General features: G+C 46.8%; 65 protein-coding genes (2 of these 65 cut by a window edge). 28 read left to right on the top strand and 37 right to left on the bottom strand.

Translation table 11 applies throughout. The features are described from left to right. The 3 genes from CWI76_RS08485 to CWI76_RS08475 form a co-directional block, all read right to left on the bottom strand. Positions 1–130 carry the 5' portion of a Zn-dependent hydrolase gene (locus CWI76_RS08485; RefSeq protein ID WP_126759892.1) on the bottom strand. 1,106 nt of this gene lie to the left of the window's left edge, so only the first 130 of its 1,236 coding nucleotides appear in the window; its start codon is at positions 128–130; the stop codon falls past the left edge of the window. Positions 131–386: 256 nt separating this feature from the next. Further along, a complete protein-coding gene (locus CWI76_RS08480) occupies positions 387–914 on the bottom strand; it encodes a carboxymuconolactone decarboxylase family protein (RefSeq protein WP_092858213.1) in 528 nt (175 codons plus the stop codon). 79 nt (positions 915–993) lie between these two features. Beyond that, the gene (locus CWI76_RS08475; protein WP_126759891.1) at positions 994–1,545 is read right to left on the bottom strand and encodes a peroxiredoxin; all 552 of its coding nucleotides are present in this window, start codon (positions 1,543–1,545) and stop codon (positions 994–996) included. Between the two features lie 186 nt (positions 1,546–1,731). Here CWI76_RS08475 and CWI76_RS08470 point away from each other — a divergent pair, with 186 nt between their 5' ends. Continuing rightward, positions 1,732–2,646: a hydrogen peroxide-inducible genes activator gene (locus tag CWI76_RS08470; RefSeq protein WP_126759890.1), complete on the top strand. Its 915-nt coding sequence runs from the start codon at positions 1,732–1,734 to the stop codon at positions 2,644–2,646. Between the two features lie 31 nt (positions 2,647–2,677). Here CWI76_RS08470 and CWI76_RS11630 read toward each other — a convergent pair whose 3' ends face one another. Next, positions 2,678–3,103, bottom strand: a complete 426-nt coding sequence (locus tag CWI76_RS11630) for a hypothetical protein (protein WP_198678591.1) — start codon at positions 3,101–3,103, stop codon at positions 2,678–2,680. 134 nt (positions 3,104–3,237) lie between these two features. Here CWI76_RS11630 and CWI76_RS08460 point away from each other — a divergent pair, with 134 nt between their 5' ends. Together CWI76_RS08460 and CWI76_RS08455 are read left to right on the top strand one after the other, a co-directional pair. Continuing rightward, on the top strand, positions 3,238–4,374 hold the full coding sequence (locus CWI76_RS08460) for a PQQ-dependent sugar dehydrogenase (RefSeq protein WP_126759889.1): 1,137 nt from the start codon (positions 3,238–3,240) through the stop codon (positions 4,372–4,374). Between the two features lie 2 nt (positions 4,375–4,376). Further along, the gene (locus CWI76_RS08455; protein ID WP_126759888.1) at positions 4,377–6,365 is read left to right on the top strand and encodes a TonB-dependent receptor family protein; all 1,989 of its coding nucleotides are present in this window, start codon (positions 4,377–4,379) and stop codon (positions 6,363–6,365) included. Here the strand turns inward: CWI76_RS08455 and CWI76_RS08450 are convergent. Both CWI76_RS08450 and CWI76_RS08445 read right to left on the bottom strand, forming a co-directional pair. Beyond that, the gene (locus CWI76_RS08450) at positions 6,349–7,716 is read right to left on the bottom strand and encodes a sigma-54-dependent transcriptional regulator (protein ID WP_126759887.1); all 1,368 of its coding nucleotides are present in this window, start codon (positions 7,714–7,716) and stop codon (positions 6,349–6,351) included. The two genes, CWI76_RS08455 and CWI76_RS08450, sit on opposite strands and share 17 nt — an antisense overlap. Further along, a complete protein-coding gene (locus tag CWI76_RS08445) occupies positions 7,716–9,047 on the bottom strand; it encodes a sensor histidine kinase (protein WP_241967990.1) in 1,332 nt (443 codons plus the stop codon). Before CWI76_RS08445 ends, CWI76_RS08450 begins: the two co-directional genes overlap by 1 nt. 158 nt (positions 9,048–9,205) lie before the next feature. On the opposite strand from CWI76_RS08445, the gene CWI76_RS08440 reads away from it, so the two are divergent. Then, entirely contained in the window at positions 9,206–9,610 is a 405-nt protein-coding gene (locus CWI76_RS08440) for a DUF4168 domain-containing protein (protein ID WP_126759885.1), read from the top strand. Positions 9,611–9,674: 64 nt separating this feature from the next. Here CWI76_RS08440 and CWI76_RS08435 read toward each other — a convergent pair whose 3' ends face one another. Beyond that, entirely contained in the window at positions 9,675–10,355 is a 681-nt protein-coding gene (locus tag CWI76_RS08435; protein ID WP_126759884.1) for a type 1 glutamine amidotransferase domain-containing protein, read from the bottom strand. A gap of 80 nt (positions 10,356–10,435) precedes the next feature. On the opposite strand from CWI76_RS08435, the gene CWI76_RS08430 reads away from it, so the two are divergent. After that, positions 10,436–10,930, top strand: coding sequence for a PH domain-containing protein (locus tag CWI76_RS08430; RefSeq protein ID WP_157980820.1), 495 nt, complete (start codon positions 10,436–10,438; stop codon positions 10,928–10,930). Further along, the gene (locus CWI76_RS08425) at positions 10,923–12,407 is read left to right on the top strand and encodes a PH domain-containing protein (RefSeq protein WP_198678590.1); all 1,485 of its coding nucleotides are present in this window, start codon (positions 10,923–10,925) and stop codon (positions 12,405–12,407) included. The genes CWI76_RS08430 and CWI76_RS08425 overlap by 8 nt, the downstream gene beginning before the upstream one ends. Positions 12,408–12,413: 6 nt before the next feature. On the opposite strand, the gene CWI76_RS08420 is transcribed toward CWI76_RS08425, so the two are convergent. After that, positions 12,414–14,978 (bottom strand): EAL domain-containing protein, encoded by a 2,565-nt coding sequence (locus tag CWI76_RS08420; protein WP_126759881.1) that lies wholly within the window; start codon positions 14,976–14,978, stop codon positions 12,414–12,416. A gap of 52 nt (positions 14,979–15,030) precedes the next feature. Then, positions 15,031–15,492 (bottom strand): methyltransferase family protein, encoded by a 462-nt coding sequence (locus CWI76_RS08415; protein ID WP_126759880.1) that lies wholly within the window; start codon positions 15,490–15,492, stop codon positions 15,031–15,033. 47 nt (positions 15,493–15,539) lie between these two features. On the opposite strand from CWI76_RS08415, the gene CWI76_RS08410 reads away from it, so the two are divergent. Then, entirely contained in the window at positions 15,540–16,106 is a 567-nt protein-coding gene (locus tag CWI76_RS08410; RefSeq protein ID WP_126759879.1) for a gamma-glutamylcyclotransferase, read from the top strand. Here the strand turns inward: CWI76_RS08410 and CWI76_RS08405 are convergent. Genes CWI76_RS08405 through CWI76_RS08390 form a run of 4 tightly spaced genes read right to left on the bottom strand, consistent with a single transcriptional unit; the run spans position 16,103 to position 19,013 of the window. Continuing rightward, entirely contained in the window at positions 16,103–16,579 is a 477-nt protein-coding gene (locus CWI76_RS08405; protein ID WP_198678589.1) for a hotdog fold domain-containing protein, read from the bottom strand. The two genes, CWI76_RS08410 and CWI76_RS08405, sit on opposite strands and share 4 nt — an antisense overlap. A 14-nt stretch (positions 16,580–16,593) precedes the next feature. Then, positions 16,594–17,532, bottom strand: a complete 939-nt coding sequence (locus CWI76_RS08400; RefSeq protein WP_126759877.1) for a phospholipase A — start codon at positions 17,530–17,532, stop codon at positions 16,594–16,596. Continuing rightward, positions 17,519–18,553: a saccharopine dehydrogenase family protein gene (locus CWI76_RS08395; RefSeq protein ID WP_126759876.1), complete on the bottom strand. Its 1,035-nt coding sequence runs from the start codon at positions 18,551–18,553 to the stop codon at positions 17,519–17,521. The genes CWI76_RS08400 and CWI76_RS08395 overlap by 14 nt, the downstream gene beginning before the upstream one ends. A 1-nt stretch (position 18,554) precedes the next feature. Continuing rightward, the gene (locus tag CWI76_RS08390; protein WP_126759875.1) at positions 18,555–19,013 is read right to left on the bottom strand and encodes a YccF domain-containing protein; all 459 of its coding nucleotides are present in this window, start codon (positions 19,011–19,013) and stop codon (positions 18,555–18,557) included. Positions 19,014–19,143: 130 nt separating this feature from the next. Here CWI76_RS08390 and CWI76_RS08385 point away from each other — a divergent pair, with 130 nt between their 5' ends. Together CWI76_RS08385 and yghU are read left to right on the top strand one after the other, a co-directional pair. Then, positions 19,144–19,548: a BON domain-containing protein gene (locus CWI76_RS08385; protein WP_126759874.1), complete on the top strand. Its 405-nt coding sequence runs from the start codon at positions 19,144–19,146 to the stop codon at positions 19,546–19,548. Positions 19,549–19,681: 133 nt separating this feature from the next. Beyond that, positions 19,682–20,548 (top strand): glutathione-dependent disulfide-bond oxidoreductase, encoded by an 867-nt coding sequence (gene yghU / locus CWI76_RS08380; protein ID WP_126759873.1) that lies wholly within the window; start codon positions 19,682–19,684, stop codon positions 20,546–20,548. A gap of 47 nt (positions 20,549–20,595) precedes the next feature. Here yghU and CWI76_RS08375 read toward each other — a convergent pair whose 3' ends face one another. Next, on the bottom strand, positions 20,596–20,841 hold the full coding sequence (locus CWI76_RS08375) for a GlsB/YeaQ/YmgE family stress response membrane protein (RefSeq protein WP_092858169.1): 246 nt from the start codon (positions 20,839–20,841) through the stop codon (positions 20,596–20,598). Between the two features lie 135 nt (positions 20,842–20,976). Between CWI76_RS08375 and CWI76_RS08370 the strand changes: the two genes are divergently transcribed. Together CWI76_RS08370 and CWI76_RS08365 are read left to right on the top strand one after the other, a co-directional pair. Next, positions 20,977–21,339, top strand: coding sequence for a PadR family transcriptional regulator (locus CWI76_RS08370; RefSeq protein ID WP_126759872.1), 363 nt, complete (start codon positions 20,977–20,979; stop codon positions 21,337–21,339). Then, positions 21,320–22,678 (top strand): permease prefix domain 1-containing protein, encoded by a 1,359-nt coding sequence (locus CWI76_RS08365; protein ID WP_198678588.1) that lies wholly within the window; start codon positions 21,320–21,322, stop codon positions 22,676–22,678. Before CWI76_RS08370 ends, CWI76_RS08365 begins: the two co-directional genes overlap by 20 nt. Before the next feature lie 8 nt (positions 22,679–22,686). Here the strand turns inward: CWI76_RS08365 and CWI76_RS08360 are convergent, their stop codons facing one another. Both CWI76_RS08360 and CWI76_RS08355 read right to left on the bottom strand, forming a co-directional pair. Next, the gene (locus tag CWI76_RS08360; RefSeq protein WP_126759871.1) at positions 22,687–23,601 is read right to left on the bottom strand and encodes a cation diffusion facilitator family transporter; all 915 of its coding nucleotides are present in this window, start codon (positions 23,599–23,601) and stop codon (positions 22,687–22,689) included. A 10-nt stretch (positions 23,602–23,611) separates the two neighbouring features. Continuing rightward, complete coding sequence (locus tag CWI76_RS08355) at positions 23,612–23,860, bottom strand: hypothetical protein (RefSeq protein ID WP_126759870.1); 249 nt, start codon at positions 23,858–23,860, stop codon at positions 23,612–23,614. A 148-nt stretch (positions 23,861–24,008) separates the two neighbouring features. Here CWI76_RS08355 and CWI76_RS08350 point away from each other — a divergent pair, with 148 nt between their 5' ends. Both CWI76_RS08350 and CWI76_RS11805 read left to right on the top strand, forming a co-directional pair. Continuing rightward, a complete protein-coding gene (locus tag CWI76_RS08350) occupies positions 24,009–24,191 on the top strand; it encodes a type II toxin-antitoxin system ParD family antitoxin (protein WP_198678587.1) in 183 nt (60 codons plus the stop codon). Positions 24,192–24,225: 34 nt separating this feature from the next. Next, the gene (locus CWI76_RS11805; RefSeq protein WP_198678597.1) at positions 24,226–24,387 is read left to right on the top strand and encodes a hypothetical protein; all 162 of its coding nucleotides are present in this window, start codon (positions 24,226–24,228) and stop codon (positions 24,385–24,387) included. Here the strand turns inward: CWI76_RS11805 and CWI76_RS08340 are convergent. From CWI76_RS08340 to CWI76_RS08255, 18 genes are all read right to left on the bottom strand, one after another. Beyond that, positions 24,344–24,565, bottom strand: a complete 222-nt coding sequence (locus tag CWI76_RS08340; RefSeq protein WP_126759869.1) for a hypothetical protein — start codon at positions 24,563–24,565, stop codon at positions 24,344–24,346. The genes CWI76_RS11805 and CWI76_RS08340 overlap by 44 nt on opposite strands. A gap of 202 nt (positions 24,566–24,767) precedes the next feature. Then, positions 24,768–26,600 carry a glutamine--fructose-6-phosphate transaminase (isomerizing) gene (gene glmS, locus CWI76_RS08335; RefSeq protein WP_126759868.1) on the bottom strand — a complete coding sequence of 611 codons (1,833 nt, stop codon included), beginning with the start codon at positions 26,598–26,600 and terminating at the stop codon, positions 24,768–24,770. 5 nt (positions 26,601–26,605) lie between these two features. Further along, positions 26,606–27,970 (bottom strand): bifunctional UDP-N-acetylglucosamine diphosphorylase/glucosamine-1-phosphate N-acetyltransferase GlmU, encoded by a 1,365-nt coding sequence (gene glmU, locus CWI76_RS08330; RefSeq protein WP_126759867.1) that lies wholly within the window; start codon positions 27,968–27,970, stop codon positions 26,606–26,608. Between the two features lie 136 nt (positions 27,971–28,106). Then, positions 28,107–28,523 carry a F0F1 ATP synthase subunit epsilon gene (locus CWI76_RS08325; protein ID WP_126759866.1) on the bottom strand — a complete coding sequence of 139 codons (417 nt, stop codon included), beginning with the start codon at positions 28,521–28,523 and terminating at the stop codon, positions 28,107–28,109. 17 nt (positions 28,524–28,540) lie between these two features. Next, positions 28,541–29,926 carry a F0F1 ATP synthase subunit beta gene (atpD, locus tag CWI76_RS08320; RefSeq protein WP_126759865.1) on the bottom strand — a complete coding sequence of 462 codons (1,386 nt, stop codon included), beginning with the start codon at positions 29,924–29,926 and terminating at the stop codon, positions 28,541–28,543. Positions 29,927–29,965: 39 nt separating this feature from the next. Further along, entirely contained in the window at positions 29,966–30,832 is an 867-nt protein-coding gene (atpG, locus tag CWI76_RS08315; protein ID WP_126759864.1) for a F0F1 ATP synthase subunit gamma, read from the bottom strand. Positions 30,833–30,889: 57 nt separating this feature from the next. Further along, positions 30,890–32,431: a F0F1 ATP synthase subunit alpha gene (gene atpA / locus CWI76_RS08310; RefSeq protein ID WP_126759863.1), complete on the bottom strand. Its 1,542-nt coding sequence runs from the start codon at positions 32,429–32,431 to the stop codon at positions 30,890–30,892. Between the two features lie 14 nt (positions 32,432–32,445). Beyond that, positions 32,446–32,979: a F0F1 ATP synthase subunit delta gene (gene atpH / locus CWI76_RS08305; protein WP_126759862.1), complete on the bottom strand. Its 534-nt coding sequence runs from the start codon at positions 32,977–32,979 to the stop codon at positions 32,446–32,448. Between the two features lie 18 nt (positions 32,980–32,997). After that, on the bottom strand, positions 32,998–33,468 hold the full coding sequence (gene atpF, locus CWI76_RS08300) for a F0F1 ATP synthase subunit B (protein ID WP_092858139.1): 471 nt from the start codon (positions 33,466–33,468) through the stop codon (positions 32,998–33,000). A gap of 47 nt (positions 33,469–33,515) precedes the next feature. Next, positions 33,516–33,749 (bottom strand): F0F1 ATP synthase subunit C, encoded by a 234-nt coding sequence (atpE, locus tag CWI76_RS08295; RefSeq protein ID WP_055439916.1) that lies wholly within the window; start codon positions 33,747–33,749, stop codon positions 33,516–33,518. A gap of 59 nt (positions 33,750–33,808) precedes the next feature. Next, positions 33,809–34,666: a F0F1 ATP synthase subunit A gene (gene atpB / locus CWI76_RS08290; RefSeq protein WP_126759861.1), complete on the bottom strand. Its 858-nt coding sequence runs from the start codon at positions 34,664–34,666 to the stop codon at positions 33,809–33,811. A 16-nt stretch (positions 34,667–34,682) separates the two neighbouring features. Beyond that, entirely contained in the window at positions 34,683–35,078 is a 396-nt protein-coding gene (locus tag CWI76_RS08285; RefSeq protein ID WP_126759860.1) for an ATP synthase subunit I, read from the bottom strand. Between the two features lie 73 nt (positions 35,079–35,151). Then, positions 35,152–36,054, bottom strand: coding sequence for a ParB/RepB/Spo0J family partition protein (locus CWI76_RS08280; protein ID WP_126759859.1), 903 nt, complete (start codon positions 36,052–36,054; stop codon positions 35,152–35,154). 14 nt (positions 36,055–36,068) lie between these two features. Beyond that, positions 36,069–36,866: a ParA family protein gene (locus CWI76_RS08275; protein ID WP_126759858.1), complete on the bottom strand. Its 798-nt coding sequence runs from the start codon at positions 36,864–36,866 to the stop codon at positions 36,069–36,071. A gap of 4 nt (positions 36,867–36,870) precedes the next feature. After that, a complete protein-coding gene (gene rsmG / locus CWI76_RS08270) occupies positions 36,871–37,491 on the bottom strand; it encodes a 16S rRNA (guanine(527)-N(7))-methyltransferase RsmG (protein WP_126759857.1) in 621 nt (206 codons plus the stop codon). A 3-nt stretch (positions 37,492–37,494) separates the two neighbouring features. Further along, complete coding sequence (gene mnmG, locus CWI76_RS08265) at positions 37,495–39,396, bottom strand: tRNA uridine-5-carboxymethylaminomethyl(34) synthesis enzyme MnmG (RefSeq protein WP_126759856.1); 1,902 nt, start codon at positions 39,394–39,396, stop codon at positions 37,495–37,497. Positions 39,397–39,758: 362 nt separating this feature from the next. Beyond that, positions 39,759–40,208, bottom strand: coding sequence for a flavodoxin domain-containing protein (locus CWI76_RS08260; RefSeq protein WP_126759855.1), 450 nt, complete (start codon positions 40,206–40,208; stop codon positions 39,759–39,761). A gap of 11 nt (positions 40,209–40,219) precedes the next feature. Beyond that, positions 40,220–41,557 (bottom strand): sensor domain-containing diguanylate cyclase, encoded by a 1,338-nt coding sequence (locus CWI76_RS08255; RefSeq protein ID WP_126759854.1) that lies wholly within the window; start codon positions 41,555–41,557, stop codon positions 40,220–40,222. Positions 41,558–41,823: 266 nt separating this feature from the next. On the opposite strand from CWI76_RS08255, the gene CWI76_RS08250 reads away from it, so the two are divergent. Genes CWI76_RS08250 through CWI76_RS08230 form a run of 5 tightly spaced genes read left to right on the top strand, consistent with a single transcriptional unit; the run spans position 41,824 to position 47,147 of the window. After that, positions 41,824–44,265, top strand: a complete 2,442-nt coding sequence (locus CWI76_RS08250; protein ID WP_126759853.1) for a M1 family metallopeptidase — start codon at positions 41,824–41,826, stop codon at positions 44,263–44,265. 6 nt (positions 44,266–44,271) lie between these two features. After that, positions 44,272–44,769, top strand: coding sequence for a DUF6702 family protein (locus CWI76_RS08245; RefSeq protein ID WP_126759852.1), 498 nt, complete (start codon positions 44,272–44,274; stop codon positions 44,767–44,769). 15 nt (positions 44,770–44,784) lie between these two features. Beyond that, the gene (locus CWI76_RS08240) at positions 44,785–45,246 is read left to right on the top strand and encodes a hypothetical protein (RefSeq protein WP_126759851.1); all 462 of its coding nucleotides are present in this window, start codon (positions 44,785–44,787) and stop codon (positions 45,244–45,246) included. After that, positions 45,243–46,316, top strand: coding sequence for a PQQ-dependent sugar dehydrogenase (locus CWI76_RS08235; RefSeq protein ID WP_126759850.1), 1,074 nt, complete (start codon positions 45,243–45,245; stop codon positions 46,314–46,316). The genes CWI76_RS08240 and CWI76_RS08235 overlap by 4 nt, the downstream gene beginning before the upstream one ends. Before the next feature lie 15 nt (positions 46,317–46,331). Then, positions 46,332–47,147: a S1/P1 nuclease gene (locus CWI76_RS08230; RefSeq protein ID WP_126759849.1), complete on the top strand. Its 816-nt coding sequence runs from the start codon at positions 46,332–46,334 to the stop codon at positions 47,145–47,147. Here the strand turns inward: CWI76_RS08230 and CWI76_RS08225 are convergent, their stop codons facing one another. The 3 genes from CWI76_RS08225 to flgA all read right to left on the bottom strand — a co-directional run bounded on the left by CWI76_RS08225 (position 47,148) and on the right by flgA (position 48,690). Further along, positions 47,148–47,606 carry a flagella synthesis protein FlgN gene (locus tag CWI76_RS08225; RefSeq protein ID WP_126759848.1) on the bottom strand — a complete coding sequence of 153 codons (459 nt, stop codon included), beginning with the start codon at positions 47,604–47,606 and terminating at the stop codon, positions 47,148–47,150. Positions 47,607–47,612: 6 nt separating this feature from the next. After that, positions 47,613–47,885 (bottom strand): flagellar biosynthesis anti-sigma factor FlgM, encoded by a 273-nt coding sequence (gene flgM, locus CWI76_RS08220; RefSeq protein WP_126759847.1) that lies wholly within the window; start codon positions 47,883–47,885, stop codon positions 47,613–47,615. Positions 47,886–47,973: 88 nt separating this feature from the next. Then, the gene (flgA, locus tag CWI76_RS08215) at positions 47,974–48,690 is read right to left on the bottom strand and encodes a flagellar basal body P-ring formation chaperone FlgA (RefSeq protein ID WP_126759846.1); all 717 of its coding nucleotides are present in this window, start codon (positions 48,688–48,690) and stop codon (positions 47,974–47,976) included. A gap of 155 nt (positions 48,691–48,845) precedes the next feature. Between flgA and flgB the strand changes: the two genes are divergently transcribed. The 10 genes in view from flgB to flgK are tightly spaced (at most 51 nt apart) and all read left to right on the top strand, a layout consistent with a single transcriptional unit that may run on beyond the window. Then, complete coding sequence (gene flgB / locus CWI76_RS08210; protein WP_126759845.1) at positions 48,846–49,250, top strand: flagellar basal body rod protein FlgB; 405 nt, start codon at positions 48,846–48,848, stop codon at positions 49,248–49,250. 12 nt (positions 49,251–49,262) lie between these two features. After that, positions 49,263–49,667, top strand: a complete 405-nt coding sequence (flgC, locus tag CWI76_RS08205; RefSeq protein ID WP_126759844.1) for a flagellar basal body rod protein FlgC — start codon at positions 49,263–49,265, stop codon at positions 49,665–49,667. A gap of 10 nt (positions 49,668–49,677) precedes the next feature. After that, positions 49,678–50,355: a flagellar hook assembly protein FlgD gene (locus CWI76_RS08200; RefSeq protein ID WP_126759843.1), complete on the top strand. Its 678-nt coding sequence runs from the start codon at positions 49,678–49,680 to the stop codon at positions 50,353–50,355. 11 nt (positions 50,356–50,366) lie between these two features. Beyond that, positions 50,367–51,551: a flagellar hook protein FlgE gene (gene flgE, locus CWI76_RS08195; protein ID WP_126759842.1), complete on the top strand. Its 1,185-nt coding sequence runs from the start codon at positions 50,367–50,369 to the stop codon at positions 51,549–51,551. Between the two features lie 27 nt (positions 51,552–51,578). Beyond that, positions 51,579–52,322 carry a flagellar basal-body rod protein FlgF gene (gene flgF / locus CWI76_RS08190; RefSeq protein ID WP_126759841.1) on the top strand — a complete coding sequence of 248 codons (744 nt, stop codon included), beginning with the start codon at positions 51,579–51,581 and terminating at the stop codon, positions 52,320–52,322. A 24-nt stretch (positions 52,323–52,346) separates the two neighbouring features. Next, entirely contained in the window at positions 52,347–53,129 is a 783-nt protein-coding gene (gene flgG / locus CWI76_RS08185; RefSeq protein ID WP_126759840.1) for a flagellar basal-body rod protein FlgG, read from the top strand. A 20-nt stretch (positions 53,130–53,149) separates the two neighbouring features. Beyond that, entirely contained in the window at positions 53,150–53,812 is a 663-nt protein-coding gene (locus tag CWI76_RS08180; protein ID WP_241967994.1) for a flagellar basal body L-ring protein FlgH, read from the top strand. Positions 53,813–53,825: 13 nt separating this feature from the next. After that, positions 53,826–54,920 carry a flagellar basal body P-ring protein FlgI gene (locus CWI76_RS08175; protein ID WP_126759838.1) on the top strand — a complete coding sequence of 365 codons (1,095 nt, stop codon included), beginning with the start codon at positions 53,826–53,828 and terminating at the stop codon, positions 54,918–54,920. Further along, on the top strand, positions 54,920–55,234 hold the full coding sequence (locus CWI76_RS08170) for a rod-binding protein (RefSeq protein WP_126759837.1): 315 nt from the start codon (positions 54,920–54,922) through the stop codon (positions 55,232–55,234). Before CWI76_RS08175 ends, CWI76_RS08170 begins: the two co-directional genes overlap by 1 nt. A gap of 51 nt (positions 55,235–55,285) precedes the next feature. Beyond that, positions 55,286–56,345: the 5' portion of a flagellar hook-associated protein FlgK gene (flgK, locus tag CWI76_RS08165; RefSeq protein WP_126759836.1), read on the top strand. 545 nt of this gene lie beyond the right edge of the window; the window shows 1,060 of its 1,605 coding nt (coding positions 1–1,060); it begins with the start codon at positions 55,286–55,288; its stop codon lies off the right edge, out of view.

The following is a 56,345-nucleotide window of genomic DNA, read 5'->3' as shown; positions in this document are numbered from 1 at the left end:
GCAGCCAACGGCGCCCTTGCATATCGGCATCAGTAAAGCCAATGCGGTACATGCCGCGGTCTTGTTCGTTGTAGCCTATTTTGGCAAGTTCTAGTAAGTTTGCTTTTAGTCGTTCTCCGTTGATAACCATAGAACCCCGTTATTCGTTATTCGTTATTCGTTATTCGTTATTCGTTATTCACTGATTAGAGTATAGAAGGTCACGAAAGTTTTATTTAATTCGGGTTTGTCTTTCTCGAATAACCAATAACGAATAACGAGTAACGTTTTTTTGACAAAAAAAAGCCCGGCGGAAGCCGGGCGAGAAGAGAACAACCAGATCTCAGGGAAGTTGAGCACACTATAATGCGCTAGTGTGACAAGTAAGTGACATCAGGCGATTAAAATTAAGCAATGCGTTTCGCGGTTGCTGCAGCGTTCAATACCGCTGCCATTTTAATCGAGTTTTGAATCACTTGAGCTGAAATATCATGTTTCAGCAATACACCAACGTGTGAGTCGATGCACATTCCACAGCCGTTCAATGCTGATACTGCCAATGAGTACAGTTCGAAATCAGCTTTATCAACGCCTGGGTTTGCCATGCCATTCATGCGCAAGCCAGCTGGCAATTTGCTGAACTGCTTGTCGGTGCACAAATGCAAGAAACGATAGTAAACGTTGTTCATTGCCATCAGGGTTGCAGCTAATTTTGCCGCTCCATCAACGTTTGCTTCAATTTTGCCCTCGGCTTCAGCTTTTACTGCGTCAATTAACTCGTTATCGCCAATTGAATAAGCTAGTGATAAGGCTGTGCCGTAGAATTGGGTCGCGGTCATACCCGAAGTGTCGACATTACCGAAAATATTCGACAAGTTGAGTTTGGTATCTTTACCGTGGTCGCCCAAACCTTGTTTGTAATCTGCAATGCTCATAAAAATCCTCCGCTTAAAAAAGGTGCCGCTTTCGCGGCACCTAAAGACATCACCTATTTGTGGGGGATGTGATGTCTACTTACAGGGTGTCGCCGCCTACTGCGCGGTTACATGGACACAATTCGTCGGTTTGCAAACCGTCAAGAATACGCAGTACTTCTGCTGGGTTACGGCCTACGTTCAAGTTGTTGACTGACACGTGTTGAATAACGCCATGCGGGTCAACAACGAAGGTGGCACGCAAGGCAACGTTTTCAACTGCATCACGAACGCCCAAACCATCAACTAAAGATTTCACGCCGTTATCCGCGAATGACCACTGGTTCAAGCTCTTCAAATCTGGGTGTTCACGACGCCATGCTAATTTCACGAATTCGTTGTCGGTGCTGCCGCCTAACACAACCGCATCACGGTCAGCGAATTCTTCGTTCAATTTCGCAAACTCAACAATTTCAGTTGGGCATACGAACGTAAAATCTTTTGGATAGAAGAAGATAATTTTCCACTTACCTTCGAAGCTATCGTTGGTAATCGTCTCAAAAGCGCTTTCGCCGTTTTCTTCTGGCATGTTAAAACCAGGTTTTACGCCGACTACTTCAAATTCTGGTAATTTATCGCCTACTGTTAACATATTGCTTGTCTCCTTGTTGGACAGACTAACTGGAAAACTAAAGTTGTTGAGGCTTGTCGCCTCAGCTCGCAGACAATAATAGGGGCTCGATTAAATTTGTTAAAACGAATAAAACGGATTAACATAATCGGAAATACTAATTGAACATAAATTTGTTTTATTCAAATAGCCACGGTGAGGCACGAGATGAGCAAACTACCTAGCTTAAAAAATCTGAGCTATTTGCTGGCATTACACCAGCATCAGAACTTCAATCGCGCAGCGCAGGCGTGCAACGTCAGTCAGTCAACTTTGAGTAGTGGCATTCAAAACCTTGAAGAGCAACTGGGATGTCAGTTGATTGAACGTGATCATAAGTCATTTTTGTTCACCGGCATGGGTGAAGAGGTGGTGGAGCAAGCGCGCCAAATTCTTACCTCAACCGAAGAGTTACTGTATTTCGCCCAAAGCCAAGGAAAAATCATGGAAGGCCCATTACGCCTTGGTTGCATTCCAACCATCGCACCGTTCCTGCTAGGTGATTTGACCAAGAAGCTAAAAGCCGATCATCCCAAGCTGCAATTAAGCATTCGCGAAGACACCACGGTGAATTTGCTAAATTTGCTACGTAACGGCGAACTTGATGTGCTGGTGCTGGCGCTACCTGTCGACTTACAAGGCAATCAAAGTTATGTGCTCGGGCGTGACCCGTTCAAGTTAGTGATGCATTCAAGTTTGGCGGAAAAGCTCGCTGAGCCGGTGCAATATAATCAGTTACCTGACAATTCTATTTTCTTGTTGGAAAAAGAGCACTGCTTAACCGGTCATGCGGTATCGGCCTGTGAACTGGCTGATTCAAGTAAGATAAACCCGTTTACAGCAACGAGCTTACATAGCTTGGTGCAAATGGCTGATGCTGGGCTTGGCGCGACCTTTATTCCGCAAATGGCAATTGACCGTGGAATTTTAAACGGTACCGATTTGGTTGCATTGCAACCGAGTGGGCAACAAGCATCGCGAGAGATTGGCCTGATTTATCGACCGACGACGAATCGCCGTACCACGTTTCGTAAGTTAGCTGAATGCATTGCTGAGTTATTGCCAGAGCCGCTACTGAAATAGCGGCTCTGAATTATCGGACGGGATTTTTAAACTAAGGTGCGGTGCGCAGTTCACTCAAGCGAGGACCAATACTGGCTTGGTTTGGTGCTTTTTCAGCGCGCACTTCAGCTTGGGTCAGGTCAACGGGCTCACCAACTTCCGCCGAAATCAGTGCTTGTAGTTGATCTGGTGTCAAATTTTTACCTGTATGCACAACACGTACACCGGAATCATCATCCGTTGCGGCCGTACCAGGTAGGTAAATCGTGCCATTCGAGAAATCGACGGCGAATGCAATCACACCTGGTACTAAGAAGAACAGTAATCCAATACCATTCAATGCAGCAACGCCCGGATCGATCTTGCCGCTCACTTGACCTTTACGCTCTGGATACAAAATAGTGCCGCATGCACTAAGATGTAAAGTAGTTAAAATCAAGACCGCTGCTTTAAGTGTGTTACGCTTGAAATTTACCATCACTGCCTCCTTGAATGGGCGTGTTAATTTCCTGTAATAAATGAAGTGTAGCGAAAAAAAAGCAATCCAAAATTCAATTTAATTTATATTTACACTAGTAAAGATTCGTAAATGATCAATGAAAGGAGCACCTTATGTTACGCAAATTACTAGCCGTTAGTATCACAGCGGCGTTAGCCTTGAATGCTACGAACGCAGCTGCAGAGACGGTTTCAACAGAGCGTCACAAGGTTTCTGTGAACACCATTACGGACAAATTAAATAAACCATGGGGTATGGCATTTTTGCCATCAGGTGAGCTGTTAGTGACCGAAAAATCAGGCACGTTGCGTCGTGTAACGCGCGACGGAGCGGTAAGCGACGCATTAAGCGGCGTTCCGTCGGTGGTTGATAAAAGCCAAGGCGGATTACTTGATGTGGCCGTCGACCCGAACTTTGCCGATAACCAGTTTGTTTACATCAGCTATTCAGAGGCTGACCCGGCTGGTGGCGAAGGAACTAGCACCGCAGTAATGCGTGCTAAATTATCAGACAATGGGTTAACCGACGGCAAAGTAATTTTCCGTGGTGCGCCGAAGTATAAAAGTGGCGCTCACTTTGGTTCACGTTTGGTATTTGCCCCAGATGGTCACCTCTTCATCACCCTTGGCGACCGCTATTCAGCCATGGATGATGCACAAACGCTTGATAATCATCACGGCAAAGTGGTTCGTATAAAGCCAGATGGCAGCGTTCCAGCCGATAATCCGTTTGTTGGTAAAGACGATGCGCTTCCTGAAATTTGGTCGTACGGACATCGTAACGTGCAAGGCGCAGCCATTCACCCAACCACGGGCAAATTGTGGACTGTTGAGCACGGACCAAAAGGTGGTGATGAAATCAACATTCCTGATGCTGGAAAGAACTACGGTTGGCCAATTGCAACCTATGGCGTCGATTACGATGGCAGTATCATCAGCGATGAAACGCACGTTGAAGGCACTGTGCAACCGCATTACTACTGGGTTCCTTCTATTGCAACATCCAACATGATTTTCTACACCGGCGATCAATTTCCCGCTTGGCAAGGGGATTTGCTAGTCGCCGCATTGAAGGGTTCGCACGTAGCCCGTCTTGATCTTGAAGGTGATCGTGTGATGCACGAAGAAACTTTGTTCGAGGATGCCGTGAAACAACGTATTCGCGATATTGAACAAGGTCCAGATGGTTATATTTATCTGATTACCGACGATCGCGCTGGTCAACTCATTCAAATCAAACCTGCGGAATAACTATGTTTGTAAGTAGTCACTTACTGGTTTTATCAACGCTGGCTTCGGCCAGCGTTGCTGTTGATGAAGTCATTGTGGTGAACCAAAGTCGTCCACGGACGGCGCTTGAAACACCTGCTTCGGTGAGCAATCGCAACGTTGACGACCAACCTTCGGGGTTGCGTATTGATGCTGCCGAGTTACTCAAAGGCTTAGCCGGCGTGCAAGCTGACTCGCGGGCGAACTATGCACAGGATACTCGTATCACGCTACGTGGTTTTGGCGCTCGCTCAGCATTTGGTGTGCGTGGCGTTATCTTGCAACTCGATGGCATTCCATTGACCATGCCAGATGGTCAAGCGCAAACGTCGAGTATTCTTTTAGACGAGCCGCAGAACGTTCAGATAATTCGCGGACCATTAGCAACCATTTACGGCAACAGCGCCGGCGGTATGATTCAATGGTTTAGCGAACATCCTGATAGTTCTGGGCTACGTTTCGATGCCATGTTTGGTGATAACGCAACCCAACGCCAACTGGTGCAAGGTGAATGGGTAACCGATGGCAACGCAGTACGATTAACCGGTACTCGGTTGCGAACCGATGGTCCGCGTGAACATAACCGTGCAGAACGTGATCAACTCGCATTACGTTGGTATCACGATGTAACTGATTCGATTGAAATGATTGTGCGCTTAGATGATAACTATGCGCCTTTTTTGCAAGATCCCGGTTCGCTGACGCCGGAGGATTGGCTGGCTGACCCAACCCAGACCTTTGCCGGTGCAATGCGCTTCAACACACGCAAAAACATTCACCATCAGCAGGCATCTGTGTCGCTGCGTAGCACCGATGGCTGGCATGTGAGCACTTGGAAGGGCTGGCGCGAAATTGAGCAGTATTTGCCTTTTCCTGGCACCGATATCCGGGGCTCTGGGTCAGTGATTGACTTACGACGTAGCTTTATTGGTATTGATGCGAGCTACGATTACGATTGGTCGCTTGCTACCCCATTAACAACAACGTTTGGCATTCATCACGCAGAACAAGATGATCGGCGCTTTGGTTACACCAATAATTTCGGCGAACGCGGTGATTTGCGCCGCAACGAACTCGGTGAGGTAACTCAGCAAGCGGTTTATACTCTCTGGGATTGGCAGCCAAGCGAACAGCTAACGCTGCTTGGCGGACTTCGCTACAGTGAAGTTGACTTCGCCGTGGATGATTATTTCATCGTGGCAGAAAACCCTGATGATAGTGGCGAGCAACGCCAACACGCTTGGAGTTGGAGTCTGGGTGCCAATTATGCGTTATCTGGGCAGTGGTCGGTGTTTGCTGCCCGCGGTAATGGCTTTGAAACAGCCACGCTGACCGAAATGGCTTATAGCAACACTGAAACTGGTCTTAATACCAATCTTGGTGCCGCATACAACCAACAGTGGGAAATTGGCGTAAAATGGCAAACTCTGACCGTGCAAGCACAACTAACAGCTTTTGGCATCGATACAACTGATGAGATTGTGGTTGATCAAAGCATCGACGGCCGTACAACCTATACCAACGCTGGTTTGACGAAACGCGACGGGGTTGAGCTCGAGGTGAATTGGTTGATGCATGACCAATGGCAGTGGCGCAGTGCGGCAACCTTACTGAGCGCAGAGTATGCAAGTGGTGCGCGTTTGCCTGGCGTAGCCGAGCAGCAGATTTACAGTCAGCTCGACTGGAACTACCGGCCGCAACAACGCCTCAGTTTAATCACTGAGTATCGTGGTGATGTCGCCGCCACCGATTCTAATGACGTGATAGCCCCAAGCCATACCCTCTGGCACTTAAACTGGCGCGGTTCCTATGTACTGGGTGACTGGCAAGTGAGCCCGTGGCTAAACTTGCATAACTTTACCGACGAAACTTACGTGGGTTCGGTGGTAGTGAATCAAGGTAACGGCCGAGCATTTGAGCCCGGCGTCGGCCGCGAATTACAATTTGGTGTGCAGTTTAATCGTCGTTGGTAAGCCAACGATACAATGTGCGGCGTGTGATTCCGAGAATTCGCGCCGCTTGTTGTTTATTTCCTTTTGTGTGCGCTAACACCTTTCGAACGTAATCCGCTTGTAAATCATCCAAAGAAGGCCACTGTTGAGTCGATGCTGATGCCGCGTCGGTAACCTCATCCGTTACTGATGTTTGCATTCTCGCTGGTAAGTGCTCTGGCTTTATCCAGTCACCATCGCAAAACGTCACCGCACGCTCAACCGCATTTTGCAATTCGCGCACGTTGCCAGGAAAGTTATACGCAAAGAATAATTCTTGGGCCTCGTCTGATAATCCTTTCACCTGCTTATTCTGTTGCCGATTCACGGCTTGAATAAAGTGTTCAGCCAACAACGCAATATCATCGCCGCGATGGCGTAGCGGTGGCACCTTCACGCTAAAAGTTTCAAGGCGATAAAACAAATCTTCGCGAAAACTTTTATCTTTTACTTTCGCTTCGAGATTCTGATGGGTTGCCGCTAAAATACGAACGTCTACTTCGACCTCATGATCACTACCTACAGGGCGCATTTTACCCTCCTGTAGCACACGTAATAGCTTGGCTTGCAATGCCAGCGGCATCTCACCAATTTCGTCGAGTAATAAAGTGCCACCATGCGCTTCTTTAAGAAGACCAGCGCGGGCTTTTTGGGCCCCGGTAAAGGCGCCTGCCGCATGACCAAAAAATTCACTCTCAAGAAGTTCAGCCGGAATGCCTGCACAATTCACTGCTAAAAAGGGCCCGTCGGCGCGCTGGCTTTGTTGATGCAACGCTTGTGCGACGAGTTCTTTGCCGGTACCACTCTCGCCCAATATCAGAACGGCGCCTTCAACCGGTGCAATGCGATCTATCTCGTCATATAAAGTACGCATTACACGACTACTGCCAATAATTCCCGCTGGCCCTTGGTGGGTTTGTTGCTGCGATTGACGATAATGCTCAACTTCAGAGCGCAATTGATGAAAGGTTAACACTCGCTCGACACTAACCAGCAAATGCTCAAGATCGAGCGGCTTTGTCAAGAAGTCATCAGCCCCGTGTTTTAGCGCATCGACCGCTTGATCGACGGTGCCAAACGCTGTGATCAAAATTAATGGTGGCGAACTGGATTGCTGCTGCAAATGGGCGAGTAAATCCAGCCCACTCATGCCGGGTAATCGAATATCGCTGACAACAAGATGGCTTGAATGCACCGCCTCGTCATCGAGGTAGGCTTCTGCTTGAGTAAATACGGATACCCGGTAACCCGCACTTTCAAGCTCCTCTTGCAACAAATCGCGTAAACCTGGGTCATCCTCGACAACCGCAATGTGAATATCGATGTTACGCATTATGAACGTCCTTTCGCACGAGGTAGTGAAAGCGATGCCACACAGCCGCTGCTCTTCGAATTTGCTGACGTTGCATTGGCAAGTTTCAACTGGCCTTGATGATCAGCCACAATATAACTTACTAGCGCTAAACCAAGCCCTGTGCCTTCACCAATTTGTTTGGTCGTTGTGAATGGTTTTAGTAGCTCGTCTTGTGTCACATGTTGAGGAAGTCCAGCACCGTCATCACGAACGTTTATCGTGATGGCGTTAGCATTGGCTTCAACCCAAACATCGACCTCACTTTCGGCCGCTTGCAGGGCGTTGCGTAAAATATTGACTAATGCCAGCTCTAAGCGCTGATTATCGGCTTCTACTTGCACATCTTTTTCCGGCAAAGTGACCTTCAGTTCAGGGCCTTGCAAGCTTTGCTCATAGGAGATACTTTGGCAGGCTTGTTCAATAATATCGCGTAATGGTTGTTGTTGTTTCTCTGAGACTGGCGTACGACTGAACGCCAGCAACTGCTTCACCATTTTGGTAAGCCGCTGTACCTGTCCTCGAATTGCATTCAGTTGTCGTTGCGATTCTTCATCGGAATGGCGTTTCATCAATTGCTTCGCACGACCATCAATGACCGTGAGTGGTGCACCTAACTCATGCGCTACACCACTAGATACCTGACCTATCGCGACCATTTTTTCTTGCTCACGGCGCTGTTGCTCGAGTTTTTGTGCCACATAACGATTCACACCACGATAATGACCAAAGACTAAGATGGCTGCGGTTGCAGCAGCCAACACCAGCCATGTTCCCCAAGCAATGCGAGCGAGTTGCGTAAAGGCATTATCAAAGTCTTGGGCACGTCGATTAAGTTGCATGAACCCAATGATTTGACCACCTCGGTCATGAATCGGAACAAACTGAGAAAACACATCTCGACCCGCTACTTCCCGATAGCTGTCTTGTGTTTCACCCGTTAAAATGACTTGTTCGGCTAGTAAGCTTTCAGAGAGATCGCGTTCGGTTACTCCTGCTGAGGCCACCATCATGCCTTTCGTATCATATACCGAGGCGCCGTAAACACGGCCAATTTCAAAAACCGAATCTAAGCCGGCTTGAACCGCACTGATATCTCCCCGAATGAGTGCGTCACTGACCGGTACGTGAATGGCGCGTCCGACCAACTCCAGGTCATCACGCAGGCGTTGGTCTTGAAATACGGCCGCACGTTCAAGACCGATCCCAATGGCAATGCCAGATAGCGCAAGTAGCGGTAACATCACATAAAACGTCAGCGTTTTCTGAACGCTATCGCCTTGCAAAAACCAGTTTCTGTATCTTTTTGTCACATTAACCCCAATCGACACATGTGACATTATTATACATATTTGTATTTTGAATTTCGAAGAATATTTAAATATCTTTATTTTTCATAATGTTATAAAGCATGGAAAGTTGGCACGGGGCTTGCAACTCTCCTAGTGAACTCAAAATAGGAGATAAATCTATGCGTAAAACAATGACAGCTTTAACCCTAACTGCTCTTTTTGCTAGTGCATCTGTTGTCAGTGCAACAGCGGTTGCCCAACAGCAACAGCAACAGCAAGGTCAAGCACAAGCTCAACAAGAGCAAATGATGCAACAACAGCAAGACATCGAGTTAACTGATGGCATGTTAGAGAGTTTCGTTGTTGCGATGAACAACGTGCAAGAAATCAGTAACAAATATTCAGAGCGTTTCCAAAGCGCTGAAGATGCTGAAGAAGCACAAGAGATTCAGCGTAAAGCGCAAGAAGAAATGGTTGCTGCTGTGAACGATTCAGGTCTTTCACCGCAGGAATACAACGCGATTGTACAGCGTGTGCAGCAAGATGAAGAGTTACGTGCACGCTTACAAGAAATGACTGAATAAGTTATTTAATCAACACTTTGCAATAAAAAAGCCACCTTGCGGTGGCTTTTTTATTGGTCTTATTTTAATGCTTTAATTTTTTCAGTAGCGCCTCGGCAACAGCCTCAGAGCTAGCAGGGTTCTGGCCGGTAATGAGGTTACCATCGACAACCGCATAAGGTTTCCAGTCATCGACCTTTTCATACAAACCGCCAAGTTCTTTCAACTTATCTTCTAGTAAAAATGGCACAACATCAGTTAAGCCCACCGCAGCCTCTTCGCTGTTGGTGAAACCGCTCACTTTTCGGCCTTTCACAATCGGATGGCCAGCTGGCGTTTTCGCATTCACCAATACGGCAGGCGCATGGCAAACTGCAGCGACTGGCTTATCTTGCTCCCAAAACTGCTGAATGAGGCCGATTGATAATGGATCTTGGCTTAAATCCCACAATGGTCCATGACCACCCGGATAGAAAATAGCGTCGAATTTATCGGCTGTCACTTCGCTCAATTTGAGCGTGTTGGCAAGTTGCTCCATCGCCGCTTCATCTTCAAACAAACGTACCGTTGCGTTAGTTTGAGCATCACTTTGTTCACTGTTCGGATCAATGGGGGGTTGCCCGCCCTTCGGGCTGGCTAACACGACTTCAGCGCCAGCATCTTTAAAGGCATAGTAGGGCGCTGCAAATTCTTCCGCCCAAAAGCCTGTTTTATGGCCACTGTCACCGAGCTGCTCGTGTGAGGTAAGTACCATTAAAATTTTCATGAGCTTGCTCCTATTTTTTTGCTTCGTGTTAAGGTTACATGGATGCTAAAACATACTTTTTCAAGGTAGGAACAGATCACATGGCTATAGCGTGGAAGCCGGTTGAGCCGAGCTACAAAACTTATCTGCAAATTATTGTGTTAATCGATATGAGTATTTTGGCACTTATCGCCATAGGTATTTATGTTTTTGTGCCTTCTACCGAGTTGTTGCCGAACCCACTTTGGCTAGGAGTACCGTGGGCTGTACTGACACTATTTTTTGGTTTGTTCTGGTCATCGCGGCGCTTCCAATTCACCGCCTATGCCGATTCTAACGAAGCCATGTACTTGCGACGCGGTGCATTGTGGCGACTGACCCGAGCCGTGCCATTAAATCGCATTCAGCACGTAGAAGTTCGCCAAGGGTTCATTGAACGCATGCTGGGCCTAGCCCATTTAACCCTGTACACGGCAGGAAGTGGCGGCGCTGATTTGAGTATTCCTGGTTTAAAATTAAGCGATGCTGAGCAGATGAAAGCATCACTGGTGAATACCATTGCCGAAGAACCGATAGAAGATGCCAGCCATGACTGAGCTCGTGTGGCAGCGTACGCCTATTCTTACTATTGGCTTTTTTATCGCCAAAGAAGTACGCAATCTAGTGCGCAACATCACCAATTTTATCCCCGTACTGGCCGCAATATTCGTCAGTAATAGCGACTGGTTACCTTATGCAGTAATCGGCGGTTATCTGGTGTTCATTGTTGTCAGTGCTTTTTTAAATCATCACTTCTTTCTATATGCCCTTGCCGATGATGCAGTACACCTGCGTACCGGTGTATTTGGTAAAAAGAGCCTGACCTTAAAGTATGAACGTATTCAACAAGCTGAACTTGATCAGAGCTGGTATTTTCGGCCGTTTGATTTGGTGATATTGCGTGTTGATAGTGCCGGTTCAGCAGGAAAAGAAGTCGAAATTCCTGGGTTGCCTTTCAACTTGGCACAAGATCTTCGGCAACGCATGCTAGCACAAACGGCATCCGCTAAAGCAACGACTGAAAATACCGTTGCTGATCGCGAGCAAACCGAAGCGCCGGCAGAAACCGAACTCACATTTTCCATGAGCGAAATTGTTCGTGCCGGTATTATGGATAATAAGATTTTCGTGCTACTGGCCGTATTAATTTACCCGCTTTCGCAAACCGATATGTTGGAAGAACGCCTCGTACCTTGGCTTGAGGCCAACGTTTCATTTTTGGAAGAAAGCTTGTGGCTCAACATTGGACTGGCCGTTGCCGCGTTGGCAGTATTATTTATCCTCGCTGTCGGCGTGACGCTGATTCGTTACTACAATCTGCATTTCAGTATCTTAAACGAGCGTTATCAGGCTCGTTCAGGTTTATTTACCATTCGAACCGTGAGTTTTCGCTATCAAAAGTTACAACGCGTGCAACTACGCCAAAATTTCCGCGGACGCCTATTAAAACGTTTCAGTATTCGAGTGAGTCAGTTACAGCCCTCAGCACATGCACAACAGCAATCAGGAAGCGCATCCTTTGTGCTACCCGTGCTAACGCAACACTTAGTGACAGAATTATGTGGTTGGTTGAAGTTGCCGCGAAGCGGCGACTTAGATTGGCAGGGTATCAGTTTTATTGCCTTATTGAATCCATCGTTTTGGATTGCGCTGATTGCACCAACCGTATTACTCGTGACCTATGCGAACGACGTTCCGTTAATGAACGGTTTCTTCACTGCGGCGTTGCTGTGGCTGGCTATTCAAGGCTACGCCATCGCGCGCTGGCGCAACTATGGATTTACCATCAGTAACGGTTGGCTGGCAATTAAACGTGGTGTGTTTGGACGCAAAGAGAATTGGTATCCACTGCATAAAGCACAGCAAATTGACGTGTACCAATCGCCGTGGCTTCGCCTTCTCGGTTATGCGGATGTGTTCGTACATACCGCCGCCGGACCGGAAGTTATCAAGTATCAGCCAGTAAGTTCGGCACTAGCGATGCAACGTGAATGGGCCAGCATGATTGGTTCGAATCATCAACGCTGGATGTAATGACGTTTATTCAATAGTAACCGTGGAGCTCGCCATTAATCGTTGTTGCCACTCAATTATGGGCGCCGGCTTGCCAAACAAATAACCTTGGAATTTTTTACAACCGAGCACCTTCAAGTGCTCGAGTTGCTTCACGGTTTCGACGCCCTCGGCAATCACTGAGAAATTCAGGTTTTCTGCCAAGCCAATAATGGTTTTGGTAATCACTTCGTCATTTGCATCACTGAGCATATCGCGTACAAATGACTGATCGATTTTTAACTGATACAACGGTAATTTCTTCAAGTACGCTAACGACGCATAACCCGTTCCGAAGTCATCCAATGAAAAGCGAACACCAAGATCGCCGAGTTTGCACATCCGCTTCACTGTGGCATCAATATTGTCGATTAGCATTCCTTCCGTTATTTCAAGTTCTAGTAGCCCTTCTGGAAGATGCGCTTCACGTAAACAGTGTTCAACTTGAGCCACAAAACCGCCGTGACGGAATTGGTGCGGACTAATGTTTACGGCTAACGGAATATGCTTAAGTGCATCGATCTGTTGCCAATCACGTAACGTACGACAGGCCTGCTCAATCACCCAAGTTCCGATAGGAATAATTAAACCGCTTGCCTCGGCAATCGGAATAAACTCAGCAGGACAAATCGCACCTAAATCAGGATCTGTCCAGCGTAACAGCAATTCGCCCGCAATCACTTCACCGTGCTCGTTCACCTGTGGTTGTAAATAAACTTCCAACTCTTGATGCTGAACCGCGCGGCGCAGTGCAGATTCAATCAACATTCGCCGACTAATGGTTTCTTGCATGGTGGGGTTAAAGAAACGAATGGACCCGCCGCCCTGCGCTTTGGCTTCCGAAATTGCGAGATCTGCACTTTTCAATAACCCAGCAACATTGTCAGGGTTATCAGAAAACATGGTGATACCAATACTCGCCGTGGTTGAATGCTTAATATCACCAAGTTCGTATGGCTGTGCCAGAGAGTCAAGAACCTCCCGAGCCCAATTGCGCACCGCCATGACGGCCTGATCCGGATCTTGACTTATATCTTCTAAAATCACCAAAAAATCATCGGAACCTAAACGTGCTGCTGTATCCGTTTCATCAATACGCGCCCGTATACGCTGTGCAACTTCTTGGAGAAGCTTATCGCCTGCAACATGGCCAAAGGTTTCATTAATGATGGTGAAGTGAGTAAGATCAATCGCAACCAATGCGCCTTCGTAGCCTGTACGTTGTGCACTCGTCACTGCATGCTCGAGGTTTTGTAATAGCAATTTCCGGTTCGCGAGACCGGTGGTGCTGTCATAATACTCAAGCTGATTGAGTGATTCTTTAATATGAATATGTTCGGTGATATCGGTGGAAATACCGCATAAGGCATAAATTTTCCCTTGTGCATCCTGCAATGGTATTTTCACAGATAAAAAATGACGAATGTCACCGTTTTTGGTTACATTATCTTCCTCATCCGACACACGAAGCCCTTCTTCAATTACACGAAGGTCGTTTTCACGCAAATGCGCACAAGTTTCCGCATCAAAGAACATCGCATCGGTTTGGCCAATGATTTGTTTCGGTGTCGTTCCTAAATAATCACAAACTTTCTTATTTGCATATTGGTAGCGCAGTTCGCGATCTTTGATGAAGATATAAGCTTCAACCGAATCGAGAATGGTATTGAGCTTGAGCTCGCTATGTACTAGCTCTAACGTGCGTTGTTTTATCCGTTTACGCAAGAGCAACGAAACGCCAACAACCAGGAGCAAAGCACTGATAAGACCAATAACAAGAGCCCACGGAAACGGTTCAGCATCGCCAATATTCGCCCGCCATTTTTTCAACGTAACATACAATGGCGATTGCGGATCTTGTTGCCACGTCTGCAAGTAAACGTCAATCGTGTTGAGAATAGGCTGCATTTCGGGTTGTGATGCCACAACAAACAGACGGGCTGGCTGAAACATCACTGGCGTCGGCTCTAAGCCTAAATCACGTGCTTTAATATCGCCATATAGGTGATTCGCTGCTACCGCTTCGGCGCGATTAGTTAGAACAGCCTGAAAGCCCTCATCAAACGAAGAGACGGGAATTAAGGTGACATCAAGTCCGAAGTTTTGGGTGATATCCGACAAATAGCTTTCTTGAATGGAGTTCTCGAGCACAGCTATTCGCACCTTGTCTAAATCTAACAAGGTAGTGACTTTCAATGTGCGCTTGCCATAAAGCTGTGACCAAGAGTGCAAGAAAGGCGTTTCATGAAACAACAAGGTTTCGTCGCGCTCAGTATTCAAGGCAACATCAGGCATTAAATCGATATCGCCGCGTTGCAAGAACTGTAGACACTCATTCCAAGTACAGGGTACGGCTTCAATCCGCCAACCCTCTTGGCTCGCTATCTGCAGGATTAAATCACCAAAGATTCCGGAAACTTGCCCGTTGTTGAGCAATAGTTTTGGAGGGTTTTCATACACTCCAACACGCAATGTCAATGGTTGTGCAACCGCCGTCTGTGCAACTGCGAGGCTAGCAATAATCGCAAGACAAAATCCCCAAAAATTTCGCAAGCAATTAACCTTATTTTATGAATTAAGTTAAAGGTATAGCAGTGATTTTTAATTAAAACCAGCGCCGAACCTGTTTTCGATAGGCGATAAAATCATCGCCGAATTTTTCCTCAAGAATGCGCTCTTCTGGAATAATTTGAAACTGGTTTATGTATAAAATATAGATGATTAACCAAAATATTGCTGGCAAATTCGCTAGCCACACGCCCCAACCAGCAAGTGCCAATAGAAAACCCAAATACATTGGATTACGTGTAAATCGATAAATGCCATTGATCACCAAACTGCTAGCGGCATCTGGATTCATCGGGTTAGCGGTGGTTTTCGCTTGGCGAAACGCAATCACACCTGCTACGGCAATAAATGCGCCAGCTGTGACAAGAGCAAATGCAAGCGCTTTGGCATCGGTAAAATGCCACGGGTCCATCGGCAATAAACGAGACGTCAGTGCCATCAGCCCCGCAATCACAAGCACGATAATCACGGGTGGTATTTTTAATTCTAATGAGCGCATGTTAGCACTCCTTATTCGCTGTCAAATTTGATAAAATTCGCATTGTTATGTCGCACAATACCATTGCACTGAATCAACAACGTCAGCCACTAGACCACCTTGAGTCGGTCTGGTTATTTGGCTATGGCTCACTGATTTATAAAGCGGATTTCCCATACATACAACGCCGCCCTGCAAAAATTCATGGCTGGTTACGGCGCTTTTGGCAAGGTTCTCATGATCATCGTGGCACCCCTGAGGCACCGGGCCGCGTTGCGACATTAATTGAAACGCCAGACGCAGTATGCGCCGGTATGGCCTATGAAGTCACGCCCGATGTGTTCGCCCACCTTGATCATCGGGAAAAAAATGGTTACTTGCGCATTTTCACCGAGTTCGAGTGGTTGGACGGCTCAGGTTCGGTCAGCGGCTTAGTCTATGTAGCCGGCCCAGATAACGAAGCCTTTTTAGGCGAAGCACCGGAAACGGAAATTGCAGCGCATATTGCACGTTCAGAAGGGCCGAGAGGCCCAAATGACGAGTATTTACTCAAACTGGCTGATGCCTTGCGAGAATTAGGCGAACACGATGACCATGTATTCGCCATTGAGGCGGCGCTAAAAGAACAGGTTTAGGCTTGTTTCTTCGCCGGCTTTTCTGAAACGTAAATCGTGATCGTGCCTTCAATCACCATGGTCCCGTCGGCTCGAAAGCCTTGCACGGATACCGGTAAATCACCAACTTGCCAAGCGGCCGGATCGCTTTTCGCAACAATTCGAATGTCACTGTCGGCTTTCGCGGTATAGTTCACCTGCATACCTTTTGGAATCCAACGCAAATGCTTTGGAATAGTTGCCTCCGCTAATGCTCCCATCGCCATTTCTAAACCATTACACAGTGCTATGGCATGCACGGTACCAATATGATTCGCCACCGCCTTACGTTTTCTAAATGTCAGCACGCAGTGATTCGGCTCTAACACTTCAATGGTCGGCTTAATGGTTTTAAAGTAAGGTGCTTTTGCGGCAAACATGCGCGAAAACAATGCGCGCCCAAATGGGTACTTCAATGTTTTATGGTAAAGCTTCAACAAGTAATTATCAGTCATGATTTACGCCATTTTTAGATGTTCAATAGCAAGAATCCAAAGCCAATTCGGTTCTGACGATGATTATAGTCAAGTAATGTTTCACCGTAGCCAGAAAAGAACTGAATATAGAAGCGAAGCCCATCAGGCTTGCTTGAATTCACTGGATGGGTGAAATCAAGTTGCCATGACCCTTTGTCCCACGAAAGCTCTCGGGTCGTTCGCGTCAAACTATAAGTACTCAGTGAACTGCGCCATGAGAAACGATTTTCAAAGTTACCTCGGTAGCGCACCAAATCTGGATTATCATCGTCTTCGCCAGTTTCATTAATCCGTTGCTTCCAAGTGGTTTCCCAAATCACCGGTCCCCACTCAGCAGCACCGCCGAAATAAATATAGTTCCAGCTGCGCGAATCGGGTTCCCGTTGACCGTTTGATTCATGAGCTAAACCGGCTTTTGCAAAACGCACTCGAGCATCACCTGGCAGGAAATCCCAGTTATCCTGCCAAGGTAATATATAAAATACTTCAGGCCTGTAATTGGTACTGCGAAACGGTGAGGAATCTTCTGAGTTCCACGCTTGCCATAGTGATGTTTGCGAGTAGGCGACCCACAAGTCACCGTCTAATAATACATCTTCAAGCAACTTGGTACGCAGTGACAACTGCAGCTTCACCTCGTTCGGTTTGTGACTTTCTAATGGCGTTCCAGCACCGCGCGAAGGCGAGCTTGGTTGAGTGTTGATATCGGAACTGTGGTGAACTGGGAGAATGAAATTTGGTTGAAATGTACGAAGTTCAAATATACCGCGTTTCTGATCTTCACCAAGCTCCCAAAAGCGGCCAATCAGGTCAATTTTCTTGAACTCTTCGGCATTAATATCGAGTTCTTTTTCGGCTTCTGCCACATCTTGTCCGTAAGCCAAAGGCATCATCACAAGTAACGCCAGAATACTCCCTTTACGCATCCACATAATACTTCTCCACCAACTCAGAACCGCACAATAAAGACGGTGTGTAATAACCACCTTGAGGTTGATGGTTCAATATAAATTGCGCCACGTCTACGCCGCCGCGACTCGTCAGTTTATAACCGTTCATGACTTTTATACGTAATGTCTCGACATCACCTTTATCATTTCGCGCCTCACCCCATACATAGGTAATCGCTTGTTCAAGTTGCTTCTCGCTTGGCCCAGGTGGTTGCTGATCAATTTTCTTCGCAAGAAAATTTTTCATCCATTCAAAACGCAGCAACCAACGGAACCAATTCAAACGTTTTAGTTTTTTGACAAGCTTTGGTGAAGCCGGAATATAAACCTCAATGTTTGGAATACCGCTGGTGTAGTAGGCCGTCGAAACATCGCCCCAAGGAATCGTCATGGCGAACTTCTCACCATTGCCAAAATCAATATGGCGCGTGTGATAAGCCAATGGCACACTGATGATTTTGCCATCTTGGCGAACCGCACCGCCGTCACCTAAACGGCGAACACTGGTTTTTGCCGTGCCGCGGCTCATCCGCGATGCAGAATCGAAACCTAATGTCAGAGATGTCGCATCCGCTAGCTTTTGTTTGAGTTTTGCCGCCACGCAATCGGTAGGAATAACGTCAAAACCCACGCCCGGACATAACACCACACCTGCATCCACAGCACGTTGATGTTGCGCGTGCGCATACTCAAATACACTTAACTCGCCGGTGATATCGGTATAATGCGTTTTGGTGGCGAGGCAAGCTTCAATCATTGGTGCTGCGGTTATTTCAAATGGGCCCGCACAATGCACTACCACATCAATTTCTGCCAAGGCCTGTTGCAGTGCTTGAGTATCGGTTAAATCAACAACCACCGACGGCAACTCGAGCTCACCGGCAAGACGATGAATGGCCTCGCTTTTGCGTCCCGCAAGGACCGGGGTTAGCCCGAGTGATTTGGCATGTTTTGCCATCAATGTGCCGGTGTAACCATTGGCACCATAAATCATCCATTTCATATTATTTCTCTCGCATTTTTGAGACGGCGCTGTTGGCATTATGCATACGCGCGGCAGCAGCAACTTCTTTGCTGACAATGGTTTTACCTACTGGTGATAATGCGACGCCAGCCAGTTTTAAGTGCTGAATACCGAATGGAATGCCGATGATGGTGATAAATAGGGCGATCGCTGAAACGAGGTGCCCCAGCGCGAGCCACCAACCGAGGAAAATGAACCATAATACGTTACCCAAACAGCCAAGGCTGCCGGTACCCAGATCACCTCGTTGCGTTAACTCTTCGCGATCAATCGCTTCTTGTCCAAACGGAAAGAACGAGAACATGCCAATCACAAAACAAGAGCGTCCCCAAGGAATGCCAACAATGGTAATAAATGCAATTAAGCCTGCTAACCACCAGCCGAGCCCCATAATGGCGCCGCCTAAGATGAACCACAGAATATTTCCTAATGTACGCATAGTGTTTGTCCCTGTTCGCGCAAAATGTAGCAGATGCTTCCAGTGTAAATCGCAAAAGGTTTGTAAACCACCTCGAATTTTTGTCTTGCTTTACTATGTTTAGATGTAACTTCAAAACAGGAGGTTCATTATGAAAACTTTGCAGGCATTGATTTTGGCATCTTTGGCAGCGTTGGTATTGTCCGCTTGTTCGCAACAAGAGCAAGACGATACCCGTGAAAAAGCACAATCGTCATTAGAGCAAGCCACTGAAGCTACCCAACAGGCCGCGAGTGACGCAGCCGATTATACCCGCGAAACTGCTGAGCGCACTGGGGACTTTTTAAGTGACAGTGCCATTACGGCACGTGTAAAAACGGCGTTATTTGAAGCCGACCAAGTGAGTGCCGGCAACATAAACGTCGAAACCATCAACGGCCACGTGGTGCTCAGTGGGGTCGTCGCGACATCTGAAGAGGCGGAACTTGCCGCGCAACTGGCGCAGGGCGTGGAAGGTGTGAAATCAGTAGAAAATGATATTGAAGTGCAAGAGTAAACATAATCTTTGATACATAAAACGGCGCCTAATGGCGCCGTTTTGCTATGCCTTATGCCAAAGTCGAATAATCCAAACCCTGCTGGTATGCGTTACACTCAATGTAGAAAAATTTTGAATCAAGGAGCAGAGCATGTCGAATACTTATACACCGCCAAAAGTTTGGCAGTGGGATCAAGAAAGTGGCGGTAAGTTTGCCTCAATTAATCGCCCAATTGCTGGCGCAACGCATGATAAAGAGTTGCCTGTAGGTAAACATCCATTACAACTTTATTCGCTAGCCACACCCAATGGCGTGAAAGTGACGGTGATGTTAGAGGAACTACTCGAACTGGGTATCACCGACGCTGAATACGATGCGCATTTGATACAAATTCTTGAAGGGGACCAATTCGGCAGCGGTTTTGTTGCGGTCAATCCGAATTCAAAAATTCCTGCGTTGCTCGATGTGAGCACCCAGCCACCGACGCGCGTATTCGAATCGGGTTCTATTTTGCTGTATTTGGCTGAAAAATTTAATGCGTTCATACCCCACGATCCGGCTAAACGAACCGAAACATTAAATTGGTTATTTTGGCAAATGGGGAGTGCCCCGCTGTTGGGTGGTGGATTCGGTCATTTTTATGCTTACGCACCCGAAAAGTACGAGTATCCGATTAACCGCTACACCATGGAAGTTAAACGCCAACTGGATGTATTAGACCGCCAACTCGCCAACAATAAGTACATTGCCGGTGACGAATACACCATTGCTGATATGGCAATTTGGCCGTGGTACGGTGCGCTAGTGACCAATCAAGTCTATGACGCTGCCGAGTTCATTGAAGCTCATAAGTACAAAAATGTACTGCGTTGGGCGGAATTAATTGCCAAACGCCCAGCTGTGCAACGCGGTCGCATCGTTAATAAAACTTGGGGAGATTTAAATAAGCAGTTGCATGAACGTCATGATGCCAGTGATTTTAAATTAAAAACTCAGGATAAATTAGAGAAAAAATAATCAGAAAAGCCGCACAGCGATTGCCGTTGCGCGGCTATTTCAGGTAGCTAGGCTTTCTTAAAAGCCCTGACAATAAAGAGCAGAACCACTGCACCAATAGTTGCAACCACAATACTCCAGATAATACCGCCACCGCTGGAGACCCCTAAAAAGTTAAACAAAAAGCCACCTATCATTGCACCAATCACGCCGATAACCATATTGCCGATTAGGCCAAAACCGCCGCCTTTCACTAAAGTACCGGCTAGCCATCCAGCAATGATACCGACCAATAAGAACCATAAAATGCCCATGATGATCTCCTTTTTCTTGTTTTAACAGGTTCTTAGTAAGCGTAGCAGGTGTTAGAAATAAATAAACTTGCATACCTAACAGTTCTAGGTATAAGATTTATACCTAGCAGTTCTATGTATAAGCGGATAAGTTTTATGAACCTCTCAAAAGATCTGATGGCAGCCTCCTCTACACCAATCGTTTTAGGTGTTATTGCTGAAGGGGAGACTTATGGATACGAAATCGTCAAACGCGTTGAAGAGCTCTCGGGTGGTGCGCTGCAATGGACTGACGGCATGTTGTACCCGTTACTTCATCGGCTCGAAAAGCAAGGCTATTTAACCTCGCGCTGGCTTGTTGGTGACTCCAATAGAAAGCGCAAGTACTACGCTATCACCGACGAGGGCATGGCGACCTTGAACGAGCAACGCCAGCAATGGCAAGTAATTAACAAGGCGCTCAACCAAATTTGGCGCGATATGACACGGAGCGATGACCATGATGTCCAATTCGTCTAATCAACCCTTTGAACTCGAGCAAAACATTGCACAGTGGCGCGAATTTGTACTTCGGCGTGCCGCGATTCTTGAAGAAGATGCTGACGAACTCGAAAGCCATTTGCGCGACCAAATTGACGCGCTATTAGAGCGTGGATTGCACGTCGATGAAGCGTTTCTCGTCGCCACGAAACGAATCGGTAATCTCGAAGCTGTCTCCAAAGAGTATGCCGAAGTACATGCAGGGCGTCTGTGGCGCAATATTGTTTGGGGCGGCGATAAACAGTCATGGAACACCGACTTTTATCTGGCGTTACTGCTGGCATGCTGCGCGGCCGTGCTATTTCACCTGCCCAAACTGTTTGGATTCACGCCCGAAACCCACGAATGGGTGTTTGCGCGTAACTTTATGTTGTTTTGCTTGCCTATGCTCGGCGCTTACTACGTGGTGAAGCATCAACTTGGGCAACGGGGTTGGTACTGGTTAATCGTTGCTTCTCTAGGAATTGCCACGGTGATTAACCTGATGCCCTGGCAAGATCCATCAGCCACGCAGTCGTTAAGTCTGCTCCACCTGCCTCTATTCCTCTGGTTTTTAGTTGGTATTCTCTACACCGGCAACTGGTGGCAAACCGATGGGCGACGCATGGACTTTGTTCGCTACTCGGGTGAATACGCGATTTATTTTGTATTACTGGCACTTGGTGGCGCGGTTCTAACTGCATTAACCATTGGTATGTTCTCGTTTATCGGCATGAACATTGAGTGGTTCGCACAGCAATGGTTGATTCCCTCAGGTGTTATGGGCGCCGTGATTATTGTTGGCTGGTTGGTCGAAGCAAAACAAGGGGCTGTCGAGAATATGGCACCAGTATTGGCACGTATTTTCACGCCACTATTCACGTTGTTGCTACTGACATTCTTGGTGATTATGCTGGTGAGTGGACGTACGTTTGACGTCGAACGTGAACTGCTTATTGGCCTTGATGCCTTGCTGATTGTTGTGCTGGGCTTGGTTTTATATGCCGTGTCGTCGCGCGAATCTGGTAAAGCACCGAGTCTTTTCGACCGCCTGCAATGGCTATTGATTGTCTCGGCGTTATTGGTTGATTTGTTGGCATTAGCTGCCATAGCCAGCCGCATCGCCGACATGGGATTTACTGCCAACCGTACCGCAGCACTCGGCGAAAACCTCATATTATTGGTTAGTTTAAGCGGTTACGCATGGTTGTATTGGCAGTTTATTCGCGGCCAATGGTCATTTGCTTTACTTGAACAATGGCAAACTCGGTTGATTCCGGTGTACGCGATCTGGGCCGCAATTGTCGTATTTATTTTCCCACTAATATTTGGGTTTTGAAGGCTAGGTTAGTGATCATGATGGCGGTCGTGGTGAGCGCTCTCATCACGACAAACTTCGCCGGGCAGTTCGAGTTCAATCGTGGTATGACTTAACTGATACGGTAGCAATGCTTTGTCTATCGCTTCCTTCAAATAGCGGCGTTGCTCACTTTCGATATCCTCATCAAGCACCAAATGGGCTGTTAGCACGTGATGCTCACCGTCAAGTGACCAAAAATGCAGGTGATGCACGTCTACCACATTCGGTAATTGCTTCAGGGTTGCTGTGACTGCTTCCACCGTGCCATTGTCCGGTGCCGCTTGGAAAAATAAGCGGGCAGTTTCATGTAAGTTGCGAATCACGTTAAATAATATGAACACCGTGAACGCAATCGACAACAGTGGATCGAGAATCGGCCAATCCACAAACAGTAACACAATGCCGACAATCAGCACCGCAACCCAACCCAACACGTCTTCTATTAAATGCCAATTGATGATGCGCTCGTTTAAACTTTTACCCTTCGATAATTTAAACGCAGCGAAACCATTTACCGCAATGCCGAGAACCGCTAAAGCAATCATGCCATTAGCCATGGGCATTTGCGGATCCCACAGCCGTGGAATTGCTTCCAATAACACCCAAGTTGAGCCAACGATCAGCACGACAGCGTTAATAAAGGCACCCGCTAAACTCAAACGACGATACCCGTAAGTAAACTGACTATTCGCGCGCTTACGGCCTAACTTGTTGAGTATCCACGCCATGCCCAGCGATAGACTATCACCCAAATCATGCACCGCATCGGCCAAAATCGCCGTACTGTTGGTCAGCACACCACCAATAAACTCAATAATGGTGAAGCAAAAGTTGAGCAGGAATGCCCAACCCAAGCGCTCCGATGCCATATCTTTGCTGTGATCGTGATGGTGATGGCCCATAAGTATTCCGTTAACGCTTCATCGTGAGTGTTTTTAGCATGTCATCACCGGTATCGGTGTTTAACGTAATCAGCGACCAAACCGCTGATAGAACCAGAATAACCGTGTGGGTAATCCAACTATCGAAATTAATATCAACCACAAAGCTAATAAGCCACGCGCCCAAATAGGTGAGGCCAATACTTGGCAAACAGAAAATGGCAAAAGCTACCGCAACAACCCCGGTAGCCAGTACAACGTTGAGTAATTTTTTTAACATGAATAAACTTTAAGTATTAAGGCTTTGAAGGTCAGAATACTATGTATCTGGGCTGCTGACTATCAGCCGAGGTATTGCTTTAATAACATTTTCGACTAAACCCCTTTTAGTACCAAATTTTAATATTTATTGGTATTGAGGGGGTGTTGTGGCGAAAAATACGAGTATCAGCTTAGGCGCTCACTTCGACCAGTTTGTCGATCAACTTATTGAAAGTGGTCGATATGCTTCAGTAAGTGAAGTTATTCGAGCGGGTTTACGTAAGCTTGAGGAAGAACATTTAGCGACAGCGTTAGGAAGTTTTGATGAGGTAATTTTGTGCTTACCATAACCCGAATCCGCTTACACGCCACAAGTATCCATATTTGTTGGACGTTCAAACTAACTTATTGAGTGAATTAAAAACAACGGTTGTCATTCTGCTCATGGCAACTGACGATACGGCATCGATTCGCCTATCACGATTAAACCCAACATCCGAATTTACCCACTCACTGCCGCCGATGTTGAACCTAAATCTTTTTTAAATACCAGTACCACCAGATAAACTAGGGCAAACGGTGGAATAATTGAAAGTACTACACCGAGCAAACCGGCTAAAACTGGAGTCTGTGTTTTGCGACGACCAAGGTAATAACACAATACACCCATTATGAAGGCGAATAATGCGATGAACTCGCCGAGCAACGTCACATTAATATTCAATTGAACTCTCCCTGTGGTTTATAACCTTTGTATAGTGTGCACGCTCATTTTGCTATAAGTGACAACAGGAGCATTGTTTAAAATATGTAATTGAAAGTAAGACATATTTATCAGCGATGCAAGGCAAGATGCTATTGCTGTGCAAAGTAGAGTATGGCACCAACAAAAAAGGCCCTTGCGGGCCTTTTCCAATCGAACAAATTTATTCCACCGTAACCGATTTCGCCAAGTTTCGCGGCTGATCCACATCAGTGCCTTTAATGATAGCAACGAAGTAGGAGAGCAACTGAAGCGGAATGGTATAAACAATCGGTGCAATCAGTTCGTCACAGTGCGTGACGTTGATGACGCGCATGCTGTCATCACCCTTGAAGTGGGCGTCTTTGTCGGCAAACACATACATGATGCCGCCACGAGCACGCACTTCTTCAACATTTGATTTAAGTTTCTCAAGCAATTCATCGTTTGGTGCCACCACAATCACTGGCATATCTGCGTCAATGAGTGCCAGCGGGCCGTGCTTCAATTCACCGGCGGCATAAGCTTCAGCGTGAATATAAGAAATTTCTTTGAGCTTTAACGCACCTTCCATCGCAATGGGGTATTGCGTGCCACGCCCTAAGAACAAGCTATGGAACTTGTCCGCAAACTCAGGCGCCAAGGCTTCAATGGCATCACTCAGCAATAACGCTTCTTCGAGCTTCGCTGGCAACGTCTTCAGCGATTTCAACACAGCTTCTTGTTGTGAAGCTGGCATACCGCGGAACTGACCTATGGCCAATGTTAACATCAACAAACCGACTAACTGGGTGGTGAATGCTTTGGTTGATGCCACACCTATTTCGGTTCCGGCACGCGTCATATAAGCTAAGTCGGATTCACGCACCATCGACGAGGTGCTGACGTTACAAATGGTGAGGCTGCCTTTATAGCCCAATTCTTTGCTTAAACGCAGTGCCGCTAAAGTGTCCGCCGTTTCACCAGACTGTGAAATAGTGACCAACAAGCTATTGGGATGCACGTGCGATTGGCGATAACGGAATTCTGAGGCAATTTCGACGTTACATGACACGCCCGCCATCGATTCGAGCCAATAGCGCGCAACCATGCCCGCATGATACGACGTACCACACGCGACAATTTGCACATGTTCAATATCTTTTAATAAATCTAACGAACCGTTACCGAACACATCGTCTGCCACATGACCATCCACAATACGGCCCTCTAAGGCGTTACGCACGGCGCTTGGTTGCTCATGAATTTCTTTGAGCATGAAGTGGCGATATTCGCCTTTACCACCAGCGTCATAGTTACCGTCTGATTCGTGAATTTCGCGTTCAACACGTTCGCCGTTGGCGTCATAAACTTTCACTTCGGTACGGTTAATGTCAGCCATGTCGCCTTCTTCGAGGTACATGAACTTACGCGTGACTGGTAACAATGCAAGTTGGTCAGAGGCAACAAAATTCTCGCCAATACCTAAACCGATCACCAACGGACTGCCAGAGCGAGCCACGATCAAGCGGCCTGGTTCGCGGCAATCCATAACCACCGTGCCATAAGCACCTTCTAATTGGCGCACTGCTGCTTGAACGGCTTCAAACAAGTCGTCGTGAGTTTTACGCTCATGATGCACTAAGTGACAAATCACCTCGGTGTCGGTATCTGACGCAAAGGTATAACCTAAGCCTTTTAACTGCTCACGTAGTTTATCGTGATTTTCGATAATACCGTTGTGCACCACGGCAATGCAGTCTTCTGAAATATGTGGGTGAGCGTTTGCTTCAGTAACGCCGCCATGGGTTGCCCAACGGGTATGTGCGATACCAGTTGTACCCGATAGTGGGTGCTCACCAACGGCATCTTTAAGCGCTTGAACTTTACCAGTTCGACGAACGCTCTCGATTACGCCTTGTTCGTTTAATACAGCCAAACCCGCAGAATCGTAACCGCGGTATTCAAGACGTTTTAAACCTTCAATGAGAATTTCGCTAATACGGCGCTCAGAAGTTGCGCCAACAATTCCACACATATCGCTTATCCTTTTTTCACTGGACGTTGCCAGCCACTAATATTCCGTTGTTTACCGCGCGCAACCGCTAGTTCTTCGTCTTCCACACTCTTGGTCACCGTTGAACCGGCTCCTACCGTTGCGTTTTTACCAACACGAACCGGAGCAACCAACGAGCTATTTGATCCGATAAACGCGCCATCATCAATCTCGGTCACAAATTTATTTACACCGTCGTAGTTACAGGTGATAGTGCCCGCGCCTATGTTCACGTCAGCACCAATTTGTGCATCACCAAGGTAGGTGAGGTGGCTCGCTTTTGAGCCTTTACCCATGCGCGTTTTCTTAATTTCAACAAAGTTACCAACTTGCACGCCTTCAGCTAAGTCAGCGCCTGGGCGTAAGCGAACAAATGGACCAACGGCGCAATTTTCAGCTAACACGGCATCTTCTATGACGCTGTTTGCTTTCACGCGTGAGCCAGCCCCAATTTTACAATTGCGCAGTACACAGTTGCTTTCGATAACGACGCCTTCGCCAAGTTCCACTCGGCCTTCAAAAATAACATTCACGTCAACCACAACGTCGTTGGCAATGATCACCTCACCGCGCACATCAACACGAGCTGGATCCATTAACGTGGCGCCGTCTAACATCAATTGCTCGGCTTGACGCGCTTGGTACGCGCGCTCTAGCCCTGCCAATTGCACCCGATTGTTCGCACCTTCCACTTCGCTAATCGCCTGTGGCTGCGCCGTTGCGATGTTCACGCCTTCCGCGGCGGCCATGGCAACAATATCCGTCAGATAATATTCACCTTGAGCATTGTTATTCGACAACTTGCCTAACCAGCGTTTCAATGCCGCCCCACTCACCGCCATCATGCCGGTGTTTACTTCGGTAATGTTTAACTGCTCGGCGCTGGCATCTTTTTGCTCAACAATGCCGACAACCGCATGATTCGCATCACGCACAATACGGCCATAACCGGTCGGATCAGGCAAAGTCACGGTGAGTAATGCTAAATCAGTATTCGCAGCTGCAGCTAACAAGGCTTGCAACGTTTCTGTACGAGTTAACGGCACATCACCGTATAAAATCAAAATCCTTTGATTGTCTTGAATGTGCGGCACAACTTGCTGCACCGCGTGACCAGTGCCCAGCTGCTGTGCTTGCTCAACAAAATTAAGCGTTTGTCCGGCAAGTTTTTCCATTAATACATCGCCACCGTGGCCATAAATGACATGCACGTGGTCTGGTTCTAGCGAACGCGCTGTATCAATCACATGTTGAACCATCGGTTTATGGGCAACTGGATGCAATACCTTCGGTAGCGCCGAACGCATGCGAGTGCCTTTACCCGCAGCAAGTACAACAACACTCAGAGACATGAATCCTTCCATTTCTGTATTCGAATAAAAGTGATGGGCTATTTTAAAGCCGTTTACAACAAATTAACAGGCGAAAAAAAGACCCGCAAACCGAGATTTACGGGTCTTTTCATTTTCTTAAAGCTTGGCGTGCTGATTATTTGCGTAGTTTGCGAATAACCTGCAACTGAGCCATCGCTCGAGCCAGTTCTGCCGCCGCTTCTGCGTAGCTTAAATCAGAACTTTGATCTGCAATTGCTTCTTCAGCATGTTTCATAGCTTCTAGAGCTTTTTGTTCATCAAGCTCTTCACCACGAATGGCCGTATCAGCAAGGACCGAGACGTTATGCGGCTGCACTTCAAGCACACCACCAGCAACGTAGATGATTTCTTCTTCGCCACCTTCTTTAACCACTCGCACCATACCTGGCTTGATTGTGGTTAAAAGCGGGGCGTGACCTGGGTGAATACCCAGCTCACCTTCGCTACCGGTCACTTGCAGGGTCTCAACGGCACCAGAGAACAAACGTTCTTCGGCGCTGACCACATCAAGCTGTACAGTTTTAGCTGCCATTTAAACCTCCCGGTTTATTACATTTTCTTGGCTTTTTCGACCGCTTCTTCGATGCTACCAACCATATAGAACGCTTGTTCTGGAAGGTCGTCGTAGTCACCGTTTAAGATGCCTTTAAAGCCAGCGATGGTATCTTTCAACGATACATATTTACCTGGTGAGCCGGTGAATACTTCAGCAACGAAGAACGGCTGTGACAGGAAACGCTGAATTTTACGCGCACGAGCTACGGTCATCTTGTCTTCTTCAGACAATTCGTCCATACCCAAGATTGCGATGATATCTTTCAGCTCCTTGTAACGCTGTAATACTGACTGAACGCCACGCGCTACGTCGTAGTGTTCTTTACCGATTACCAATGGGTCCAACTGACGTGACGTTGAATCCAACGGGTCAACCGCAGGGTAGATACCCAATGACGCGATGTCACGTGACAATACAACAGTCGCATCTAAGTGAGCGAACGTGGTTGCTGGTGACGGGTCGGTCAAGTCATCCGCAGGTACGTAAACGGCCTGGATTGACGTGATTGAACCAGTTTTGGTTGAAGTAATACGTTCTTGAAGTACACCCATCTCTTCTGCAAGAGTTGGCTGGTAACCTACCGCAGAAGGCATACGACCTAGCAATGCTGATACTTCAGTACCGGCTAGGGTATAACGGTAGATGTTATCTACGAAGAACAGAACGTCACGACCTTCGTCACGGAACTTCTCTGCCATGGTCAAGCCGGTTAACGCAACGCGCAAACGGTTACCTGGAGGCTCGTTCATCTGACCGTAGACCAATGCTACTTTGTCGAGTACGTTTGAATCTTTCATTTCGTGATAGAAGTCATTACCCTCACGCGTACGCTCACCAACACCTGCGAATACTGAGTAGCCGCTGTGCTCGATAGCGATGTTACGGATAAGCTCCATCATGTTAACGGTTTTACCTACACCCGCACCACCGAACAGACCAACTTTACCACCCTTAGCGAACGGACAAATCAAGTCGATTACCTTGATACCGGTCTCTAACAGCTCAGTTGCACTTGACTGTTCTTCGTACGACGGTGCAGCACGGTGAATCGACATACGTTCTTCTTCACCGATATCGCCCGCTTCATCAATTGGCTCGCCCAATACGTTCATGATACGACCGAGGGTTTGTTTACCCACTGGTACCATGATTGGCTCGCCGGTGTTTTGAACGGTAATTCCACGACGCAGACCGTCGGTAGTACCAAGTGCGATACCACGCACGATACCACCGCCTAACTGCTGCTGAACTTCCAGGGTCAGACCCTTGAGGTCACCGTCGGTCACCTGCAGCGCGTCGTATACCTTTGGCACGTCTGTTTGTGGAAATTCGATATCCACAACCGCGCCAATAATTTGCACGACCTTACCTTGACTCATGACATTTCCTCTAACTCTAAAATTCTTGCAAGCTTCGCCTTAAACCGCTTCGGCGCCCGATACAATTTCCGAAATTTCCTGCGTGATCGCTGCTTGGCGTGCTTTGTTGTACACCAATTGCAGTTGATCGATGAGGTCTTCGGCGTTGTCGGTAGCGGCTTTCATTGCCACCATCCGCGCTGCCTGTTCACTAGCGATGTTGTCCACTACGCCCTGATACACTGTCGCTTCAACATAACGACGAATCAGTAATTCTAAAATTGGCTGTGGATTCGGCTCATACAAGTAGTCCCAGCTACCTGATTGAACTTCGTCACGAGACTCAGCTTTTGGCAACGGTAGCAATTGCGCTATCGTTGGTTCTTGCTTCATGGTGTTCACAAACTTGTTGTACACCACAAACAGGCGATCGATTTTGCCTTCATCAAAGGCATCTAACATTACCTGTACAGTCCCGAGCACATCATTCACGCTTGGCTTATCACCAAGACCTGATTTTTGCGCCAGTAAACGGCCTCCAAAGCGTTTAAAGAAACCCGTAGCCTTGTTACCTATGGCTGCGAAATCAACATCCACGCCGCTGTCTTTATATGCTTTAGCATGCTTAACCACCGCTTTAAATTCGTTGGTGTTTAAGCCGCCGCACAAACCGCGGTCAGTTGAAATCACAATGTAACCAACTCGTTTCACATCGCGCTCTTCTAAGTACGGATGCTTATATTCTAAGTTGGCATGGGCAACATGGCCGATCACCTTGCGAATGCTGTCCGCATACGGACGGCTTGAAGCCATACGTTCCTGCGCCTTTTTCATTTTAGACGCAGCAACCATCTCCATTGCACTGGTGATCTTCTGAGTATTATTAATACTCCCGATCTTGGTTTTTATCTCTTTACCGCCGGCCATGATATTCTCCTGTTAACTCAACGACTTGTGGCCACACATTGTGTAGCCACGCTCCGCTTACCAAGACTGCGTTTTCTTGAAGGCTTTCAAACCTTCGTGCAGCTTCGCTTCGATGTCGTCGTTATAGTTGCCAGTTTTATCAATATCAGCCATCAGTTCAGCGTGCTCGCTACGCATGTACGAAATTAACGCACCTTCGAAGTCGAGGATTTTGTCTTTCTCTACATCTTTCAGGTAACCCTTTTCTGCAGAGAAAATAGACACTGCCATTTCAGCCACGCTCATTGGCTTATATTGGTTTTGCTTCATCAGTTCAGTAACACGCTGACCGTGCTCAAGCTGTGAACGCGTTGCTTCGTCTAAGTCTGAAGCGAACTGCGCGAACGCTGCCAATTCACGATACTGTGCTAATGCCAAACGGATACCACCACCAAGTTTCTTAATGATCTTGGTCTGTGCTGCACCACCTACACGCGATACCGAGATACCAGCGTTAACAGCTGGACGGATACCGGCGTTGAACAAGTCAGTTTCTAAGAAGATCTGACCGTCGGTGATTGAAATCACGTTGGTTGGTACGAACGCTGATACGTCACCCGCTTGGGTTTCGATAATCGGTAGCGCTGTTAATGAACCCGTTTTACCTTTCACTTCACCGTTGGTGTACTTTTCAACGTAGTCAGCGTTTACACGCGCTGCACGCTCAAGTAGACGTGAGTGAAGATAGAAAACGTCACCTGGGTATGCTTCACGACCTGGCGGACGACGCAGCAACAATGAGATTTGACGATAAGCAACAGCTTGCTTCGACAAGTCATCGTATACGATCAATGCGTCTTCACCGCGGTCACGGAAGTATTCACCCATGGTACAACCTGAGTAGGCTGCCAAGTATTGCAACGCTGCTGATTCAGAAGCAGATGCTGCAACAACAATGGTGTTTTCCAATGCGCCGTGTTCTTCAAGCTTGCGTACCACGTTCGCGATGGTCGAGGCTTTCTGACCGATAGCAACGTAGACACACTTAATGCCTGAGTTTTTCTGGTTGATGATGGCATCGATTGCCAAAGCCGTTTTACCGGTTTGACGGTCACCGATGATCAACTCACGCTGACCACGACCTACTGGAATCATAGCATCGATTGATTTGTAACCAGTTTGTACTGGTTGATCAACTGATTGACGCTCGATTACACCTGGTGCGATTTTTTCAACTGGCTCGAAGCCGTCTGCTTCAATCGGACCTTTACCGTCAATTGGCTCACCTAAGGTGTTTACCACACGGCCTAATAAGGCACGACCAACCGGTACTTCTAAGATACGGCCAGTAGATTTAACTTTAACGCCTTCTTGCAAATCGGCATATGGACCCATAACAACGGCACCAACGGTGTCGCGCTCAAGGTTCAATGCGATAGCGTAACGATTGCCAGGAAGCTCAACCATCTCACCTTGCATACAGTCTGCAAGGCCGTGAATGCGAATAATACCGTCGGTTACAGATACGATGGTACCTTCGTTACGAGCTTCACTGACCACTTCGAACTGTTCAATTCGTTTTTTGATCAGCTCTGCGATTTCATTTGAATTCAGTTGCATGCTCAAGTCCCCAATTAGGATTGCAGTGCGTGTGCAAGTCGATCTAACTTGCCGCGCACCGTGCCGTCGATTACCGTGTCACCGGCTTTAATGTATAAGCCACTGACAATTGCTGCATCGACAGTGCAATTCAGCTTAACTTTGCGTGAAAAACGTTTTTCTAACGTTTTCGCTAGATTGTCCTGCTGTTTCTTCGTCAATTTCACCGCTGAAGTTACGTCTACAGCGATTTCTTTTTCGTAGTCGGCGCGCAGTTCAGCGAACAACGCAACCACAGCAGATAAAGCTTTCAAACGGCCATTTTCAGCCATAACGCGAACAAAATTCTGGGCTTTATCGTCCAGTTGCTCACCACATACGTTGATGAAAACTTCAACTTTCTTTTCTAGCGTTTCGGCGCTGCTCAAAAACATAGCCATGGTGGCATCATTTGCTACCGCAGCAGCAAAGGCCAACATTTCGTGCCATTTTTCGATAGCGCCGTTCTCTACTGCAAAATCAAAAGCTGCTTTTGCATAGGGGCGAGCAACCGTAGTCAATTCTGACATTTGCACAAACCCCTTTGGTTAGAGTTCAGCGACCAGTTTTTCAACGATGTCACTGTGAGCGTCTTTATCAATTTCACGCTCGATGATTTTGCTTGCACCAGCAACAGCTAATACAGCTACTTGCTTGCGCAATTCTTCGCGTAAGCGATTGCGTTCAGCTTCAACTTCAGCGTGACCAGCGGCGATAATTGCTTCGCGCTCAGTCTCACCACGTTGCTTGCCTTCTTCAACCGTTTGCTCAGCGCGTTTCTTCGCTTGAGCAATGATTTCAGCAGCTTGCGCTTTCGCTTCTTTCAGTTCGTCAGCAATTTTTGCCTGAGCAAGCTCTAAGTCTTTTTCGGCACGTTCGCCGGCTGCAAGACCATCAGCAATTTTCTTCTGACGAGCTTCAATCGCATTATTTAGCGGAGGCCATACGAACTTCATACAAAACAGTACGAAGACGATGAACGCGATTAATTCTCCGATCAGGGTCATGTTTATATTCATTAACCCCCCCTCCTATAAGTTCTATCGTTCGAAAGTTGAATGGCTTATTAAGCAGCGAACAATAAGAACATGGCGATACCAACACCGATCATAGCAACGGCGTCGATAAGACCAGCTAGGATGAACATTTTAACTTGCAAAGAAGGCGCTAATTCTGGCTGACGTGCACACGCTTCCAAGAATTTACCACCCATGTTACCGAAGCCAAGACCAGTACCGATAGCACCGAAACCGATCAATAAAGCTACAGCGATGTATTTAAGACCTAATGCTAGTTCCATTGTTTTCTCCAATATTTCAAAGGTTAATGTTAAAAAGTAAAACTAAATAAAAACAAAAATTAATGGCTTTCTGAGCTGGCCATGCTTAAGTAAACAATGGTCAGCATCATGAATACGAACGCCTGCAGCACGATAACCAGAATATGGAATACCGCCCATACAAAGTGCAGTGGTAACTGGAACAAGCCAATTGCACCAATCAAGATGAAGATCATCTCACCGGCGTAAAGGTTACCAAATAGACGCAACGCCAATGAAAACGGCTTCGCGACCAATGCGATAAGCTCAAGCAATAAGTTAAATGGAATTAACAGTGCCTGAACAACTGGGTTGCTTGCGCTAAATGGATGCAAGGTCAATTCTTTGATGAAGCCCATCACACCTTTAATGCGGATTGAGTAGCCAATCATCAGTAAGAATACGCCGATAGCCAAGCCTGCAGTCATGTTCAAGTCAGTGGTCGGTACAATCTTCATGTAGACATCATGTGAGTCCATACCAAAGAATGTTGCGCCAACCCAGCCAGCAAACGCAGGTAAGAAGTCAACTGGAATCAAGTCCATCAGGTTCATCAAGAAAACCCAGACGAAAATGGTTAAAGCGAGTGGAGCAATGAGTTTGCTCTTACCATGGAAGGTGTCGCGCACGTTGGTGGCGACAAGTTCAATGATCATTTCGATAAAGCACTGCATTTTACCCGGTACGCCGGTATGTGCTTTTTTCGCCGCTGAGCGGAAGATCATTAAGAACAGGATGCCAAGTCCGATCGACCAAGCGAGTGTGTCAATGTGCCATGTCCAGAACCCTGCATCACTACACGCTTTGTTGAACTCAATTCCGGCATCGGTTGAGCACATTTTGGCGTTAGTTAAGTGGTGCTGGATATGACTCTGGAGCGTTAACTCTTCTGCAGCCATGTTGTTTCCCACAATTTTAAGTTGATTTTAAAAATAAAATTGGTGCTAGCCATTGCACTATAAGAGCCGCGATGTAACCGCTCAAAACCGCACTAAACGGGAGCGTGGTAAACACCAGCAGGCCTATGAGCAAGACCACAGCGAAGCTGATTTTCAAAGCTTCGCCAGCAAAAAAGTTACTGACGATTTGTTTCGCCGCACGGGCGCCGCCTTGTGAAAAAGCGCGCCACGCAAACAGTGCTGTTGGAATAATCACGGCTAATCCGCCGCCAACAACACCCCAAAAATATGTATATCCAGCAATCGGTTGTACGAGGGAAAACACACAGGCCAGCAAAAATATAGTGCCGACTTGGGCGCGAATTAACTTCGCTGCGAGCTGTTTTCCGGTTGCTGTCAGAGTCTGTTTCACGGGCTAAAAACCTCGGTTAAAAGCCCGCGATAGTATAAAGATTTGGCGTTGAATTGCAAACAAATTGGGATGGTTAACTATCGTGTTCTACCTGAAAGTGGGTGAGTATGCCATCTAGTTCATCTAAGCTGCTGTAATTAATGACAACTTTACCTTTTCCTTTGCGCCCATGATTGATCGCAACATTGGCACCAAGCCGTTCGCTGAGACGTTGTTCTAAGCGTTGAATATCTGCGTCAGGCTGTGCTTTTGCTGGCTTTTCCTTTGCCGGCTCTAAGGCTTGACGGACAACTTTTTCAGCTTCTCGAACCGTCATACCTTTGGCGGCAATCAAACGCGCAATTTCTGCCTGTGGTTCGCCCTCTAATGCGAGCAATAATTTGGCGTGACCTAATTCAATATCACCGCGTTCTAACAAGGTTTTCGTTTCTTGCTGTAAGTTATTTAAGCGCAGCAAGTTCGTGACAGTTGCACGCGATTTACCAACCGCATCTGCTACTTCTTGATGGGTTAATTGGAATTCAGTTAATAAGCGTTGCAACGCGGTCGCTTCTTCCATCGCATTAAGATCTTCACGCTGGATATTCTCTATTAATGCAATGGCAACGGCCGCTTCATCTGGCACTGATTTAATTAAGCAAGGTACTTCTTGTAAACGTGCCATCTGAGCTGCGCGCCAACGTCGCTCACCGGCTATAATTTCATACTTTTCGTGAGCAACTTCACGCACCACAATGGGTTGAATAATACCTTGGGCTTTAATTGAGGCAGCAAGATCTTCTAACGCCTCAGGTGTCATGTCTTTGCGAGGTTGGTATTTACCTGGTTGCAACCACTCAATAGGTAACTTTTGTAATTCACCTTTGCTGTAATCAACTTCCGGTGCACCGTCATGTTGCTCTTTATCGCGAGCGGTTTTGCTGGTGGTTAATAACGCGTCGAGACCGCGTCCAAGTCCTCGTTTTTTTGCAGACATAAAGCGTTTTTTCCTTAAGCTTCAGCCGCTGCTTCGGCCTTTTTTTGTTGTTCAGCACGGCGTATCAATTCACCAGCAAGCGCCAAATAAGCTTTTGCACCCGCCGATGATTTATCGTAATACATTGCAGGCGAGCCAAAACTTGGGGCTTCTGCTAAACGTACGTTTCGTGGAATGACCGTGCGATAGACTTTTTCGCCAAAGTGATTTTTTAACTGCTCGGATACATCGTTGGCAAGTCTGTTGCGCGGATCATACATAGTACGCAGAATTCCCTCGATTGTTAAGCGCGGGTTTACGGCCTCAGAAAGACGCTCAATCGTATCCATTAAAGCGGTAAGCCCCTCGAGTGCAAAGTACTCACACTGCATAGGCACCAGAACCGAATCAGCTGCCGCCATTGCGTTCACTGTTAGCATGCTCAGTGAAGGTGGGCAATCGATAAAAATAAAATCGTATTGGTCAACAACCGGCTTAAGTGCTGTTGCTAAGCGTTGTTCACGAGCGAACTCTTCCATTAATTTGATATCGGCAGCGGTGGTATCACCATTGGCAGCAATTAAGTGATATTTCCCGTTGGTTTCTCGAATAATGACATCTTGCGCTGGCTTCTGCTCAACCAAAAGTTCGTAGGCGGTATTTTCAACGTCATATTTATCAACACCGCTCCCCATGGTTGCGTTGCCTTGCGGATCGAGATCAATGAGTAAAACTTTTCGACGTGTTGCCGCCATGGATGCAGCTAAATTCACCGCCGTGGTGGTTTTGCCCACGCCGCCTTTTTGGTTGGCAATCGCAATAATTCTGCCCACAGGACTAACCTCTCGTTGTTATTATAACCAAATGGCGTTCGCCTTCGGCGTCGGGAACCTGTAATCGAATAATATCTTCAACATTAAATTGCGGCGGTAATTGCTCTAATTCGGCCGCTGGGTAGACGCCTTTTAAGGCATAAAACTTACCATGTTCGTTTGGCAAGTGTTCACACCAACTCAGCATATCATCAAGCGAGGCAAACGCTCTACTTATCACACCATCAAATTTTAGGTCAGGTTGATAGTCTTCTACACGACTTTGCACAGCCGTTACATTCTTAAGATCTAATTCGTGACATACCTGACGAATAAATCGAATACGTTTACCCAAACTATCGAGCAAGACAAACTCTTTATCAGGCGCGGTAATCGCCAATGGCAAACCCGGAAGACCAGGCCCCGTGCCAACATCAATAAACCGCTGACCTTGTAAGTGCGGTAATACTACTAAGCTATCCATGATGTGACGGCTGAGCATTTGTTGCGGGTCACGCACCGACGTTAAGTTATAAGCTTTATTCCATTTATGCAGCAACTCAACCAACTTTACCAGTTGTTGTTGCTGCAATTCTGTAATATCTAACGTTGTTTGAGCGAGTAATTGTTTTAATTGTGACAGCATGAGTTAAGCGCTTTTACGCAACAGTCCTTGTTTTTTTAAGTGTACCAACAACATCGAAATAGCTGCCGGGGTAATACCTGAAATTCGCGATGCTTTGCCCACTGTTTCAGGTTGATGTTGATTTAGCTTCGCAACCACTTCATTGGACAATCCTTTGATAGTCGCGTAATCAAAATTATGTGGCAACTGTGTATTTTCATGACGTTGCTGCTTCGCTATTTCGTCTTGCTGACGCGCTATATAGCCTGCGTACTTGGTTTGAATTTCAACTTGCTCGGCCGCTTTTTCATCAGTTAAGCCTGGTCCTATACTCTCAATTTTCATTAAATCGGCATAGGTAATTTCTGGTCGACGCAGGAGTTCTTCACCATTCACTTCACGGGTAATTGGTGTTTTTACTAACGCATTGACTTGTGCCACAGCTGGATGATCTTTGTGGATCCAAGTGGTTCGCAAACGTTGCTGTTCTTGTTCGATGGCTTCCATCTTAGCGTTGAATGCAGCCCATCGTGTATCGTCAACTAAACCAAGCTGACGACCGGTTTCCGTTAGCCGCATATCGGCATTGTCTTCTCGCAATAACAAACGATATTCAGCGCGTGAAGTGAACATACGATAAGGCTCTTTTGTGCCTAACGTACTTAGATCATCGATCAATACGCCCATGTATGATTGGTCGCGCCGCGGTGCCCAACCCTCTTTATCCTGTACTTGCAGTGCAGCATTTGCACCTGCCACAAGGCCTTGAGCACCCGCTTCTTCATAACCGGTTGTGCCATTAATTTGGCCGGCGAAAAATAAACCATGAATATGCTTGGTTTCGAGTGTTTGCTTCAAATCCCGCGGGTCAAAATAGTCATACTCAATGGCATAACCAGGGCGCGTAATGTGAGCATTTTCAAAACCTTTTATTGAACGCACAAGAGCCACTTGCACATCAAATGGCAGACTAGTTGAAATACCATTTGGATAAAGTTCATTGGTATTTAAACCTTCAGGTTCAACGAAAATTTGGTGGGCATCTTTATCGCTAAAGCGCATTACTTTGTCTTCAATTGATGGACAATAGCGAGGCCCTACGCCTTCAATAACACCTGAATACATTGGTGAACGATCTAAACCGCCATGAATAATTTCATGTGTGCGCAAATTGGTGTGTGTGATGTAACACGAAATTTGCTGCGGATGATCAGCTTGTGATCCCATAAATGAAAATATTGGTGTTGGGGTATCACCGGGTTGTTCTTGCATGACACTGAAATCAACAGTTTTAGCATCGATACGCGGTGGTGTGCCGGTTTTTAAACGATCCACTCGTAACGGCAATTCACGTAACCGTTTCGCCAAGTTGTTGGCTGGAGGATCGCCAGCACGACCACCTTGATAATTGTTCAAACCAATATGAATTTGACCACCAAGGAAGGTTCCAACAGTTAATACGACGGTTTTTGCAGAGAATTTCAATCCCATTTGGGTAACAACACCAACCACGCGATCGTTTTCGACGATCAGATCATCACAAGCTTGCTGAAACAAACTCAAGTTGGGTTGGTTTTCTAACATATGCCGAATGGCCGCTTTGTATAACGCACGATCGGCTTGAGCTCGTGTGGCACGAACGGCAGGACCTTTTGAGGAATTTAATGTACGAAATTGAATACCAGCGAGATCCGCTGCATGTGCCATTGCACCGCCAAGTGCATCAATCTCTTTAACCAAATGCCCTTTACCAATACCACCGATAGCTGGGTTACACGACATTTGACCCAGTGTGTCAATGTTGTGTGTCAGTAACAGCGTATTACAGCCCATACGAGCTGCGGCAAGCGCTGCTTCTGTGCCTGCATGTCCACCACCAATGACGATCACGTCATAATGCTGATGGTAAGAAGAGGTGTTTGGCATACTTTGCGATCCTAGAATTAACTCTGCGTGAATGTAGAACGTAGCCGGTTATTTTAACCTGATTTAGTCAAGATCAAAACGGTTAAATTTTAGTCCCGAATTGGTAAAGGATCTAATTAATAAATTAAGATCTTTTTTTTTGATCTTTTATTTCTATTCTTATTAGTGTTGAGATTTTTGTGGATAACCATCGCAACGCTATATGAGGCAAGGATCAGAACGATCGGTAAAGATGTGATCAGATCATGATCCTTTCGGTGATCAAACGGTGGATAACCTAGCGAGTTATACACAGGTGAAGTTATTCACAGAATTATTAAGTGGATATAAACAGACTTTAACCGATCTTATACAACGACTATTCACAGTAATTGGATAAAAGAATGCAGCCATGTTGATGATTTTTCGTCCGGATCGTCTTGTGACATATCAATTTCTAGGTGTGTGATCAGTCGTTTTGCACCTAAAATTGCTAGCATGGCGTCACAATCACGACCTGCGGCGCAGAATGTATCGTAGCAGCTATCACCAACAGCAATAACACCGTAACGAAGGCCGGAAAGCTGAGGTTTATGAGTGTGCAGTTCCTCTGCAAAATTAAGCATGGAATCAGCGTATTCACCGGCACCATGGCTTGCCACACAGCAAAGCCAGACCGACTGTTCAGTCAGGCTTTCCATTAGATCAGAGTAGTCTGGTTCGTAATGAAGGGTGGTGCTGTAGCCGGCTTCTTGAAGTTGAGTTGATAGTTGATCAGCAAGATATTCGGTATTGCCAGAAGTGGTTGCAACAAGGATGTCGATAGTTTGCATAGTTGGCTCTCTTAACTGATGGCCACGACTTTATTGCGACCCTCCAGTTTTGCTTGTTGTAAAGCGCGAGTTGCGCGCTCAACGGTTTTATCAATACTTTCACCAAATTGTACTTGGGCAACACCAAAGCTGCCACGTATTGGTAAAATTAAATCGTCGATATGGAGTACTGGGAGCTTATGGCGAAGCTCGTTTGCGCGTTTTGTTGCCTCTTCAATATCTAAATTAGGGAGGAACACCACAAAGGTATCTTGCTCACAGCGGCATAAAAGTTCACTGTCGCGAAGTTCATTTTTGATAATTTGCGACGATTGTCGAAGTACTTCATCGCCGGTCGTTTGACCGTATTCGTCATTTATTTTTTTGAAGTTATCCAGATTGTACAACGCGATGCAATGATTCTGATTGGGTCGAGAAGATTTCACGACTTGGGTGACCAACGATTTAAATAGCCATTTGGTCGGTAAATCGGTTAATAAGTCGAGCATACTTAGCTCGGCCAATTGATTGTTGCGTTGCATAAGAGCCGGAATAGATACAGCAAAGTACGAAATGGCTGCGGTGATATATAGGGCAAATTGGTATGTTATTGATTGATCGGTAACATCGAATACACCGACACCAAAGGCCATAAAAACTGTGATAGTGACCAAACTGGCTGTTGCATAAGAAGTTCGTTCAGTTAATACAATCCAAAGTTGTGGAATACTGACAAAAAATACGAAATAGGCGACACCAGGATGCGTTATTTTACTGTCGAGAATGAGAATTCCGATAACTGCCGAAACAGCGACAATCAGTTTTAATAAAAAGGGTTTTAAATCAGCGCGAAGCCTACGGTCGTGGGCATAGAATTCATCAAGCCATGGCAGCCGTTTACGAGAAAATCTTGGCAGAATGAGGCACATTAATGGCGCGATAACCATCACCCCAACCAAGTCGCCGAGCCACCAAGCAAACCAACCTTCTTCCAAAATACCACTGTTCGTTTCTGTCGTGAATTCCCACACCATCAAACCAGATAATGCAGCAAGTAACGCGGCAAGTGCATAAATAACGAGTAATCCGATAATACGTTGTGGCAAACCATGTTGAGCAAAGTGGCTTAGCCAGTGTCGTGCTAATAATCCACCGAGGCCGTAAGGGACAGTATGAGCAAGAGCGAAGAGGGTCGCCGATGCAAGATGCGCAGGGTCAAAGCCTTGCTCAAATTGTTCTGCGAATCGAAAAGACACGAAAAATACGGCAAGAAATATAGGGATGAAAGCGCGTTTACCGAAGATTAAGAATCCGGCAATGGAAACTCCCGCAGGCATGTACCAGAGGCTGATAAATTCCGCGAAAGCCATAATGTTTGCTGCATAAAATGTGCCTATCCAAAAAAGGAACAGGAGCACATAGGCGCTCGTTTTCACGAAATTTTTCCTCGAGTTTGTTTTTAAGATTCAAAAACACGAAAGATGGATTGATTGTTGCACTATTTTTAATGGCATGACAAGGCTTGAAAAACCAAAGAAAGCGACAAACAACAGGATTTTACCTGTCAATGCAATGGAGCTAGTACCGTGAAGTTGTTAAAGTAACGTCGTGCGCGCCTACATATAGAGAATAACTAATGAAAAAATCATTTATTTTGATTGCGACGGGATTTGTCGCATCTATGTCGTTAAACCTAGCCGAAGCCTCGGCTGTGTCGCAAACCAAAGGGTCTTTTGTTGATAAATTTCGTCAGCTTGATGAAGTGTTACCAACCCCAAACGTCTACCGTAACGCAGCGGGTGAGCCAGGTGAAAAATATTGGCAACAGCAAGCAGACTACAACATTAAAGTGCGTTTGGATGAAGATAAGCGCCGTATCGACGCACAACAAACCATTCAATATCACAATAACTCGCCGTATACCCTTAAATATATCTGGGTTCATTTAGATCAGAATATTTTTCGTTCGGACTCGATGGCTGAGCGCACCGCTACGTTTAATAGCAAGCCAGATGTCAGCTTGGGAGGTGTTGATAAACCAGCACGTATTTCGCTGAATCAGCTACGCCGCCAACAATTTATGGCCGACAACGAGCTTGGCTTTAACATTAAGCGAGTTGCGAATGGAAATAATGATCTCGACTTTGTGATTGTTGGTACCAACATGCGTGTTGATTTGCCGACTCCACTCAAACCAGGGCAAAAAACCGAGTTAGGAATTGACTTTGGCTTTAACATTGTTGAAGAAGATGCGGTTGGTGCACGCTCAGGTTATGAGCATTTTCCAGATGATGCTCGTGAAGGCGGTAATGATATTTTCTTAATGGCGCAATGGTTCCCGCGCGTTGTTGCTTTTACGGACTATGAAGCTTGGACCAATAAAGAGTTCTTAGGTAGCGGTGAATTCACCTTAGAATTCGGCGATTACAGCGTTGAAATTGATGTACCAGCTGATCATATCGTGTCTTCAACAGGCGTATTGAAAAATGAACGCGCGGTATTAACCCCAACGCAACGTAAACGCCTTGAAGAAGCTAAAGATGCCGATAAGCCAGTATTCGTAGTAACGCCAGAAGAAGCGCTTGAGAACGAGAAAGAAGGTACAGATAAACGGAAAGTCTGGAAGTTTGAGGCTGAAAACGTACGTGATTTTGCTTGGGCATCGTCGCGTAAATTTATTTGGGATGCTCAAGGTTATCAGCAAGGTGGCGATGTGCAGCCACTCGTTATGGCCATGTCATTTTACCCGAAAGAAGGTGGTGAGCTGTGGGAGAAATACTCAACAGCATCCGTGATTCACACCATGGAAGTTTACTCGCGTTTCTCGTTTGATTACCCGTACCCAACGTCACAGTCAGTCAATGGCCCAGTGGGCGGTATGGAATATCCAATGATCACGTTTAACGGCCCGCGTACTGTTTTACAGGACGATGGAAGCCGCACGTACAGCTTGTCTGAAAAACGTTTCTTGATTGGCGTGGTTATTCACGAAATTGGGCATATTTATTTCCCAATGATTGTGAACTCAGATGAACGTCAGTGGACCTGGATGGATGAAGGCTTAAATAGCTTTCTAGATGGTGTTGCTGGACGTGAATGGGATCCGACAATTCCTTGGGGCGTAGAACCACGTTCAATAGTGGACTACATGAAATCGACCAACCAAGTACCGATTATGACGCAATCGGATAGCGTTTTAAATTTGGGCCCAAATGCGTATACCAAGCCGGCGGCAGCGTTAAACATTTTGCGCGAAGTTATCTTGGGTCGTGAATTATTCGATTTCGCTTTCAAAGAATACGCGCAGCGCTGGGCATTTAAACGTCCAACGCCATCAGACTTTTTCCGTACTATGGAAGAAGCGTCTGGTGTTGATCTCGATTGGTTCTGGCGTGGCTGGTTCTACTCGACTGATCACGTCGATATCAGTTTAGATCGTGTCTATCAGTTACAACTTGATACTGAAAACCCAGACATTGATTGGGAACGTCGTCGCCAAGAGGAAGCCAACAAGCCAACCTCATTGTTTGTGCAGCGCAACGAAGCGGAAGGTCGCAAAACTTGGGTTGAAAAGAACCCAAATATCCGCGATTTTCATGATGAAAACGATCGTTTTACCGTTACTAACAAGCAACGTAATGCGTATCAAAGCTTCCTCGAAAAATTAGAGCCATGGGAGCGCCGTGTATTTGATCGCGCCATTGCCGAAGATAAAAACTACTATGTTTTAGACTTTAATAACGTCGGCGGCTTGGTTATGCCTATTTTGTTGCAAATGACCTATGCTGATGGCAGCAAAGAGGATATGTATATTCCGGCTGAAATTTGGCGCCGTAATGCGAAATCGGTCAGTAAGCTAATTGTGACTGAGAAAGAAGTGACTGAATTTGCTGTCGATCCAAATTGGGAAACGGCGGATGTCGATATTGAAAATAACTATTATCCTCGCCGCATTATGAAGTCTCGCATTGAAGCTTATAAATGGCAGCGTACGACAGACCACGTCTCGCGTGACATCATGCAAGATGCGAAAACAAAGCTAAAGTCAGAAGACGATAAGTCGGAAGATAAGGAGTAATCAACAATGCGTCAGTTGTTTTTAGCATTGTTGAGTGTGATTGCAATAGGGTTGATGAGCGCGACCAGCGCTCATCAACTGCACACTGCAAGTACAACGGTTTTATTTAATGAGCGCACCGGCCATATCGAGGTGCTGCATCGATTTTTTCTGCACGATGCTGAACATGCTGTAAAACAATTATTTGATAAGAAAGCGGATATCCATCAACTCAAGCGCACTCAAGCGCAATTCAGCGCTTATGTAATTGAGCGCTTTGGGCTTCAAACTTTAACAGGCGACACGCTTGAATTAAGCGAAGTTGGTTATGAAATTGATGGAAATAACTTTTGGATTTATCAAGAAACACCTATTGTAGACGGTCTAGACGGCTTACGGATTCGCCACAAAGCGTTGCATGATATTTGGCCAAATCAGCAAAATTTGGTTAATGTTGAAGGTCTTGGACCCATTCAAAGCGTGACATTCCAGCAAAAAGACGAGTGGCTGGAAGTTCGCTTCTAAGTCAGGAGGCATGCCATGGTGCGCATGTTTATCGCTTTTCTATGTGCTGTAGTTGGTGCTGCTTTGGTCGGCACTGTCATTCAAACCCAGTTTAATCTTGCCGAGCTAACCGCGCTGTCGGTCGATATTGAAATGTCGACCCGAATGGAGACGATTCTTCATGATCTACTTCATTTTGGACCCGTCATTGCGCTTATCTTAACGCCAACTTTATTGATTGCGTTTATTGTTGCGCGTGGACTCAGTCATTTCTTGCCTAAATTTGAACGTATTTGGTTTATTGTTGGTGGCGGTGTTGGCCTTGCTTGTGCTTTCATTGTCGTCGATAGTCTGGCGCCAATGCCGACGTTAATAGCAGCCAATCGGACATTACTCGGATTCTTGTTGATGAGTGCAACCGGTGCTTTTGCGGGTTGGATTTTCGATAGATTATGGCATCCACAACCACGTGAACTTGCCGAGGAGTTGCCGCGATGAAACGACTCATGATGGGTTTAGTTTTACTGATTGCGACAAGCGCAGTAACGCAAGCAGCCACGCTACGCACGGAAATTTTGGCTGAAAAATTAAACTTTCCCTGGTCTGTTGCCGAATTACCTGAAGGCGGATTTTTGGTGACCGAACGTTCGGGTCAGCTTGTATTTATCAGTGAATCTGGTAACAAGCGTACAGTGGAACTCGATCTGCCTGATCTCTATGTTGCAGCGCAAGCCGGATTGTTTGAAGTGTTGTTAGCGCCAGATTTTATGACGACTCGAGAACTAGTGCTGAGCTATTCGTGTGGTACTGAGCGTGCCAATAATACCTGCGTGGTGCGTGGAATATTGAGTCCTCAACCGCCGTACAGTCTTCTAAATACGCAAAATATCTTTACGGCGCTACCTAAAAAGGAAGGTGCCGCGCACTATGGCGCTCGAATGACTTGGCTGCCTGACGCAACCTTATTAATAGCGCTAGGCGATGGTTTTGTGTATCGCGAGCAGGCGCAAAAATTAGATAATCACCTCGGTAAAATTGTTCGCGTCACCCGCAATGGTGAAGCGCCTGATGACAACCCATTCAACCACTCTCAGGCCCCAGAAATATTTAGCTATGGGCATCGCAATGTGCAGGGGCTGATTTACGATGCCGCGCGCGATGCCATTTGGCAGCATGAACATGGGCCTAAAGGCGGTGACGAGTTAAATAAAATTGTAAAGGGCGGGAATTATGGCTGGCCGATTGCTACGTTTGGTATTGATTATACCGGTGCAAAGGTTTCGCCGTTTCGTGAATTGCCGGGTGTTAAACCGCCACTGTATCTATGGACACCATCACTGGCGCCAGCAGGACTCGCATTGTACAAAGGTGATTTGTTGGTGACGCATTTAGCCGGAAAGCGGCTGCAGAGATTACGTCTTGTCGATGATCAGTGGCAGTTGGAAGGCGAATATCTACAAGATATTAATGCGCGCTTGCGGGCGGTTTATGTGGCACCTTCGGGACGAATTTTAGTACTTACCGACAGCGCTGAAGGACAACTACTAGAAGTTTTTTTTGAAGATTAAGGAAGCAACAAACTTATGATGTACTTCAAATTTTTGGGTGCAGTGATGGTCAGTGTATTCATTGCAGCGATGCCATCAACAGCAATGGCTTATGGTAAACATGGGCATAGCGCATTTTGCGAAGCGGCCTATCAGCTCGCCCAGCCACAAACTCGACAACATATAGATGCTCTTGTTGCACAACACTCGAACTACGACAATTTTGGTAGTTTCTGTAGCTGGGCTGATGACATCAAAAGTGATAAAAAATGGGATTGGGCAAAACCACACCACTATGTGAACTTTCCAAGATCGGCAGCCAAAGTGCGCGAAGATGATTGCCCAGTTCAAGGCGGCTGTATTCTAACTGCTATACAGCATCATTATGATGTGCTGAAGCACGACCCGGAAGATTGGCAAGCACTCGCGTTTTTGGCGCATTTTATCGGTGACTTGCATCAACCCATGCACGTTAGCTTCGCCGATGATTTAGGCGGTAACCGTGCACGTTTAACGTACTTTGATCAACCAACCAATTTACACCGTTTGTGGGATACTGACATGCTACTTCGTCGCGGTGGTGAAGATACTTTTGCTAAAGCGAAGCAACTTATTGATGGCTTAGTTGCAGAATCGCCAATAACAATCACTGGAGAAAAAACGTTAAAGTGGGCGAATGAATCAGCGGCGATTACCCGCCGTATCTATTCAAACTACCGTGAAGGCCAAGATTTGGGCGAAGATTACACCGCGCAATGGGAGCCGTTATTAGAGCAGCGCATGCAACAAGGTGCGCAGCGATTGGCTGCAATTTTGGATGGATTGTTCGCTAACAATAAAGCGGAAAAGTAATTAAGCTTTTGAATTTAGGCGCTGAGGCGTAGATTCTTGACTACCATCGGCGCCATACATTGCTGCGCTGCCCGAGCCAGCCGCATCACGAAGAATGTTGAGCATCTGCTGATTGTGATGCAAACGGTGTTGAATGAGTTCGCCATTGAGGCTATTCAGTTGCGCAATTCTTTGCGTACGCTCTAATAACTGTTGCCAAATATCAGTGCAACTCGCTTGCTCTGCCGCCTTTCGAGCGCCTGCGGCGTCATTACTAAACCCAAGTTTTTGCTGCGCTGCGCGACGCTTGCTTTCACTTGATTCGATGTTTTGTTGAATGACGTGTTTTTGTTCAGCTAACGATTTAAGTTTCTCGCCATCAATTTTCCCGTCGCCAAGTAGTCGCTGCTCCTGTTCAAGCAATGCTTGCAGTTGCCCTAAACGCTCAACTTGTTCGGTTAAATGTTGACGTAAACTCATAACGGCTTAAACACCATCAGTTAGGCTTTTCAATAATGCTTCGGCAATATTGTCGGTATTCATGTTCAGTTTCCCATCGCGAATCGCTTCGCGCAGTTCTTCAACGCGTGCCATGTTAACGTCCTGAGACGCATCTTGCGGCAGTTGACTCAAGTGGGTAACTACTTCGGCTTGTTTCGCCTCACCAGCGTTTGTTTTATCAGATTTTTGTGCCGCTTGTGAACGGCTAGACTCTGATTGGGTTACGCTGTTAGGTGGTTGATAACCATTGATTTTCACGGGAAATCCCTCGCTATTATTGGCGTTGCTAGTTCAGTTATCGGCACGAACGCCAATTTCTTTAAATTTATTTGCACAGTTTTAACAGTTACTGTGCTGGCTTTGCACGGCCGGCTGCGGTTATTTCCACACGCAATAATTGTTTGTTATTTAAACGAACACGAATTATATCACCAATTGAGCCAGTATCCATGGCCTCTCCCGTTCGCGTTATTTGAAAGCCGCTTCCCTTCGCCTCAATGATCAGCTCATCACCATAATTGACCACGTTTGGTCGAGTTAGGAGGTTCTCCTGCAGGACACTATGTCGGGTTAATGAGCGGCGCAATTGCTGCCCAACAACACGACTTATTTCTGCTGAAGTCGCCAGTAACGCGTGCCGTGGCAATTGGCTTAAGTCACCCTGCTTTATCGTAATGTCTTGGCGCGACAAAGTATGATTGCTAGCAAGATCTCGCGCTACCACCAAATACTCTCCAGTTACTGCAACATCAATTTGAACAAATAACGGGTTTTGTCGATTTGCATCGTTGCAACGTAGTTCGACCATTGTGCGTCCCGCTAGTCGTTGCGGTTCTCGGGTGAAACTTGCAGCCACGTTTTTGCAGTTTTCGAATGACTGTAAAGCAACGTCTGGCGTGATGAGGTGAAACGAATGTTTTGTTGTCGTTGGTGGCAAATGTTTTTGAACGAGATCGGCAATAGCTTGGTGCCAGAGTGTTTGCCCTGAAATAGAGGCGGCGAAAGAGGTTGTTGCCCACGCCAGCATGCACACAGATAAAGTGCTCCATAATCTGTTCGGCACGAACGCTCTCCTTCACATTAATAAACAACAGTTCGAATTATAGACAGTTCTATCAATTGGAATCTTCAGAATTGGGGGTAAAAAAACCGCTTATTCTTTGCTTTGCCTTTACACAAGTCGCAGTACTCTGCAACGTGAACAGGAGGGTCTGCACGATGATCGACAAGTTAACCAGTGCGTTGCAATTTCAACAACAGGCGTTGGCGTTGCGACAACAGCGACAAGAAACCTTGGCAGGCAATATTGCCAATGCGGACACGCCGAACTTTAAAGCGCGTGACTTTGATTTTTCGCAAGAGCTCAAGCGAGCGACAGCGCAGCAACACGGCGCGGTTAAATTAGCTACGACGCATGCAGGCCATTTACCTTTATCGTCGAGTACCAGCACGGTTGATATGCAGTACCGAGTACCAGCACAAAGTCGCTTGGATGGTAACACCGTCGATATGGATATGGAACGCACACAATTTTTAGATAACTCGATGCGTTACCAAGCAGATATTCAGTTTTTAGATGATCGCATTAGTGGCCTGCGTAAAGCCATGCAACCAGAACAATAAGGAAGCGAAATTATGGCGATCTTTTCAATCTTAGACATTTCCGGATCGGCACTAACCGCGCAATCACAGCGCATGAATGTGGCGGCGAGCAATATGGCGAATGCTAATAGTGTGGCAGGTCCAGACGGACAACCCTACAAAGCCAAGCAAGTTGTTTTTGAGCAACAGTTGCAAGCTAGCGGCATTGGCGGTGTGAAAGTTAAAGAAGTGGTGGAATCAGAAGCACCAGCACGCCGTGAATATCAACCAGGTCATCCGCTTGCCGATGAGCAAGGGTATGTAACGATGCCAAACGTCGACCCTGTAGCTGAAATGGTCAATATGATTTCTGCCTCGCGGTCTTATCAAGCCAACGTTGAAGTGATGAACACCAGTAAAGATTTACTGATGCGTACACTCAGTATTGGAAAAGGCTAGGGAGTAAGTCATGAGTACTATTGATGCAAGCGTATTAAACCGTGTAAATCAGACTGCCAATAGCTCGCAAGTGGCTTCAGATAGCCAAGAAATGCGAGACAATTTTATGACGCTGTTGGTGACTCAGTTGCGCAATCAAGATCCATTGAACCCAATGGAAAATAACGAAATGACCTCGCAATTGGCACAAATTAACACCGTGAGTGGCATTGAATCATTGAACGAGACCATGCAAACCATCAACGGGCAGATGGAAACCGCTAAATCAATGCAGGCGTCAGCGTTAATTGGTCGCGCTGTACTAGTGCCGGGTGAACGGATTTTGGTGGGTAATGAAGTTGATGGTAGCGCAACGCCATTCGGCATTGAGCTGAACGCGCCTGCGGAAAGCGTCAAAATTAATATATACAACGCCAGTGGCATGTTGGTGCGGCGCATGGATATGGGCGAAGTCGGCTCGGGTCCACAATCATTTACATGGGACGGCAAAATGGACGACGGCACTTCAGCACCTGCCGGCTCATACAACTTTACTGTTGAAGCAACCAATGGTGACGAACCAGTCACGTCAGAGCGCTTCAACTATGCACAGGTTATCGCGGTAAGTATGACGGAAGAAGGTCCGCGATTAGATTTAGGCGGTATTTTAGAACCCGTTCGTCTTGAAGACATTCGGCAAATTATCTAAGGAGCTCGATCATGGGTTTTTCACAAGCATTATCAGGTTTACGTGCAGCGGCCACGAATCTCGATGTCGTTAGTAACAACATTGCGAACTCACAGGTTGTTGGTTTCAAGAGCGCCCGCGCTCAGTTCGCAGATATCTATGCCAATGCTCAAGTTGGTTTGGGTACTCGCGTTGCCGGTGTCTTTCAAGATTTCAGCGAAGGCAATATTGAAACCACCAATCGCAGTATGGATTTAGCTATTAGCGGTAAAGGTTTCTTCCGCTTTGAGCAACAAGGGCAAGTGCAGTATTCACGGAATGGCCAATTAAGTATTGATAAGAATGGTTATATCGTAAATGCACAGGGCGCTCAGCTTACGGGTTACCCGCAAGGTGCAGACTTCGGTGGTCAACCTGAGGTTTTACGTGTACCACCTGGTGGCATTCCAGCGATGGCATCAACCGAGCTTGATGGTGTTTTTAACTTAGACACCAGCACAGCCCTTGTCGACCGCGGGACGGTGCCTTTTGATACCACGAACCCAGATAGCTACTCCTATGCCAATTCCGTGACCTTGTATGACTCGTTAGGTAACGCTCATCCAAGCATGATGTATTTTACGAAAACTGCGGATAACCAGTGGGAAGTACGGATGTCTCGCGGCGACGAGGTTGCGCCAGAAGTTGGGCAACTTACCTTCGATGCGAATGGCCTACTGACTGGTACTACTGGCATGGATGGCTTCACATTTGTGCCAGGTGAAGGTGCGGCTGATATGTCCATAGCTATGGACGTTACCGGCACGACCCAGTTTGCCAATGAGTTCGAGCTCACATCAATGGAGCAGAACGGCTATATGTCAGGCACGCTGATGCAAGTTGCGGTTTCTGAAAATGGTGACCTCATTGGTACCTATTCAAATGAGCAACAAGTTGTTTTGGGAACCATTGCATTGGCTAATTTCAAAAGCCTTGAGAGCATGAAATCAGTAGGCGGTAATGCTTGGATTGAAACCAAAGGCTCAGGCGTTCCAATTTTATCAGTACCTGGCGAAGGCCAATTTGGTTCGATAATGGCTGGTGCAGTAGAGGCTTCAAACGTTGATTTAACTCAAGAGTTAGTATCGATGATTATTGCTCAGCGTAATTATCAAGCAAACGCACAGAGCATTAAAGCTCAGGATGAAGCGTTGCAAACCACGATGCAGTTGAAGTAATTCAAAGCTAACTAAAGAGGCTTAGTGATGGATGCCATTTTATACACGGCCATGAATGGGGCGCGCCAGACTCTTGATGAACAGTCGGTGGTCACGAATAACTTGAGTAATGCATCAACGACCGGTTTTCGGGCGCAGCTTGCTGCAGCCCGAGCTGTCCCGGTAAATGGTGCTGGCGCATTAGATACGCGGGTGGCGGCAGTCACCACGACTGGGTTATTCGATACCTCAGGGGGCGCTATTCAGACAACGGAGCGTGATTTAGATGTGGCACTCGATCAAGCCAACTGGTTAGCAGTGCAAACGCCGGATGGCGAAGCTTACACCAAACGTGGTGACTTGCAGGTTGATGCTAATGGTCAACTTAAAGTAAATGGCATGCCGGTTTTAGGTGATGGCGGACCTATATTGTTGCCGCTTGGCACACAAGTCTCCATAGGTAATGACGGTACGATTAGCGGCATCGGCATGGGCGGTGATGCCAACGAATTAGTACCTTTAGATCGGCTTAAATTGGTGCGTGTTGATCAGCCAAACCAGCTGCAACGCAGTGATGATGGCTGGTTTCGTACACCAGTTGGCGCGGCATTACAGCGCGACGAAAATGCACAGTTGGTTTCTGGCGCGCTAGAGGGTAGCAACGTCAATACCATTGAAGCGATGGTGGCAATGATTGATACCCAGCGTCGTTATGATCTGAACATGAGTGTGATTTCAACGGCCGATGAAACAGCGCAACAGGCCAATAGCCTGCTCTCGGTGAAAGGCTAAGCACCGCTTAAGTGGAGAAAGATTATGATTAAAGCGTTATGGACAGCCAAAACAGGTTTAACCGCACAGCAACAACAGCTGGACGTGATCACCAATAACTTGGCAAACGTGAATACCGCGGGTTTCAAACGCTCGCGGGCGGTTTTTGAGGACTTGTTATACCAAAACATGCGTCAGCCAGGCGCCATGAACAATGCGCAAGACAGTTTGCCATCCGGTTTACAGGTTGGTACGGGTGTGCGCGCCGTGGCAACTGAACGATTGCACACGCAGGGTAGTTTAAACAATACCGAGAACTCGCGTGATTTAGCAATTAGCGGTAAGGGTTATTTTCAAGTATTGATGCCGGACGGCTCAGTTGCTTACACCCGTGACGGGAGCTTTCAGGTAAATCAAGATGGCCAAATGGTTACCGCCAACGGTTTTCCATTAGAGCCTGCGATTTTTCTGCCGGCAAACGCGATGAGCGTGACAATTGGTCAAGACGGTATTGTTACTGTGACCCAACCTGGCAATACGCAAAACATGCAAGTAGGACAAATTACGCTTGCTATGTTTATGAACGACGCTGGCCTAGAAGCCCGTGGCGGTAACTTGTATGTGGAAACACAAGCCTCAGGGGCCCCAACAGAATCACTGCCAGGTATGAACGGAGCGGGCACCTTATTTCAAGGTTTTGTTGAAGCTTCCAACGTGAACGTGGTGGAAGAAATGGTCAACATGATTCAAACCCAGCGTGCATATGAAATAAATAGTCGTGCAATTTCTAGCAGTGACGAAATGCTGGCGCGTTTAAGTCAGCTGTAATGAGACGAGGTAGACGGGTGATGCGCGCGGCAATGGTTATAGCAGGTGGTATCGTGTTGGCGGGCTGTAGCAGTTCTCCACCGGAACCGGTAGTGGTTGAACCTTATGATCCGGTAGTGATTCCGAAAAACGCAGAAGCGGTTCCAAATGGTTCCATTTATCAGGCGCAAAATGGCTATATACCGTTATTCGAAGATCAGCGGCCACGTCGCTCTGGCGACATTATTACCATCGTGCTTGAAGAACAAGTGAGTGCAACCAAAAACGCCTCATCACAGTCGTCACGTGCCAGTAATATCGGTATGGATCTCGAAGGCTTACCGGATGCCTTGGAGGAGCTCGCTGAGTATGGATTTAATATTGGTAGCACAAACGATTTTACCGGTTCAGGCGGTAGCAGTGCCTCAAATCAATTTTCCGGCATTATCACCGTTCAAGTAATGCATGTATTACCGAACGGCAATCTGCATGTTCGCGGTGAAAAGCAAATCGCGATTAACCAAGGCACCGAATACATTCGCTTTTCTGGTGTCGTTAATCCGCGCAGCATTAATGGCCAAAACAGTGTTCTTTCGAGTGCGGTTGCAGAGGCTCGCCTTGAGTACATTGGTGATGGATATATCAACCAAGCGCAGAAGCAGGGTTGGTTACAGCGCTTTTTTAACTATATTGCGCCGTTTTAAGTAGGGGTTTCATATGTTGCGACAGTTTATTGTGCTCATCGCATTAGCGACTATCTCGATGGGTAACGCGCAGGCAGAGCGCATTAAAGATCTTGCAGATTTTGCCGGAGTGCGAAGCAACAGCTTAGTTGGCTATGGCTTGGTTGTCGGTCTTGATGGCTCAGGTGACCAGACCATGCAGGCGCCATTTACTGGGCAAAGTATGACCAATATGCTAGCGCAGTTGGGTGTGACGATTCCGCCCGGTACGAATATGCAATTACGCAATGTGGCTGCGGTTATGGTTACCGCAACCTTGCCCGCCTTTGCCCGCCCTGGGCAACAGTTAGATGTGGTGGTTTCTTCCATAGGTAACGCTCGAAGCTTACGCGGAGGCACTTTATTAATGACGCCACTGAAAGGTGCTGATGGTCAAGTGTATGCCTTGGCGCAAGGTAACTTATTGATTAACGGTGCTAGTGCAGAATCACAAGGTTCATCGGCAGTTATTAATCAGCAAGCTGGCGGCCGCATTACTGATGGCGCCACCGTTGAACGTGAAGTTGCACTCGATTTGGGGCGCGTGAATTTGCAGTTGAATTTAAAAGAAGCGGACTTTACCACAGCACTCAACATGGTTGACCGAATCAATAATGAGTTTGGATACTCAGTTGCAAATGCAATCGATGGCGGCTCAATTGAACTACAAAGCCCGCAGAACGCGAACGACCGCGTGCGGTTCATGGCTCGTGTTGAAAATATTGATGTGCAACCGGCGGCAGCCGATCCGCGCGTGGTACTTAATTCGCGCACCGGCTCGGTCGTATTAAGTGGCCCTGTAACCCTACGCCAGGCTGCGGTTGCTCACGGTAACTTGTCGGTCACCATTGCGCGCCGTCCATTTGTCAGCCAGCCACCTGCGCTTAGTGGCGGCGAGACAATTACGGGTGAAACTGCCGATATTGCGATTGAGCAAGAGGAAGGTTCGTTGCAAATGGTTGAAGGCGTGGAGTTAATGGAAGTAGTGCAAGCTCTAAATAGCCTAGGTGCCACACCGAGCGACCTCATGGCAATTCTGCAAGCGCTGCAAGCGTCTGGTGCGCTACGCGCTGAATTGGAGATTATTTAATGGCAAACTCAGTCGCTTCAGTAGGTTTAGCGATAGACGTGCAGCAACTCAGTCAGTTAAAGAAGCAAAGTCATGCGCAGCCGGAGCAAGCGGCAGCTGAGGCGGCGCGACAGTTTGAAGCGCTATTTATTCAACAAATGATGAAATCGATGCGCGAAGCCGGCGGTGAATCAGAACTGTTTAATAGCTCGGCGATGCGTAACTACACCGATATGTTTGACCAACAATTAGCCACAGAGGTTGCTGGTAAAGGTATTGGCCTTGCGGAACAACTATTACAGCAATTGCAGCAACAGCAAGGCAAAAAACCATAAAGTTATGCGTGCTAGTGCCGATAAGTAAGGTAGTAGCATTAGGGAGCAAGCATGAGTATCTTTTCAATTGGCCTAAGTGGTTTACGCGCGGCTCAAACTGGGTTGTATGCCACTAGTGGCAACATCAGTAACGTGAATACTCCGGGTTACAATCGCGAGATTGTACAACTAGGTGAAAATCGCACAAACGGTGTATTAGTCAACGGTGTTGAACGTCAATTTAATCAATTTGTTGCCACGCGATTGAATGCTTCTAGTGGCTCGTTAGCATCGCTTGAAACTTACTATAGTCAGGTGCGCCAAATTGATAACTTGTTGTCAGATGAGCGCTCAGGCTTAGCGCCGGTTATGCAAGAATTCTTTAATGCGCTTGGCCAAATGAACAGTAGTCCTGCTGATCCAGCGGCTCGCGCTGGGGTATTAGGAACAGCCAATACGTTAGTCGGTCAGTTCAAATCATTCGATAATTACCTCGAAGACATTGAAAGCAGTGTCAACGCCGAGATGAAGTTTGAGGTGGATACGATTAATGCACTTACTGGGCAAATCAGCTCCCTCAATAAAGAAATTTTGATTGCTCGGTCAGGCACAGGTGAGGCGCCCAACAGCTTGTTGAACCAACGTGACAAGTTAGTGCATGACTTATCGCAACGGATTGATGTGCGAGTTCACGAACAGAAATCAGGTTCGTATACGGTGTCGTTGAATAATGGCTCACCATTAGTGTCGGGCGATACCGCTTACCAACTATCAGCGTTGACCGACAATGGCGACCCAACGCGCACAGCGATCTTCTATAACGACGTTGCCGGCAATCAAATTCAGTTGAAAGAATCGACCTTTAATCGAGGCAGTTTAAGCGGCTTGATGGAATTTCGATCAAAAAGTTTAGACACCATGCGCAACCAGCTAGGACAGATGGTTCGTGTGTTTACTGACGCATTTAATCAACAGCATCAAGCTGGAGTTGATTTAAACCAAGACCCGGGTCAGGCAATGTTTGACGCAGGTAACGCGGTTGCCTACAGCAATGCTCGTAATACCGGTAATGGTACTGCCGCCGTACAAATTAGCGATTCGACGGAGTTACTTGCTGCCGATTACGATATCA

Source organism: Pseudidiomarina marina (assembly GCF_003987045.1).
Lineage (GTDB): Bacteria > Pseudomonadota > Gammaproteobacteria > Enterobacterales > Alteromonadaceae > Pseudidiomarina > Pseudidiomarina marina.
Note: the sequence above shows the minus strand (reverse complement) of the source record. Positions and strands in the feature narration are given on the sequence as shown.

Bases quoted from the DNA above. Each gene is read 5' to 3' on its own strand.
- CWI76_RS08480 (WP_092858213.1), bottom strand. From the start codon at position 914: ATGAGCATTGCAGATTACAAACAAGGTTTGGGCGACCACGGTAAAGAT.
- CWI76_RS08475 (WP_126759891.1), bottom strand. From the start codon at position 1,545: ATGTTAACAGTAGGCGATAAATTACCAGAATTTGAAGTAGTCGGCGTA.
- CWI76_RS08470 (WP_126759890.1), top strand. From the start codon at position 1,732: ATGAGCAAACTACCTAGCTTAAAAAATCTGAGCTATTTGCTGGCATTA.
- CWI76_RS11630 (WP_198678591.1), bottom strand. From the start codon at position 3,103: ATGGTAAATTTCAAGCGTAACACACTTAAAGCAGCGGTCTTGATTTTA.
- CWI76_RS08460 (WP_126759889.1), top strand. From the start codon at position 3,238: ATGTTACGCAAATTACTAGCCGTTAGTATCACAGCGGCGTTAGCCTTG.
- CWI76_RS08455 (WP_126759888.1), top strand. From the start codon at position 4,377: ATGTTTGTAAGTAGTCACTTACTGGTTTTATCAACGCTGGCTTCGGCC.
- CWI76_RS08450 (WP_126759887.1), bottom strand. From the start codon at position 7,716: ATGCGTAACATCGATATTCACATTGCGGTTGTCGAGGATGACCCAGGT.
- CWI76_RS08440 (WP_126759885.1), top strand. From the start codon at position 9,206: ATGCGTAAAACAATGACAGCTTTAACCCTAACTGCTCTTTTTGCTAGT.
- CWI76_RS08435 (WP_126759884.1), bottom strand. From the start codon at position 10,355: ATGAAAATTTTAATGGTACTTACCTCACACGAGCAGCTCGGTGACAGT.
- CWI76_RS08430 (WP_157980820.1), top strand. From the start codon at position 10,436: ATGGCTATAGCGTGGAAGCCGGTTGAGCCGAGCTACAAAACTTATCTG.
- CWI76_RS08425 (WP_198678590.1), top strand. From the start codon at position 10,923: ATGACTGAGCTCGTGTGGCAGCGTACGCCTATTCTTACTATTGGCTTT.
- CWI76_RS08415 (WP_126759880.1), bottom strand. From the start codon at position 15,492: ATGCGCTCATTAGAATTAAAAATACCACCCGTGATTATCGTGCTTGTG.
- CWI76_RS08410 (WP_126759879.1), top strand. From the start codon at position 15,540: ATGTCGCACAATACCATTGCACTGAATCAACAACGTCAGCCACTAGAC.
- CWI76_RS08405 (WP_198678589.1), bottom strand. From the start codon at position 16,579: ATGACTGATAATTACTTGTTGAAGCTTTACCATAAAACATTGAAGTAC.
- CWI76_RS08400 (WP_126759877.1), bottom strand. From the start codon at position 17,532: ATGTGGATGCGTAAAGGGAGTATTCTGGCGTTACTTGTGATGATGCCT.
- CWI76_RS08395 (WP_126759876.1), bottom strand. From the start codon at position 18,553: ATGAAATGGATGATTTATGGTGCCAATGGTTACACCGGCACATTGATG.
- CWI76_RS08390 (WP_126759875.1), bottom strand. From the start codon at position 19,013: ATGCGTACATTAGGAAATATTCTGTGGTTCATCTTAGGCGGCGCCATT.
- CWI76_RS08385 (WP_126759874.1), top strand. From the start codon at position 19,144: ATGAAAACTTTGCAGGCATTGATTTTGGCATCTTTGGCAGCGTTGGTA.
- yghU (WP_126759873.1), top strand. From the start codon at position 19,682: ATGTCGAATACTTATACACCGCCAAAAGTTTGGCAGTGGGATCAAGAA.
- CWI76_RS08375 (WP_092858169.1), bottom strand. From the start codon at position 20,841: ATGGGCATTTTATGGTTCTTATTGGTCGGTATCATTGCTGGATGGCTA.
- CWI76_RS08370 (WP_126759872.1), top strand. From the start codon at position 20,977: ATGAACCTCTCAAAAGATCTGATGGCAGCCTCCTCTACACCAATCGTT.
- CWI76_RS08365 (WP_198678588.1), top strand. From the start codon at position 21,320: ATGATGTCCAATTCGTCTAATCAACCCTTTGAACTCGAGCAAAACATT.
- CWI76_RS08360 (WP_126759871.1), bottom strand. From the start codon at position 23,601: ATGGGCCATCACCATCACGATCACAGCAAAGATATGGCATCGGAGCGC.
- CWI76_RS08355 (WP_126759870.1), bottom strand. From the start codon at position 23,860: ATGTTAAAAAAATTACTCAACGTTGTACTGGCTACCGGGGTTGTTGCG.
- glmS (WP_126759868.1), bottom strand. From the start codon at position 26,600: ATGTGTGGAATTGTTGGCGCAACTTCTGAGCGCCGTATTAGCGAAATT.
- glmU (WP_126759867.1), bottom strand. From the start codon at position 27,970: ATGTCTCTGAGTGTTGTTGTACTTGCTGCGGGTAAAGGCACTCGCATG.
- CWI76_RS08325 (WP_126759866.1), bottom strand. From the start codon at position 28,523: ATGGCAGCTAAAACTGTACAGCTTGATGTGGTCAGCGCCGAAGAACGT.
- atpD (WP_126759865.1), bottom strand. From the start codon at position 29,926: ATGAGTCAAGGTAAGGTCGTGCAAATTATTGGCGCGGTTGTGGATATC.
- atpG (WP_126759864.1), bottom strand. From the start codon at position 30,832: ATGGCCGGCGGTAAAGAGATAAAAACCAAGATCGGGAGTATTAATAAT.
- atpA (WP_126759863.1), bottom strand. From the start codon at position 32,431: ATGCAACTGAATTCAAATGAAATCGCAGAGCTGATCAAAAAACGAATT.
- atpH (WP_126759862.1), bottom strand. From the start codon at position 32,979: ATGTCAGAATTGACTACGGTTGCTCGCCCCTATGCAAAAGCAGCTTTT.
- atpF (WP_092858139.1), bottom strand. From the start codon at position 33,468: ATGAATATAAACATGACCCTGATCGGAGAATTAATCGCGTTCATCGTC.
- atpE (WP_055439916.1), bottom strand. From the start codon at position 33,749: ATGGAACTAGCATTAGGTCTTAAATACATCGCTGTAGCTTTATTGATC.
- atpB (WP_126759861.1), bottom strand. From the start codon at position 34,666: ATGGCTGCAGAAGAGTTAACGCTCCAGAGTCATATCCAGCACCACTTA.
- CWI76_RS08280 (WP_126759859.1), bottom strand. From the start codon at position 36,054: ATGTCTGCAAAAAAACGAGGACTTGGACGCGGTCTCGACGCGTTATTA.
- rsmG (WP_126759857.1), bottom strand. From the start codon at position 37,491: ATGCTGTCACAATTAAAACAATTACTCGCTCAAACAACGTTAGATATT.
- mnmG (WP_126759856.1), bottom strand. From the start codon at position 39,396: ATGCCAAACACCTCTTCTTACCATCAGCATTATGACGTGATCGTCATT.
- CWI76_RS08260 (WP_126759855.1), bottom strand. From the start codon at position 40,208: ATGCAAACTATCGACATCCTTGTTGCAACCACTTCTGGCAATACCGAA.
- CWI76_RS08255 (WP_126759854.1), bottom strand. From the start codon at position 41,557: ATGGCTTTCGCGGAATTTATCAGCCTCTGGTACATGCCTGCGGGAGTT.
- CWI76_RS08250 (WP_126759853.1), top strand. From the start codon at position 41,824: ATGAAAAAATCATTTATTTTGATTGCGACGGGATTTGTCGCATCTATG.
- CWI76_RS08245 (WP_126759852.1), top strand. From the start codon at position 44,272: ATGCGTCAGTTGTTTTTAGCATTGTTGAGTGTGATTGCAATAGGGTTG.
- CWI76_RS08240 (WP_126759851.1), top strand. From the start codon at position 44,785: ATGGTGCGCATGTTTATCGCTTTTCTATGTGCTGTAGTTGGTGCTGCT.
- CWI76_RS08235 (WP_126759850.1), top strand. From the start codon at position 45,243: ATGAAACGACTCATGATGGGTTTAGTTTTACTGATTGCGACAAGCGCA.
- CWI76_RS08230 (WP_126759849.1), top strand. From the start codon at position 46,332: ATGATGTACTTCAAATTTTTGGGTGCAGTGATGGTCAGTGTATTCATT.
- CWI76_RS08225 (WP_126759848.1), bottom strand. From the start codon at position 47,606: ATGAGTTTACGTCAACATTTAACCGAACAAGTTGAGCGTTTAGGGCAA.
- flgB (WP_126759845.1), top strand. From the start codon at position 48,846: ATGATCGACAAGTTAACCAGTGCGTTGCAATTTCAACAACAGGCGTTG.
- flgC (WP_126759844.1), top strand. From the start codon at position 49,263: ATGGCGATCTTTTCAATCTTAGACATTTCCGGATCGGCACTAACCGCG.
- CWI76_RS08200 (WP_126759843.1), top strand. From the start codon at position 49,678: ATGAGTACTATTGATGCAAGCGTATTAAACCGTGTAAATCAGACTGCC.
- flgE (WP_126759842.1), top strand. From the start codon at position 50,367: ATGGGTTTTTCACAAGCATTATCAGGTTTACGTGCAGCGGCCACGAAT.
- flgF (WP_126759841.1), top strand. From the start codon at position 51,579: ATGGATGCCATTTTATACACGGCCATGAATGGGGCGCGCCAGACTCTT.
- flgG (WP_126759840.1), top strand. From the start codon at position 52,347: ATGATTAAAGCGTTATGGACAGCCAAAACAGGTTTAACCGCACAGCAA.
- CWI76_RS08180 (WP_241967994.1), top strand. From the start codon at position 53,150: ATGCGCGCGGCAATGGTTATAGCAGGTGGTATCGTGTTGGCGGGCTGT.
- CWI76_RS08175 (WP_126759838.1), top strand. From the start codon at position 53,826: ATGTTGCGACAGTTTATTGTGCTCATCGCATTAGCGACTATCTCGATG.
- CWI76_RS08170 (WP_126759837.1), top strand. From the start codon at position 54,920: ATGGCAAACTCAGTCGCTTCAGTAGGTTTAGCGATAGACGTGCAGCAA.